Source organism: Citrobacter sp. RHBSTW-01044 (genome assembly GCF_013781945.1).
In the GTDB taxonomy this organism is placed as follows: Bacteria; Pseudomonadota; Gammaproteobacteria; order Enterobacterales; family Enterobacteriaceae; genus Citrobacter; species Citrobacter braakii.
The window spans coordinates 3038990-3096660 of record NZ_CP056180.1; the positions used below are offsets into that span (position 1 = coordinate 3038990).

Below are 57671 nucleotides of genomic sequence, written 5' to 3' on the forward strand. Positions count from 1 at the left end.
CCAAGCGCCAAAGCCAATGTCGAAAACGTAAAAGAGATCCCGAGCGCCTGAACCAGTTCATCCTTCTCAAAACCCAATGACTGGATCCAGGGCACGGCGGGCATCACAAACACACCGGTTCCACCAGTCAATAAGCCAGTAACAAATCCTATGACGAGGGAGTACGGTTTTTCATGCTGCGGAGCCACTGCGATTTTCTTTCCGGCCAGCGTCCAGATAGCGTAAGCCACCAGCGCCACGCCAAGCGCAAACTGGGTACGGGTGGTATCGCCGCCGGTAATCCAGGCGCTGGCAAGCAGTGTCGCCACCACCACCGTCAATAACATTGGCCACAGTCGTTTGACTAATTGACGCGTATTTCCGCCACCGCCAAACTGAAACAGATTGCTAATCAGCGAAGGCAACAGCAGCATGGCCGCCGCCGCAACCGGCGAAATAAGCGATCCGAGGATCCCCATAGCCACGGTGGGCAATCCCATACCAGTGACGCCTTTTACCATCCCGGCGAGGACAAACGTGGCGGCAATCATCATCACCAGAGCGGGCCCAAACGCTAACGAACTCGTCATGTTGCACTTTCCTGAAAAAGAGAAGATGACCCATTCTGGACGTTAATCGCGGCACTCGCTTCGCCAGGCAACGAAATATGTCTTCCCGCTTACGGGTAATAATATAAAAATGCCGGGTTTCCCCGGCACATTATCAGAACGTTTTGGCCCACCACAGCCGAAGCTTCATGCCCCAGTAGCTGGTCCAGCCGCTGGTTGTTGACACCACCCGACCTTGTGACACTACCACCAGCGTGGGCGTGACGCTAATCGCCCAACTGCGGGAAATTGCCCCGTTCGCATCATTGATGACCGGAAAGTCCACGCCTTTACGCGACAGCCAACGAGACACCTCAGCTTCACTGCCGGAGCGTAACGCAATGGTCATCACGTTTGCCCCTTCCGAACGCAGCCTGGCGACTTCCGGCGTCGTGAAGCGGCAAACGCCGCACCAGCTCGCCCAGAAATAAAGCAGCACCGGCTCGTCTTTGCTGAGCGCCGCCAGCGTGACGGTTTCACCATCCAGCGTTTGCAAAGGCGTGCTGTCAAAAGAGCCAGGGAGCTGCGGCGCGCGCCAGACATCCATCAGCAGCATCGCCCCTGCCAACAGCGCCAGTAAGATCAGCCCTTCGCGCAGCCAGCGGCGCAGTTTACTGAGCATTGGCCGCCGCCAGCTTTTCTTTGACCACTTCCTCAAGGGTTTCCCACGGCACCGCACCGGGAATAAGCTCATCACCAATAATCGTTGCGGGGGTGCCCTGCACGCCCACCAGTCGCGCCAGTTGCAGGTTAGTGCTTAGCGTTTCAGCGCTTTGGGCACCCAGCGTCACCGGACTGGCTCCCGATTTTTCCTGCGCCTGTTTGATACTGACATCGGTATGGTAACCCTTTTTCTGCATCAGTTTTTCATGTAGCGCCAGAAACTGCTGCGGATGCTCAAGCCAGGTGGTCAGCACGGTCCGCGCCGCCAGTTCCGAACTTTCCCCTTTAAACGGCAGCGGTTTAATCACGACCGCCACGTCAGGATATTTCTGCACAATTTTTTCCAGCATGGGATCCAGTTGCTTGCAGTACGGGCAGTTGTAATCGGTGAAGTTTATCAGGGTCAGTTTCGCCTGCTTAGCGCCAATCCGCGGGCTGTTGGGATCGTTAAACAGAGCCTCCTGGATTAATGCTTCAATTTGCTTTTCCTGTTCCGGGGTAAACGGTGCAGGCTCTTTCGCTACGCTGACGGCAGAAAACAGGGTTAACAGCAGAACAATCATTATTTTCATGGGGTTACTCCTTTGGCATCGGTCAACGTTTGCAATACCGCATCGCGGGTCAACAACGTTGGTAACGCCTGGCCTTCCGGCAGACCGGGGCCATAAATTTGGTTATACGGCACAGCAACCTGGCCGCGTTTTTTCAGAAATTCGGTGATGGCTTCAGAAGGGAGCGTCCAGTCGCCGCGCAGCGCCACTACATCCGGCTGTTGCAAAGCGGCCTGTACGTCATCTTTATGCAACACGTTGTATTTGTTTACCTTACAAGTGATGCACCAGTCGGCAGTGACGTCAATGAACACACGCTTATGTTGCGCCAGCGCATCCTCAATCGCCTGCTCGCTAAGCGGTTGCCAGTTCACGCTTTCTTTAGCGCTAGCGTGTCCGGCCAGCCCTAAATGCGGGAGCAGCAACGTCGCAAGCCAGATAGCCGAACCCAGCATCATGACACCGAGAAGACGCCGCAAAATATTCATCCAGCGTCCCGGACGCGGCAAACGCAGCGCCAGACCGGGACGCAGAGCCACAAGCAGCCACGGCAAGCTCATCCCCAGGCCGAGTGCGATAAACAGTCCCCACAACGTTGGCAGCGAAGCGGTCAATGCCACCGCTACCGCCGTTCCGAGAAACGGGGCGCTGCACGGCGTGGCGAGCAGGGTCGCAAATGCGCCTTGCCAGAAATGTCCCGACAAGCCGTTGCCACCGTGAGTCGCCAGCGTGGTGGTCATCGCCGAAGGCAGGCGGAATTCAAACCACCCGAACAGGCTGGCGCTGAACGTCAGCATCACCACGACCATGACGCCAATGAACCACGGGTTCTGAAACTGGATCCCCCAGCCCAGCGCCTGATTGGTTAAACGTAGCACTGTCATCAATAGCGCCAGGGCCATAAAGGAGACCAGGATCCCGGCTACCGATGCGAGGAATTGACGGCGGATCTGGCGACGGCTTTTTTCCTCAACCAGCAAAATAGAGCCCAGTTTCATGCCGAGAACCGGTAACACACAGGGCATCAGGTTGAGGATCAAACCGCCCAGCAGCGCCATTAGCACCACCTGCCACAATGGGAGTGAGGCGTTCTCAATAACCGGGGCTTCGCCAATCGCAAGACGACTTTCCTGGGCAACACCGTTATCTGCCAGCACCAGCGTGACCGACTTACCGCGTAAATCCGGCGCGCCTTCCCCCCAACCGTCATGAACAGGTACCGTGGCGCGTAACGTCTCACCTGCGACGTGAATTTGCGGCATGCCAAAATCAGCATCATCAACGGCGTCCAGATACAGCCCAGGCGCAGTCCAGCCTCCCGCGCGGTGAGCCTCAACAACCAGCTCGCCGGCCCGTGCGCCAGCGCGCAAAGTATCGGTCAGGCCGCTGGCAAGCGGGATCTGCCCCATTGCCTGCGCATAGTCATGCGCAAAAGTCGGGTCCTGGGTCGTGGAGGTCACGGAAAAAGGAAAATCCGTCAACAAGCAAACGTTGCTACAGGTGGATAGCGTCAAAACACCGCTAAGCGTGGCGGGCGATCTGCCGCGCACAACCATCGGGAATGTCACATTATCGTGATAGCCCTGGGTCGTGATATTAGCGACCTCAAAGCGTGCAGGGGTTGGCCAGAACCAGTCGACCGCAGGCATTTCCCCTTGCCAGGCGATAGATGGCGCGACGCCTCCCTCGCCCGGCGAACGCCAGTAGGTTTTCCAGCCGTCCTCCAGTTTAACATCCAGCAACAGACGAGTTTCGCCGCCTGAGGACGTATCAGCGCGTAACCGTACGCTGGCGTGATCGTTATCGGGTGAACGCAGCCAGCCGGGTTCAGCCGCCCAGGATACGGGCAGCCATAGCAATAACAGACAGAGCAGCGCCTGCCTGAAAACAGTCATCATATATTTTCTCCGTGAATAATTATCTAACAGTCAGCAACGGCTGTTCTGTCATTCACGGAAGACGCAAAATCGCAGATGTACCCTTAGCGTGGGCGGCGAGATGGCTCGCGGTGGGAAAAAAGGCAGACGAAACGCCCGCACTGGCGCCAGCAGCGACAGTAGCAGACACAGCACCAGAATAGCGCCTTCGAACAGTACCGGGGGCGCCGCCAGTAATGACTTCGCACTCAGTTCACAAGGGGTAACGGACGAGGCCTCATCGGTCTGCGCTTGTCCGCTTACGACCACGCTTGTGGCAACGGTGTCCATCTGCAACGCGTGCAGGCCCGCCATGCGTTGTGCGGTACAAACCATCACCACAACACATGCCAGACAGAGGAACCACCATCCCATCCGTTGACGTTTCGCCATTATACCCTCACTGATTGATGCGAGTTATCTTAACCACTCACCAGGTTTTGGCAACCTTTGCGCTGTAAAGTTATGTCCTGTCATCAGCAGGATATACCGCGATTTCAATCAGATTGAGATCGGGATCTCTGACGTAAACCGAGCGAATCGGTCCCATCGCACCGGTTCGTGCAACCGGCCCCTCAACAATATCGACCCCGTGCGTTTGAAACGTGGCTATCACCTCTTCCAGCGCACGCGTGGTGATAAAACACAAATCCAGCGCCCCCGGCGTTGGCGCGTAAGCTTTGGGTTCAAACTCCTTTCCCCGAATGTGGAGGTTAATTTTCTGATTGCCAAAGACGAAGGCTTTCCGCCCTTGCGCGAAGGTTTCCAGCCTCATCCCTAAAAGTTCGACATAAAAACGAACGCATGCCTCTTCATTATTGGAGGTCAATACCAGATGATCCAGGTGGTCAATCATAGCGATATCCATTTTGGTTGCTCATCTCAGACACTTACCCTATTCATTCACACGCTACAAGAAAAAGAGAATCTTACGGCTGCGTTGACAGAACATAGCGCAAGGCGTTGCGGCTCACGTTTTATAAATTAAATGATAATTAATCATATTTTTGTTTTTATTTATTACAATATAACATTGCCAAAATAATTGCGGAAATATCACGGAAGTGATCATTCACTATTTACGAAGAGTACCAAAGGATATTCGCAGAACAGTACATAAATACTGTCCCGCTACGTATTGATGCGTAAATGAAAGTAAGGGTCAGCGCATTTTTAGGTGATTATCGTATTATAGCCCGACGCAATGAAGAGCGTATTCATTCGCAGAAAATTTGTTTATTGAATGTTATTTAGAGTATATGGAAATGAAAAAATATTTATTACCCCTGATTGGGTTACTTTTTACCGTTAGCGCTCAGGCAGCACCATTTACCGACGGCAAAGAGTTTATCTCACTGGAAAAACCCGTCGCTTCAGCCCCGGCAGCGCTGAAGTTTTTCTCATTCTATTGTCCTTCCTGCTATCAGTACGATGAAGTTTTTGAAATCACTGATAACGTGAAAAAAGTTTTGCCTGCTGACGTCAAACTCACCGAATACCACGTCGACTTTTTAGGCCCTCTGGGGCAAGACATGACGCACGCCTGGTCCGTCGCCATGCTGTTGAACGTGCAAGATAAAGTTAAACCGTTGCTTTTTGATGCCGTGCAGAAAAAACAAACCATTAAATCGGCGGACGATATACGTAACGTATTTATCAGCGCGGGCGTCAGTGCCAGTGATTATGATGCTGCATGGAATAGTTTTGCCGTGAAATCACTAACCGCCAAACAGCAAGAAATGGCTAAAGCCGTAGATTTAACCGGTGTGCCCGCCATTTTTATCAACGGTAAATATATGATCAATCCGAAAGGACTGAAATCTGATGACCTTAACGCGTTCGTACAAAACTATGCTGATACGGTCCGCTTCCTGAACACTAAATCCTGATGTTTAGCTAATCTCACTATTCGCACCACACAACAGACGTCATAACGTTAAAAAGCGCTGTTGGTGGTGCAACGCCCGCATCGTTTATAGCAATATCCTCCCTTCCCGGTTGGCATTCTCCGTTATCAGGATTACCCTAAACTTAGCGGTGATACCTGTTGTCAGGGTTCACCTTCTGCAAGTGTTGATTTACACGAGAGAACGCTATGGAATTAAAGGATTATTACGCCATTATGGGCGTGAAACCGACAGACGATCTCAAGACAATCAAGACCGCCTATCGTCGACTCGCCCGGAAATATCATCCTGATGTCAGCAAAGAGACTGACGCGGAGGCCCGGTTTAAAGAGGTTGCTGAAGCCTGGGAAGTCCTGAGTGATGAACAGCGACGCGCCGAGTACGACCAGTTGTGGCAGCACCGCAACGACCCACAGTTCAACCGTCAATTCCAACAAGGAGAGAATCAACGCTATAACGCCGAAGATTTCGACGATATCTTCTCCTCCATTTTTGGTCAGCATGCGCAACAGTCTCGCCAGCGTCATGCCAGCCGCGGGCACGATATTGAAATTGAAGTCGCCGTATTCCTCGAAGAAACGCTTACTGAGCATAGCCGCACGATCAGTTACACCCTGCCGGTTTACAATGCGTTCGGCATGGTCGAACGTGAAATTCCTAAAACGTTGAATGTGAAAATTCCGGCTGGCGTCGGTAACGGTCAGCGTATTCGTCTGAAAGGCCAGGGCACCCCCGGTGAAAACGGCGGACCAAACGGTGATTTGTGGCTGGTGATTCATATCGCGCCACATCCGCTGTTCGATATTGTTAACCAGGATCTGGAAGTGGTCGTTCCCCTGGCGCCGTGGGAAGCCGCGCTGGGCGCGAAAGTAACCGTTCCGACGTTAAAAGAGAGCATCCTGCTGACCATTCCTGCGGGCAGCCAGGCCGGGCAGCGGTTACGCATTAAGGGCAAAGGTCTGGTAAGTAAAAAACATACCGGCGATTTGTATGCGGTGATCAAAATCGTCATGCCGCCGAAACCTGACGACGCCAGCGCCGCCCTGTGGCAGCAGTTGGCGGATGCACAAAAGACCTTTGATCCGCGCAAAGAGTGGGGGAAAGCATAATGGCTAACGTCACCGTCACCTTTACCATTACCGAGTTTTGTCTGTACACCGGTGTGTCAGAAGAAGAGCTACATGAGATTGTCGGCTTAGGGGTGATAGAACCTCATGAAGACGAGACTTTTGACGATCATGCGCTGACCGTCATGCGTCGCGCGATACGCCTGCGTCAGGAGCTGGAACTTGACTGGCCGGGAATTGCCGTTGCGCTGACATTGCTGGAAGAGAACGCTCAACTGCGGCAGGAAAATCGCCTGCTGCGCCAGCGATTGTCTCGCTTTATCAGCCATCCTTAGTGTGTCAAGGCCAGCATGGTGCTGGCCCTTTTATTATCCGCAACCCGCTCTTAATGACATTGCGCAGCAGATGGCATACAGTCAGCGATAAGAATTATCTCAAACAATAAGACGTTGAACCATGCAGCTTAAGCCCCTCACAAAAGGTCGTTTTCACAATATCTGGCAGCAGGATGATGCCTTAATTGAGAAGATATTCCAGGAGTTGCTCTCTGAAACACAGATTATCCAGGAAGATGACTATCTTTACCGCCAGGGACAGGTAGTCGATCGACTAATCATGGTGCAGTCAGGGAGAATTTCTCTGCGTTATAGCGCGGAGAATGGTCGCCGTTTTCAACTGGGTGCAATGGAATGTGATGAGCAACTGTTTGGCGAAATGGAGTTTTTTACCGGGTATCGTTGCCAGCTTGATATCGTAGCCGAAGAACCGCTGACCGTGGCGGTATGCAACTGTGACCGTCTGGAGGAAGCGCTGAACCGGCATCCCAGACTGGCGATATTTTTCGCCAGCGCAATGGCCGTTGATTATCAGGATATGCTGGAAATCTTCCTGCACCGGATGCTCTACCCTATCGTACATAACGTGGCGTATGACCTGTATCGCCAGCATCAGGACAAGCAGCCAATGGATGGTTTTCATAAAAAATACCAGGAAGCTGAGCGATTCGGCACCACCGACCGGGTCTATCGGCGGGCGGTGAAAGCGCTGACGGATGCCGGACTGGTAACGCGCACGAAGCAAGGACTGGAGATTAAGGATCTGGATGGGCTGCGTAAATTTCTCGGCAATGACATCATTGACTGACACACCAACCCTGGCAAACGGAGCATTGGTGTGTCATTTCAGCGCAATCAGAACTTATAGGTGAGGTTGAAATAGTGACCCAGTCCGGTGGTACGCCCTGCTCCACCGTGGTTTTCCATCAATGCCATGTTGCGGAAATATTTTAAGCCATAACCTACTGCATAATGCTCTGAATGCCAGTAGATGCCGTTATACCATTCAATCGCGTTATTGCTATATAACGGCTGGTTAGCAATCTTGTTCGCGGCGAACTGGTAGTCAAAGTAACCCTGATAGTTCAAATAACTGCCGTTGGCGAATGTATAGAACGGCGTCGACCAGTTGGTCGAGAACATGTAACCATCCCACTTGCCTTCGTTATCCGCACCGTAATTTTCACGTACATAGTGCGCATAAATGTTCATTCCCACCAGACCAAACCACGGCACTTTAACATCCGTGCCAAGACCAACGTAATGCTCAAATAATTCCCGGTCACCAATGTTATTTACCGTTGCGATATAGAATTCGTTAAATGGCCCAACGGATAAATCTTTATTAAAAATGGCGTCGAGGGAAAAACGTGGAGATATCTTGGCAAAGAAGTTATCACCCCCGTGACGATCGTCCTGCTCGCGATCCAAAATATCAAAAAAATCCACATAACCATACAGATCGATAATCCCGGATCGTGCGCCAAACTCCAGCTCAAGATAGGTGTCATTACGAATACCATAAGGCACTTTCGCGTCCACACTTTGCATTAAGTTCATTTGCATCCAGTTAAAATCATTTTTGCGGATGTTGCCATCGGCATAATCAGCCGCAAGCGCTTGCGTACAGCACATCGCAATTACCGCACCCAGAACTGTTTTTTTCATCATTGATTTATTTTTCTTCAGCATTTTCAATTCCTTTGAGCAAGGTTGAGTGTCGCCCCACCAGATAAATGGCGTGACGGCGGGCTATCTAATTAAAGAGGTAAGCGTTATTACTGTGTTTAATTACGTTTGAGTTTTAATGTACCCATCAACATAATAAAGATAATTAAATACAACACCGGTATTGCGTACATGATTTTCTGCAACCCCATAGTTTTTTCCATTAGCGCACTGATCGCCGGACTAAACATGGCGCCAGCACTACCGCTAATTAAAATATAAGAAACGTTCTGGCTACTCGCGCGCTTCACGAAAGAAACCCCGTAGGCAATAAAGGAGTTATACAGCGCTGCGCAGACAAACCCGTAACTATAGGCCAGATAATCAAGCCCGGAGATATTTTCCTTCGTGACAATGATGGTGGTAATAACGCAAGCTAACAAAATAATGCTAAGCAAGAAATAATGTATCTTTACGCGGGAAACAATAACGGTTGAGACTAACGCGCCGACCAGCGCAGCACCCCAGTATTGCGTAATAATATTACCTGCTTCTTCGAAGGGAATACCAAATTTGTTCTTCACAAATAATGGTGCCCAGGTCAGGAAGGTATACAGCGCCAACATACCTAAGAACAGGCCAATGCCTCCGCTGATAATCCCTGGATTCCACTCGGATTTCACCGGGTCTGCGCTATCCGCTGCAGGAGCCGTTTCACAGGCGGTAAAGCGGGTGAGAGCCACAACGCCCAACGTGAGTAAGGCCACTATGCCTACGCTAAGATAGCTGTAACTCCACGACATATTGTGCGTCAGGGCGAAGGTGGTAATCAGCGGGAAAACTACGCCCGCGACGTTAAAGGTGGCGTCCTGCACCACCAGCATCGTACTTTGAATGCGATCCTGCCAAACCGACACCACGATCGTTCCCGCCACGCACAGACCAATCCCGCCGCAGAAACCCACCAGGGTCATGGCGACCATCACCGGCCATAAGCCAGGGCTTAAGTGCATTGCGAGAGCGCAGAGGAACACTATCGAATAGATAATGAGCGTCATACGCTTAACGCCGATTTTCTCAATCAGGAAAAAGGCGGCGATGGTCCCGGCTAAAGCCCCACCGTTAAGCAACGAAAATATCGAGGCGACGGTATTCACATCGGCACTGTAGCGTACTGCAATCGGTTCAATCAGCATGCCAAACTGACTGGCAAATCCTGCCATAATAAAATTTGCCAGAAAACTAATCAGCGTAAGTGCTATTTTATTCTTCATATAATGCCATCTCTGATTGGTTCATTTAAATGCTGATGCTAAGCCGTAACAGCTGTATTTAGCGCCAGCTCTATCATATTTTTAAAGGTTAACTGCCGTTCTTCCGCCGTTGTTTCTTCTCCTGTCAGGCAATGATCGGATACGGTTAATATAGCCAACGCTTCAATATTAAACTGATGCGCTAAAGCGTATAACCCTGCCACTTCCATATCCACACCCAGCACACCAAACTTTTCCAGTGCAGGTATTAAATTTTCGTCAGGATCGTAATAAAGATCGCCACTGAAGACATTGCCGACTTTAACGTCAATACCTGCCTTCTGCGCCAATGCCCACGCCTGCTGCAATAATGGGAAATGGGCAGATGTCGCCATCGTGTAGCCCGCGCTACGTTTTAAATTTGTGACGGAATCCGTTCCGGCGGCGACGGCAAGAATAATATCTCGCATTTTGACATGATGTTGTGTTGCCCCCAGGCTGCCGACACGAATAATTCGCTGTACACCGAAGTCATGTACCAGTTCATGAGCATAAAGCGTCATTGACGGAATACCCATGCCATGTCCCATCACCGAAACAGGTTGCCCAAAATAAAGACCGGTATAGCCCAGCATATTGCGTACATTGGTGACTTCGCGGTAATCCATTAGATAATTTTCAGCAATAAACTTAGCGCGAAGCGGATCGCCCGGCATAATAACGGTTGGCGCAAAATCACCCGCTTTGGCATTAATATGTGCAGTCATAACAATTCCTGAATTATGTGTATTGAAGATATGCAGGGATTGTAACCAGCGGTTTGCAGAGGATTGAGGACAAAAGTCCTGCTCAGAGGATCGGCCTCTCATTTCTGAGAGTTAGTGTTGCGGGCAGATGGAAAAGCAGAAAACAGCGTCCCCGCCGCGCAGGCAGGGAAAACGCGCAGGACTATCAGGATTTATCGTTCTGTCTGAACAATAGAGCGGTGTAACGAGTATTCACTTTCCCGCTACGCTTACCATCTGGCCCGAAATAGCGATCGTTTCTACACAGACGCTCGGTGCCAGTCTGGTTAGTCCGGTCGTTGCTGCGTATGCTGACAATGGCAAAACGCTCATCACTAGCAAGATGCTAACTTTTGTCATCGTGTTGTCCTTATCTCATTTTGCTTTCGCCGGATAACAGTCCCAACAATGACATATTAAACTAAAGAGTTGTAAATATTTCGGTAAGATTAAATTTTTTATATGCTTTTTCTTTTATAGTGCCATTCGATATCAACGTGCTCATTTCAGTGACAAAATTTATAATATCATCACACTTGCTGTTATCGGGTAAATCGGTGTAATTATAGTTCCACCATTTTATTTTTAACAACTGTTCAATAATATCTGACTCAAATCTGTATTTGATAATTTTCGCAGGAACCCCTGCGACAATAGCATATGGAGGCACATCTTTAGTAACAACGGAATTTGCTGCAACAACAGCACCATCACCAATTGAAATACCACCTTTTAAAACGACATCATTGCCAATCCAGACATCATTGCCAATCGTTGTATTTTTAGGCTTTGTAATAAATGGTTTCAATACCCAGTTTTGTCCGAACTCGTTGGCAGCGTATTTATCAAACTCGCCATTATAAGTAAGCATATGAGTTGTAAAACGATTCATAGGATGGTTTCCTCCCATGATTTTTACGTTTGATGCAATACTACAAAATCTTCCGATATTTACATTACCCGGAAAATAACAGGTTGGAAATGAAAACGCACCAACGCTAGAAAAACTTTTTACTGGCATTGTGGAATATTGTTCAGCAATAACATCAGCTTCAATTCTAATTTTGTCACCTTTCGCGAACAGTAACAAATTTCTTTCTTTATAAACTTTCTTACCTCTATGATTCAAAAAGATATCGTTATCCATGCAAAATTCATAGTGCTTCCGAGTCCATCTAAAAACAAAAATTTCATTTGTGTCTTCTGAAAAATTATAGAGTCTGGTTTTCATACTGTTATTGTCTGCTTTTATTTGAAAATCTACGATTAGATTAAAGATACTCTAAACCCTAACCTTAATCAACTATTACAGTATGAAATAATCCATATTGTAAATCACCTTGTTGTGACATTTACTCTTACCACTCATAATTTAGTTTCTATAATATTCTGCTTAGAGAATGAATACAGATATGTTTTGAGACGTCGTTTTCAAAAACAAAATGTCAGATGCTTTTCTATTAGGGCAATCCAGGTAATGAAGAAAAAAATGCAGCCTCAGTTGCAAATACCTGGCAGCCCAATAGGATGCAATTCTTTTTTCTGTCCCAAGAAGACGCTGAAAACCTTAGTTCTCGCGACAGCCTGACCTTCTGCGCGAAGAGTTTTGTTAAGTGTTTCTGCCTGATTGCACTCTGTGGTGGCCGCCCAAACACCCATTTATAACCCGTAATGAGAATAGCTCCGTATGCAATTGCGAGTCTGTCTCTTACTGCTCAATATTGTTTTTAATGTGGTCTTATTGTTATTATCATTTTCCGTTCTAAATTTGAGTTATGCTGCCATGATCCCATTTAGGTTTAGTGAGATGACTCCCGCCGATATTCCTGCTGTTCAGTCGTTTCTTGTTGAGCATCTTAATTTATACTTCAATGCCGGTAGAGCCATGCCTTCTGCCGAAGAAGATCTCTTTGATCTCGAACAACAGTATATCTTGCAGGAAAGGAATTCATTGCTTTGCGCGTGGAGTGAAAACCAGGAATTAATCGCCACACTGGCAGTATGTCAATATGATGATCGTATTACTGAACTACGTGGTCGCTATAACTTGTCTGAAACGGCGGAAATTTGTCGTTGTTACGTGGATGAGCGCTACCGCAGACAGGGGATCGGAAGTCAGTTGTTTGCTTTAGCTGAGGTATTCTGTCAGCAACATCAATATAAGACTTTGTATCTCCACACACATCATTTTTTACCCGGAGGGTATTATTTCTGGTTGCGTAACAATTTTAACGTGATTATGGATATGCAGGATGAATGGCAATTGGTACATATGGAGAGTACACAAAAAAAAGAGTCAAGCGCTGATATGCGGAACTTTTGATGGTGATCAATATGTTTCATACACAGAAGTTTCAGCATGCGTGTAATTTGATCAATATCAACCAATTCTCATTTAGCTTCCTGTTGCTATTTTCATTTACAACATCGCAGTAACCAACAAAATTATAACTCACTGTATTAAATGGGTATTTTTTTCTACACCACTACCTTTTATCTCTTACCCTCTATGGTTGACCTTGTTAACAATTGCCGCTAGAGTCGCTTTCGACAGCATTTCATTACATTTTTGTATATGAATAGGAATATGGTGAGAATTATTCAATTCAATTCCATAACTGCCCCCGCAACTGTAGGCGGATGCAGAATATCCCTGTGTGGCTCATAAACCACAGGTCACTGTAAAGTTCATCTTTATGGGAAGGCCGATATTCTGATTACCGTGAGTCAGGAGACCTGCTGTCAAAGGTATATGCCATTGAGTGGACGGGATGGTCCATGGGATGAATTATTTGACGCAAGCGGTAGTGTATTTATGAATAAGATTTTGGCTGAGTAAAGCTTATTTGCATTTTTTGCATATCTTCATTCTTAAATTTCACGATTCAATGTCATCTATCTTCATGTCTCCTCCCGATATATGGAATGAAATAAGCCATGACCAGACCTTTAGATTCTGGCATCAACGGGACGATGATAATGCACGCTAATTCTACCTTTTACTTCTCTAAAAAAACGCTTCTGGCTATTTTTGGCACGACTGCTCTCCTGCTTACTTCCGGTTTTTCCGAGGCAGCAAAAACCGAATATCCTCTGACGATTAAAAACTGTGGCCGCGATATTACCTTCAATCAGGCACCAACGCGCGTGGCGACGGTGGGTCAGAACAGTACCGAGATTCTCTATTCACTGGGGCTGGCCGATCGCGTCGTGGGTACTTCGCTGTGGTTTGGCCCGGTACTGGAGGCTTATAAAACAGCAAACGAAAAAGTCGCCGTTATCGCGCAAAATATTCCAAGTTTTGAAGGGATCGTGGCGAAAAAACCGGATCTGATCGCCAGTCAGTTTGAGTGGCAAATCGGCCCTGCTGGCACGGTTGCCTCTTACGAACAGTTTAGTGAACTCAAAATTCCCGTTTACACCGCGCCAGCTGACTGTGCGAAAGATAACGAAGATGGTGGTGATGGTGTCCGTAAGGGCATGTTTGATATTGCCATGGTGTATCAGGAAGTCGCCGATCTGGCGAAAATCTTCGATGTTCAGGATAAAGGCGAGGCGTTGATTGCCAGCCTTAAAGCACGTGAAGCCGCAGCGAAAAACAAAATTACCGGAATGAATGAGAATGTTTCCGCCGTGTTCTGGTTCTCAAGCGCCGACCTCCAGCTTGACCCTTACGTTGCCGGGAAGTTTGGTCCGGCGGCATGGATCGCCCAAACGCTGGGAGTGAAGAATGTGATTGACTCTGCTGAAGAGTGGCCAACGGTGGGTTGGGAAACCATCGCAAAAGCGAATCCTTCACTCATTGTGCTCGGTGAAATGAGCCGTCGCCGCTTCCCGGCGGATGACTGGAAGGTCAAGATGGAATACCTCAAGTCCGATCCTGTCGCCAAACTGGTTCCTGCCGTCAAGGAAAACCATCTACCGGTCATTGACGTACAGACCATGAATGCCGGGATCAGAACTATTGATGGTGTGGAAAAACTGGCTGATGCCCTTGTTGAATATGGCTTAGCACATCCGCAGGCTGCTCATTAATCTACGTTTTGCGCTATATCCTCACACGGTATAGCGCATCTCCGTTACTCAGGAACGCAGATAATCATGAGTGATTCACGCAGGATGCGTCGCGCTGTTGGTCAGCTTGCGGTGAGAGTCAGTGGGCATGCCGTTTGGGTCAGTGCGCTAATGTGTGGCGTGCTGCTGGCGGGGATTTCCATCGGCGAAACGCTTATCCCCTGGCAGCATGTTCTCAGCACGCTGGCAAATCATCTTTTTGATACACACTATCCTGTCGATGCGCTGGATGCAGGGATCGTCTGGAACTACCGCCTGACCCGAGCGCTGGTCTCGGCCAGTTGCGGCGCGTGCCTGGCTGTTTCCGGCGTAGTGTTACAGTCGCTGCTACGCAATGCGCTCGCCGAACCCTATCTACTGGGGATTTCTGCCGGAGCGTCCACCGGGGCGGTGCTGATTGCTCTCACTGGACTTGGGGCTGGCATCATCAGTATGTCATTGGGCGCTTTCATTGGTGCGCTGACGGCATTTCTGTTCGTTGCGCTATTGGCGATGGCCGCTGGCGGTAGACAAGGTGGGGGTGTAACAACCCAAATCATCCTTGCCGGGATCGCCAGCTCCCAGCTTTTCAATGCGATTACATCGCTTATCATCACCCGCTCAGCAAACGCCGAGCAAGCACGCGGTATTATGTTCTGGCTGTTGGGCAATTTGAGCGGTGTACGCTGGCCCGATGTAGTCTTAGCCATTCCTACCGCTCTGGTCGGTATCGCGCTGTGCTTCTGTTATGCCCGCCATCTTGATGCTTTCTCCTTTGGCGCGGAGTCTGCGGCATCGCTGGGCATCCCGGTAAAACGTACCCGTGCAGTACTGATTGCCGCCGTCACCGGCATGACGGCGATTATGGTCTCCATTGTGGGTGCGATCGGCTTTGTCGGTCTGGTGATCCCTCATGCTGCTCGTCTGCTGGTCGGCAACCAGCATCATCGACTGCTGCCGGTTAGTGCGCTTACCGGAGCTATTTTCCTCATTATCGCTGATGTTATTTCCCGCACGTTACTACCCGGTCAGGTACTCCCAATAGGCGTGATCACGGCTCTGGTTGGCGCTCCTGCGTTTTCAATCATTCTGATTAGAGGAAACCAGAACAAATGACGGTGAATCTCGTACAGCCACTCGTTACCTCTGCGCAAGTCGTTATTGAAGCCTGTAATTTGTACTGGAAGGTAAAAGGTAAGACGATTGTTGAAGATATTTCACTCAGCGTAACGCCCGGCGAGTTTGTCGGCATCATCGGTCCCAACGGCTCGGGCAAAACGTCACTGATTTCACTGCTGGCCGGTTTGCTGAAGCCAACTTCCGGGCGTATCACCCTGCAGCAAAAGGCGCTCCAGCATTATTCGCGGCGTCACCTTGCGCAGCGGGTGGCATTGGTCGAACAACAGGCAGAAACCAGCGAGCGTCTTACCGCTTTACAAGCCGTTTCTCTGGGGCGCACGCCCTGGCTTAGCCTGCTCTCGCCCTGGTCCGCCAAAGATGACGATATCGTGCAAACTATGCTGGAGAAGGTCGATCTCCGTGAATTACAGCACCGATCCTGGCATACCTTTTCCGGGGGAGAAAAACAGCGCCTGCATATCGCCCGGGCGCTGGCGCAGCAGCCGCAGTTGTTACTGATGGATGAACCCACTAACCATCTCGACATTCAACATCAGATTGGCCTGCTTAGTCTGGTTAAACGTGAAAAGCTCACGGTCATTGCCGCTCTGCACGACCTCAATCATGCCGCGATGTTCTGCGATCGCATCATCGTCATGACATCCGGGCATATGGCGATGCAGGGGACTCCTTGCGCCGTGTTTACCCGTGAAAACCTCCATGCCTGGTTTGGTATCGACGCCATTGTTGAACATGAAACAGGCGCTGAAAACTGTTTTATCCGTTATCAAAGACCTGATGAATTTTAAGGAAGAATCGATGAAATATCTCAAACAGAGTCTGAAAGTTTTATGTTTACTCGCCCTCGCCTCTTCAACCTTCGCACAAACTCACGACGTTTTGATGAAAAATCGTGGGTCTGCGGGACCAATGGTCTATGAGCCGGATTATCTGGAGATCCAGCCCGGGGATACGGTGAAGTTTATCCGTAAACATAAGAGCCACAACGCGGCTTCAATCGCTGAATTGTCTCCGGCTAACTATCCCGGTTTTATGGGAAAAATAGATGAAGAGATCGAAGTAACTTATGACAATGCCGGATTTTACGGCATCAAATGTACACCACATTACGCTCAGGGCATGGTGATGCTGATAAAGGTTGGAGATGCCAAGTTACCAGCAAGCTATCGGGCATTCAAAGCACCGGGTATTGCTGATAAGCGCTTTCAGGAAATTTACGCGCGTATCGACAAACGTTAATCCGCGATACTCAGGGAGAAATACGAGGTGACAGAGAACAAACTTGCAGATGGCGGAATCCAGGAACAGCGCCGGGAATGTCTGTGTAAACTGACAAAATTCGTCGGTGCGGCAGGCGTCGCTGCTGCCGTCTGGCCGTTGGTTTCGGCCCTGGGCCCGGATGAGAAGACTCTTGCGGAAAATGAACCGATTGATGTCTCTCTTGCGGGGGTTGCTGCTGGACAAACCGTCAGACGCGTATGGCAGGGAAAGCTGATTCTTATTCACCATCGCACCCAGGATGAGATTATTACTGCCAGAAGTGCCGACTGGCATACGCTTATCGACCCACAACCGGACAGCGAGAGGGTCTCTGCTACTCATCCTCAATGGCTGGTGGTTCAAGGGTATTGTCCACATGCCGGGTGCGTACCCAACGCCCGACCAGGAGGGGTGGGTTGGATCTGTCCGTGCCACGGCTCAGAGTTTGATACCTCCGGGCGCGTGACGCGCGGCCCCGCGACGACCAACCTGGCAATCCCGGACTACGTTATTCATTCGGATGGTCAGGCCGTGCGTATCGGCACGAAGGAAGCCTGAAATGAGGAGTGAGCGCGTCTATTCGCTTCGCTGGCGTATCCCGTTTCCTCGCTCGATTGCCGGACTCTGGGTATTCGCAATCGGCGCCATCCTGCTGGTTATACTCGGTGTGCAGATCCTTACGGGTATCGTGCTGGCGATGTTTTACGTGCCGACGGCCGAGCTGGCATTTGACTCCATTATTCATATTATGCGTGCGGTTCGCCATGGAGAACTGTTACGCAACATGCATGCTATTGGCGCGTCGCTCTTTTTCTTTGCCTGTTATCTGCATATTTTTCGTGGCATGTACTACAGCGTTTACCGCAAGCCCTGGACGACAATGTGGATGATTAGCGTTACGCTGTATATCCTGCTGATGATGACCGCATTTCTTGGTTATAGCCTTATCTGGGGGCAAAAAAGCTACTGGGCGGCCACGGTAATTACCCGCTTTGCCCAGGCCATTCCGCTGGTGGGTGATACCCTTTACGCATATTTAGTCGGCAGCCATACTCCGGGAACGCCGATGCTTGGCCGCTTTTTTGTTCTCCACTTTATTCTTCCCTTTGTGATTGTCGGAGCAACGGTTTTTCATATTCGCACCGTACAGTCGGCGTTTGCACAGGCGATGAAAAAAAGGTTTAGCGAGAAAGAGTCCAGGAGCCTGCTGTTCGATTACAAAATTACCGATCTTGATGCCATCAAAATCATCCTTTTTTTGATGATCTTCGCCTGGTTCTTATTCTTCGCGCCGCACTATCTGAGCAGCGCCGATAACTTTATTCCTGCAGATCCAACAGTTACACCCGCGATTGTTGCGCCGGAATGGTATTTTCTTCCCTTCTTCTCCATCTTGCGTTGCTTCCCAAATGAATTCGTTGGCTTAGCCGCAATGTGCAGCTCGGTACTGATTTTCTATTTCCTTCCCTGGCTTGATACTTCCCGGGCTCGTTTTCGCCATTACAGCAAACTGGTTAAATGCGGATTCTGGCTGTGGGTCATTAATGCCTGCTTTTTAGGCTGGTTAGGGTCGAAAGCGCTGGTTGGCCCCGATCTTATTGACGGTTTCCGTAACGAAGAGGGCTGGATCCGTGCCGCATCGCAGCTTTCGACTCTGATTTGGTTTGCCTGGTTTTTAATCGTATTACCTTGCCGTCGTTTTCTGGAAAAACAGGACTGATGATGAAACAACTATTGAAAATCAGCATTCTGTCCTTTTCTCTGTTGGGACTGGGTTCCTCCTATGCGCAGGAAGCCACGCCTGAACGGCAGGAATGGAGCTTCAGCGGTATCAATGGCCAGTATGATAAAGCGCAGCTTCGGCGTGGCCTGCAGGTTTATGAAGAGAAGTGTCGCGCCTGTCACGGCATAAAGCACCTTAGCTTTCGGTCGTTGACCAGGCCCGGCGGTCCGGAACTCACGGCTGAAGAAGCAAGAAGTATCGCCAGCGGCTATCAGTTTCCTGAGCTTCAGGATGACGGCCAGATTGGCGAGCGAGACGGGACGCTAAATGACAGCTTCATCTCGCCGTATCTAAACGAGCAGGAAGCACGATACCTTAACAATGGCGCTTCTCCCGTTGACCTGAGCTATATCGTGCGTGCCCGCTCATACGATCGCGGATTCCCGCAATTTCTGTTGGATGCTTTTCTGCCCTACACGGACCAGGGAGCAGATTACGTCTACGCACTGCTAACCGGTTATCAACCTGCCGATCCCGAACTGAAGGCTAATCGCTATTTTCCCGGTGGCGTGATTAACATGCCGAAACCGCTGACCAGCGGAGAGATTCAATGGCGCCCGGCGTCGCTACAAGCTGAAACGGAGGAGCAATATGCCAGGGATGTTACCGCCTTTCTGGCATGGGCGGCCGACCCAACGCTCGCAGAACGAAGACAGCAGGGATATTACGTTATGGGTTACCTGACCTTTATGCTGGGGCTGCTATGGATATTACGACGAATGAAAAGACGTTCGCTCATGTAGGCATTGCCAGATATGAAGATGATTCAGTTCGTCAGCTTTCCGCCGGGCAGCAGCGCTGAGTTGCCCTTGCGCGACTAAGGCTGGAGAAAGATGGCATGACATAAACTGCACAAAACGAAAAAACCCCGAGCTATTAAATAGCTCGGGGTTTATGTTTGGCGGAAGCGTAGAGATTCGAACTCTAGAACCCTTTCGGGTCGCCGGTTTTCAAGACCGGTGCCTTCAACCGCTCGGCCACGCTTCCAATGAGGCGCACTATAAACATCCCGAACGGACCTGTAAAGCACCAATGCGTTCGTTTGCCTGAAAAACAGCCAAAATATTGTTAATCGACTGAAATAACAACAGATTGACCGTTTATTCAGCACAAATACTGGCTACAGCGCTTAATGTTTTTTGATGAACATATCTTTGGTGTAGTAATTTCCCCGGTTATCTGGCGCAAATCCTCCCACCCACGGCTTCACAAGATGCGTGCGGACATAGTGGTAAACCGGAATCGCTGGCACATCCTCTTCTAAAAGGTCTTCAGCCTGCTGGTAGTATTTGCCTCGCTCCTCCAGCGAAGATGCTTTCGCCGCCTTGCGCATCGCGTCATCAAAAGCGGGATTGCTGTACCTGGTGGTATTCTCGCTATCGCCGGTACGGAAAATATTGAGGAAACTTGAGGCATCATCATAATCGGCGATCCATGCGTAACGCACGACGTCAAAATTACCGGTGTGCATGGTATCCAGCATGGTTTTCCATTCCTGATTTTGCAGCTTCGCCTCTACGCCGAGGTTTTTCTTCCACATTGACGATGCGGCAATGGCAATACGCTGGTGCGTTTCGAAAGTGTTATAGAGCAGATTTAGGCTAAGCGGATGCTCAGGGCCATAACCGGCTTCAGCCAGCAGTTTCTTAGCTTCGGCAATGCGTTTTTCGAGCGGCCACGCCGCATATTCCGGCGCATGCAATTGCACTCCCCCTATTTCCGGCTGGCTGATAACCCACGCCGCGCGTTGCCCCTGCCCCATCACCTTTTGTGCGATGATGTCTTTATCTAACGCCATATTCAGCGCCCGGCGCACGCGCGGGTCATTAAACGGTGCTCGAGTCGTATTGAACTGATAGTAATAGGTTGAAAGCTGAGGTGAGACATGGAGTTCATCGCCCATCGTCTTTTTCAACTGCGCGAACTGATTGACCGGGACGCTATACACAATGTCGATTTCGCCGGCCTTATAGCGGTTAACGTCTGCGGACTCTGAACTGATGGGCAAATAAGTGACCTTATCAATGACGGTGTGCCGATCGTCCCAATAATGCGGGTTACGCACGGCAACGATGCGCTCATTGACTACCCACTGCGATAACTTGTACGCCCCGCTGCAGACAAAATGTTCTGGCCGGGTCCACTTATCACCAAAGCGGCCGATCAGCACTTTATCCAGCGGAACCAGTGACGGGTGCGCTAGCATCGCCAGAAACGCCGCCGTTGGCTGCGTCAGGGTAATTTCCAGCGTGCTATCATCCAGGGCTTTGACCCCGATATCGGCAGGATCTTTTTTCCCTTGGGCAATATCGAGGGCGTTTGCTACGTGCATATTGCCCAGATACGAGGAATAAGGTGAAGCTGTTTGCGGTGAGACCAGACGCTGCCAGCTCCAGACGACATCCTGTGCGGTAATGGCAGACCCATCTGACCAGGTTATGCCCGGACGTAAATGAAAGGTCCAGACAGTGTTGTCTTTGTTCTCCCAGGACGCGGCAAGCCGGGGTTCGATAGACCCATCCGACTTAACCGCCACCAGTCCGTCGAACATATCGCTGATTAAATTAAACTCAACGTTGCTTTCGACTTTATGCGGATCCAGCGACGCTGGCTCACTGCCATTGTTTCTGACCAGTTCCTGTTTTTCTGCAAGAATTGTTCCTGCGGGAACATTTGCCGCCATCGCCGCGTTGTTGATAGACATCAAACAGACAGTCAACAGCGTAAACGTCAATATCTTCGATTTATGTTGAATCATTCCCTTTACCTTATTGCTCTGTTGTATGTAGACACCGCTGTCACTGTCAGAGAGAAACAGGAATAACGCAATATTTTTCAGTTACCTGGCAGATATCTAACAGGCATTTTTACACATATAGTGCTAACATCTGATTCGGGAGCTTTTGTTGAAATAATATGCTTAAGCCTGGCGGGTTAAAATGCGTAAAGATGGGTAAAACCGCTGTGTCATTCCCCTTGATTTCATTATCCTCCATCATTAATTACATCTGTCATAAGAGAGTGACTCATGGATCGTATTATTAGTTCTTCACGCGATCGTACATCGCTACTCAGCACGCATAAGGTGCTGCGCAATACCTATTTCCTGCTCAGCCTGACGCTGGCGTTTTCGGCGCTCACTGCGACTGCCAGTACCGTACTGATGTTGCCCTCTCCGGGGCTTATCCTGACGCTGGTGGGTATGTATGGTCTGATGTTCCTGACCTATAAAACGGCGGATAAACCGGTTGGTATTCTGTCAGCTTTCGCTTTCACCGGCTTCCTGGGCTACATTCTGGGACCGATCCTGAACACATACCTGTCTGCGGGCATGGGTGATGTTATCGCCATGGCTTTGGGCGGTACGGCGCTGGTCTTCTTCAGCTGCTCAGCCTACGTGCTGACCACGCGGAAAGACATGTCCTTCCTCGGCGGTATGCTGATGGCAGGGATCGTGGTGGTGCTGATTGGTATGGTTGCGAATATCTTCCTGCAGTTGCCGGCTTTACATCTGGCGATCAGCGCGGTGTTTATTCTGATTTCTTCAGGCGCAATCCTGTTTGAAACCAGTAATATCATCCGTGGCGGTGAAACCAACTATATCCGTGCCACCGTCAGCCTGTACGTTTCGCTGTACAACATCTTCGTCAGCCTGCTGAGCATTCTGGGCTTCGCCAGCCGCGATTAATCAGCATCACTGATACGAAAAAAGAGAATGCCATTGGCATTCTCTTTTTTTATACCTTATTGACCCCGGCAGATATAGGTAGGATAGCGCCGGTCCTGAATAAGCCACACAGCAGGTGAAAGTTCAGAGATCGTCAGGTAGTAGCGTGAGGTCGGATAGGCGAAACTCCCCCATTGGGCATTCGGCGTATTGTCATTGTGGCGAAGCCAGGTTTTGGTGTAGGTCAATACAATGACGTTGTCATCGTCCCGCTGCTCCCACGTAAAGTCTACATCCCTGTCAACGATAAAATTTTGCCCGCCAGCTCTTGCCGCACCTTTATAGGTGGTCAACCCTGTACCGTCCCGATGAAAATAGAACTGAGCAAGGGCATTTACCTTCACCTCACTTGCTTTCCCTTCATTGCGCGTAAAGTTAAATTCAGTGCTGCAGGCCAGCACATCGCTTTTTCCCGTCGCGCCGCAATAGTAAAACAGCGCCAGCGCGCCGCCGACCAGGGCTCCGCCCAGTCCAAAAAGAAGCCTTATTTTCATTTTCCAGCCCCGTTTTTATAGCGAATGGTCTTGCACAGACGGCTTTTATTGACCGGGCAGGCCCCGATAAACAGTTCATCAGCAGTTGCAAGCGAAAAACGGGCGCTGAAAAAATAAATAGCATACTCCTCGCGCTCGCAAGCCACGTCATTGGCCTCCAGTCGCTCAGCTAATTTTGATAGCACTAACGGCCGTCCATGATCTTCGATGACCCAGATACTACAACGCGCGATTTTTTCCTGGACCGGCTTTAATTTCGCCGGAACAGTTATCTCCTGCGGGCGGCTAACGTAAAAGATCGCTCCCAACGGCACGGCAATCAATGCCCCTATTCTGAACCACTTTTTCAGGGATACTCGCCGGGGCAGAACGTCTTGTTGCGCTGAGGGGGGGTGCGGATCAACGGCTTGAATTTTCTCTCCAGGCTGAAAAATCACATCAGCATCAAAACGGAAACCATAGCGCGGGACAGTGACGATCAATTCGTGCCCCTCTCCCAGAGACTGGAAGCTTTTACGCAGTTCGCTTACCGCTTTATTGAGATTATTTCCTGATGGCGTAAAGCCAAATTCTTCCCACACGCGAGCGATCAATTCCTCCCGGCTTAAGTCGCGTCCTCGGTGTTTAATGAATTCCTGTAAAAGACGAACGGCTGGCGCCGAAAGTGTTAATACAGACTCGGGTTGTCCAACAAGACTTATTGCATGTGCTTCAGGATCAAATAACAACGAATTATTGCATATAAAAAACATCTTTTATTCTCGGCTGTTACCGCATGCTTTTTATTCCCTGGTACGTCGATATGAAAACCGCCCCCTGATCTGCTTATTTTTTCATCAGAAGGAATTTTCCTCCCATCCTTGGCCGCGGTATTTTCGCTTAACTATACAACCTTAAAGCCAGAAAAGCAGGATAAAAAACTGTATATAACGAGTTAACTAATACAAATTTTCACAAATCGCTGTTCTGGTTAAAGTTTCCCTGCCCTGAAGCGATACGAAAGCAGACGGTGTCCTGGTGTTAACGCGCCGCCTTTAAACTCAGAGCAGGCAGACTGATTGTGAAACAGAAAAAAAGAGTGAGCATGACAACCGCCTTTTATGTCGCCGCGCTGTCATTGCCATTTTTCTCAGAAATGACAATGGCCAATATGAGCGTGTATCCCATGGAGCTGAATGTAGACAGATCCGGTGCGGCGCAAATTAAGGTGGCTTCAAAAACGGATGATATTCAGTTCATTCGGGTGAGGCAAAAGAAAATTCTTAATCCCGGAACAGCCCAGGAAAAAGAAATTGACGTCGCTTCGTGGAAAGAAGGTGGCGTGGTGGTTACGCCCGAGAAATTTGCTCTGGCTGCAGGCGCGATGCGCGTTGTTCGTCTGGTATCGCTTATACCGCCGAAAAAAGAGACCACCTGGCGTGTCTATTTTGAAGGGGTAAAACAACCTGACAGCATTATTCCAGGCAAGGCAGAAACCCCTGCAGCAATGGCGACATTAGGTGTCAATGTGATCTGGGGTGCACTGGTCCACATTGCTCCAGAAGAAAACGTAATTTCACTGTCGATTGACCCTCGCCGGGGAACGTTAAAAAACAACGGTACATTGCGTGTGCCGCTCAGAGAGATTGGTATTTGTGATGCTGTTTCATCGTGTAAATGGATAAAAGAAGACGCGACGATTTATCCGGACACTGTACGGAAATTAAAAACGCTCACTATGAAACAGGGTCAGAAATATAAGTTCCGCTACTTCAACTGGGTGAATAAAACCGCTGAAGAAGCTGATTTACCCGTCGTGCAATAACACGACGGCACAGTAAAAACCCACGTAGTTTGTTTAAAGAGCCAAGGTGCTCATTTGTAAATATGGAGATATCAATGCGTAACTATATTAAACCTCTGATGATTGTTGCCGCGATGGCCTCGTCCTTTAGCGCGCTGGCGATTCAAAAAGATATTACCGTCAACGCCAGCGTTGACTCACAGTTGGATATGACTCAAGCCGATAACACGCCACTGCCGGCCAGCATCGACATGCAGTACCTGCCAGGTCGTGGGCTGGAAAGCTACCGCCTGAACACCAAGGTGTGGTCTAACTCTGCCACCAGCAATGTCAAAGTGCGCCTCGTTAGCGCAGCTAAGCTCACCAATATGGATGGCGACGAAACTGTACCGATGACGGTGATTCTGGGTGATAAAACACTGTCTACCACCGATGCCGAATTTACCGGAACTGAACTGTTCCCAGGCAGCATTGAAAACGGTTCAGCGGTACTGCCACTGACCATTTCTCAGACCACCAAAGGCATTCTGAAAACCGGTCAGTACAGCGGCGTTGTCAGCCTGATGCTGACGCAGGCGACGACCACGGAAGGCGGTGCGTAACACCACAGTACATAAGGGATAACGTCAGAGGGTGCCCACCCTCTGACGTCAGGATGATGTCGAGGCTTGGTCATGGCGTTTCACAGAAATACTCTCCTCTTAGTTGCTTTATTACCCGCATCCATCCAACTCGCCTGCGCCGAGATGGCCGTCCCGGCAGGTTTCGAAGATCTGGCGAAAACGCAGCGTCTGTGGATAGAGGTTAACCTCTATGGCGAATCGCTTGGCCTTTTTGAAACGGATATCACACTTGAATCGGTCAGTTTTGTCGCACCCGAAACCGTGGTCGCGGCTATCAAACGTCAGTTTAATGACGCTCCTGCCCTCGTCGCCACCGTGTCCGCAGCTCTCGCCGTTCCACTTGCCCGTAACGGCAACCTGGCGTGCAGCAGCAATGGCTCCGCAACGGGATGTGATTACATTGATACCCATCGTGCGGCCATTATCTATGATGAGAATAACGCGCGCATTAGCCTGTTTTTGGACAAGAAATTTCTGCCTAAACAGACCACAGAAAACCAGTGGTATCAGCCTACGCAGGGCACTGAGAATGCGTTGATCCATCAACAAAATATCAATTTTGTTGCCGACAGGGATTACCAGTCAGCCACCGTTCAGGGCAATGGCGCGTTGGCCATGACGCAGGACGGCTACTTTAATCTCGACTGGACCTGGCTGGGGCAGCGTTCAAGGCACCAGCAGCAACAAGAAATAACCGTCAACAATGCCTGGTTTCGCCAGGATATCTGGCGTCAGTACTATATTCAGTTAGGCGAGATGGATACCCGCGATCTGTTCAGTAATGCTGGTGGGAATATCAACCTCAGCCAACTGCCGCTGGGCAAAATTCGCGGCCTGCGCACAGGCTCGACAAGGGCATGGATCAATCCGGTTCAGCAGTCAAAGGGTACCCCTATCACCGTGCTGCTTTCCCATGATGCGCGTATTGACGCCCGCCGGGGCAATCAGCTGCTGGCCAGTTTTTATCTCAATGCCGGAGCTCAAACCCTGGACACGCGATCGTTCCCAGACGGGAGCTATACCGTGACGCTGTCCGTCTATGAAAATAACCGGCTGACACGTACCGAGCAGATACCGTTTACCCGCACCGGTATTACGCCGTTTGACCGCGTCGAGTGGTTCCTGCAGGCGGGCGAAACCGACAATAACAATCAAAACGATGAACGTAGCGCGGTCGCGCAAGCGGGTGTCCGCCTGCCTGTCACTCCAACGCTGGCACTCACCAGTGGCGCAGCGATAAAGAAAAACCAACGTTTTCTGGAAAATGCACTCGACTGGAGTCGTGGTTTCAATGCGGGTCCGATCGATGGCGTACTCTCGACCCGGTTTAGCTACCTTTACGGCAGCGAAGGACAACGCGGCAATATTCAGCAAATCAGCTATAACGACGGCTTTTCACTGAGCTTCTATCGCAACGCGTTATCAGCGGAAAACTGCAATACCCGAAGCGCGGGATATGACGCCGTAAATGGCTGTTATCGAAGCCTGTCGGTGATGTTCTCCGTCCCTGTCGGCACCTGGTACGCCAGCCTGGGATATTCGGATAACCGCAACGAAGGACGGTACGTTTCTCGTCGGGAACTCCCGGACAGTGACGATCGCCACGATGCAGGCTTGCCCTGGGAGTCGGTTTATATGACCCGCTCACGCACGCGGGCCTGGCAGGGTGGCTTGAGTACGGCTTTCAGCACGCGCGGTCTGAACATCAACAGCAGTATTAACCTTTTCATGCGTAACGATGACTCGCGCGAAGGCAGGGATAAAGGCGGCTACCTGAGCGTGAGTCTGTCAATGGCGCATAACCGTCAGGGCAATGCGACAAGCTATACCTCTCTGGGAGCGACATGGCAGCACCAGCAGCATGATAAAAACCAGCTGAGCTATAACGTGGCGCACAACTGGTATGCCGACGCACGTGGTGAAAATGAGTATGGACTGAGCGCATCAGGTATTAACAGCGATTCACTCAATACCTCTGCCTACACGCGCCAGGGCGGACGATATGGCAACGGGAGCCTGACAGTCAGCGATGCCTGGGATCGTCAGGATCGGCGCCATACCCTGAGCAGCAGCGGCAATTACAACTCCACGCTTGCGCTGTCGCGCTCTGGTCTGTGGCTGGGCCGCTGGAGCGACGGACGTCCTGCTTCAGCCATCGCGGTTAACGTTGCCACACCGGAAGATTCCCAGGATCCGAGCATTGCCGTGTCGCTGGATAACGGCGGCAGTGCAGACATTCCAGGCAATAGCCGCGCCCTCTTCGCCGTGCCGGGCTATCAGCAGACTACGTTGACGATTAACGAATCGCTGGATGTCTCGCGGGGTGCCAGCAGTGAAATCACACAAGGTTCAGGCAGCAGAACGTTGTTTATGGTGCCTGGCAAACTGCTCCGCCGGGACGTGCAAACCACGGCAAGCTACACCTGGCTCGGCCAGTTAACTGACGAGCAACATTCGCCGTTTATCGGCGGCGTGCCACTGAACGTTAACGGCTGGAGCGACCTTGGCAACGGCGGGTTTAGCGCTCAAAGCGACGCTCTGCTGCATAACCTCTACCTGGTGCGTCAGCAGCAGTTTTATCAGTGCGAGCTGAACGTAAAGAGTATGCGCGACGTCGTGCGTTACGTCGGGTCGATCCCTTGCCGGGAATTAACCTTCTCTGCCCTGCCGGATACTGTCCAGCAACAGGCTCAGCTGATGCTCGCCGGACGATCGGTACCAACGGGTCCAACTGCCATGAATGCAAACAACGTCACAAAAGGGAAATGATGTGAACAAGCACTTAATTATTTTACTTTTTTTAAGTCTGTGGGCGGGCCAGACCCAGGCAGCGGCCCCTGCCGGAAGAAACACCAGCGTCGATATCAGCTTCGATCGCATGGCCCCCCCCGCGCGCTTTGATATCTGGGTTCATGAACCGAGCGGCTATGATGTCGCCGATCCGCAAAAGTGGGGACGTAATACTCTGACGTGTCTGTCCCGTACCGACTCCACAGTTGGCGCCTGCATGACCGCCCCGGCCTGGTTCACGGCGAACCCGGGGACACCTTATGCCATCAATTTACGTTTTACGCATGCCCTTACCAGCAAAACGGTGGATCTTAAGGTCTATGGCGACCACTACATGTTTTTCAATAATAAAGTCTTTACCTATCCCAGTTTTATCACGGGAGGGACAGAGATTGTTGCAAACTGGACCAGAGAACCCTACTTCGATTTCTATATCGTGAAAAGCGAGCTGGAAAAGCTCGCTCTGCCGGGTATCTGGACCGCAACGCTGAAGCAGAACCTGCGTGAATGGGATACTGCCAACTGCGGCGGGAACTTCAACGACGTCAATACCGGATGTCCAGGCTATCGCGCCATTGCTAGCTGGCAGGCCACGATGCGCATTGAGGTTGTCGATCCGGGTAATCAGCAGATTTATCTGCCGGCATTTCCGCACTCAACGCCTGTCGTTAACCTCAACCTGACCAACTTCCCGGGGCGGCCGGGTGGCAGTGAAATCCAGGGTGAAAACACGCTGGATATGTGCCTGTACGACGGCAAAAACAGTACCAGCACCCGCACTTATCTTCGGTTTGAGGACGACGGACTCCCCTCAACGGACCGTGCTGAAGAGGCATTTTCAATCCGGCGACGCGGCGGAAGTCAGACCGATGCGCGGGATCGTCTCGACTATCAGGTTTTCGTCACTAATCCCGTCACGGGCGCAACCGAAACCGTCGCCAACGGTAAAACCCTGGTCTGGCAAGGCACCAACGATCCGCAGCATCTGCGTCAGGTCGTCCTGCCCGGCGGACGTGAGAGCGTACTGTGCGTACCAGCCCCTATTGTTTTGAAAACCCCTGCGTTTGCAGCCAGCAGTAAAAACGCCGGGGATTACACCGGCACGCTACGCATCATCTACACACCCAGTACGTTATAAAGAGGCCGCCGTGAATTACGTCATTCTTGATAATAATCGTTTTTATGCCGAAGGGTTGCGCTACGCCCTTCTGCGCCGTAACGCTCACACTCAAGTTGAGAGCGGCGCGTTACAGTGGCACCGTTCGCTGTTGGCCTGCGACACTCTCGTTGTGCGTTGCCGCTTTTCCGTCGCGAGGACGCATCTGGCGCTGGTCGACATTCTGCTTCAACTGGAGGCCAGGCGCTGGGCGGGAACGGTTTATCTGGTGTGCAATGAAAAAGGCTGGGCACTGGCCACGCATTTACGAAAGCGTTTTGCCACACTGACCTTACATATCATTGATGACAGAATTGCCGTCGTGGATGCGGCGTATCTGCTTGCTAAAGAGCCCCGTCGGGTACGCAGTCTGAATTGCTGCCTGACTGGCATGGAGTTCAATGTTCTCGACAGGCTGGTTAACGGTCAATCGGTAAAACATGTTGCGCAAATGACGCAGATTAGCGAAAAACAGGTTTCGACGTATAAATGCAACGCGCTGAAGAAGCTTAATGCCAACAATCTGCTACAGCTACTTCTGTAGGTCGAGGTTTCTCACGCCGCCCCTTATTTGCTAAACTAAGGGCGGTTTTTACTTTATCGACAGAGCACTATGTTCATTTTTGCAGGCCATGAAATTGAGACCGATAGCGAAGGCTATCTGAAAGACACCACGCAATGGAGCGAGCCGCTGGCGGAGAAAATCGCCGAAAACGAAGGTATCGTTCTCTCCCCCGAACACTGGGAAGTGGTGCGTTTCGTTCGCGAGTTTTATCTGGAGTTTAATACCTCCCCCGCTATCCGCATGCTGGTAAAAGCGATGGCCAACAAGTTTGGCGAAGAAAAAGGCAACAGCCGTTATCTCTATCGCCTGTTTCCGAAAGGCCCAGCTAAGCAGGCAACTAAAATTGCCGGCCTGCCGAAACCGGTGAAATGTATTTAATAGCGGATACTAAATCCCTTTAGCTCGTCGCCAGGGCGGTGCGGTTCGCTGAGAACCCGATCAACCCTGGCGCTGCGCGGTCCCCCGGCTTTCAACCACTTCATCAGTTGTTCCACCCGCTCGCTTTCACCACAGGCGACAACTTCTACGCTGCCGTCATCCATATTCTTCGCATAGCCGGTCAACCCCAGCCGTTGCGCTTCATGCTGGGTGGTGTAGCGAAATCCTACCCCCTGAACCCGGCCATAGACCCAGGCGATGATGCAGACTTTCGACATTGCGGTTCTCCTTATCAACATAAATGAAAGAACAGGTACCGATGGACAGATGACCGGCAATCTCCTGATCTGTCCATAGATTAGCAGGGGATAACAGAATAAGTTGTCGCACCTGTTCAGTGAGATTAAACCGTCGCTCGATAAGCAGAGGTCCCGCCATACCATCATGCAGTAGCGCCAGACGCTGATGATTGACCTCACCATCTGTGCTACTCTACGCGCCATTTTATTTTAATGGTTTCAGGTTGGTACTTTCATCCAATCCGCGTCACTGTTTGTGAGAGGTTGCTCCGCATGACTGAATCTACAATTCCACATTATCCTCGTTTAGTGTTAGCCAAGGGGCGCGAAAAATCATTACTTCGCCGCCATCCATGGGTATTTTCCGGTGCTGTCGCACGTATGGAAGGTAAAGCCAACCTCGGTGAAACCGTTGATATTGTTGACCACCAGGGGAAATGGTTAGCGCGCGGTGCGTTCTCTCCGGCGTCGCAGATCCGTGCGCGCGTCTGGAGCTTCGATAAGTCTGAATCCATCGACATTGATTTCTTTACCCGTCGTCTGCAGAAGGCGCTGACATGGCGTGACTGGCTGGCGAAAAAGGACGGTCTGGACAGCTACCGTCTGATCGCCGGAGAATCCGACGGCCTGCCGGGTGTCACTATTGACCGCTTCGGCAACTTCCTGGTATTGCAGTTGCTCAGCGCGGGGGCTGAATACCAACGCGCCGCGCTGATTAGTGCTCTGCAAATTGTTTTCCCGGACTGCGCTATTTATGACCGTAGCGATGTGGCCGTGCGTAAAAAAGAAGGTATGGCGCTGACCCAAGGGCCCGTCACGGGCGAACTGCCGCCTGCTCTGCTGCCTATCGAAGAACACGGGATGAAGCTGCTGGTTGATATTCAGCACGGTCACAAAACCGGCTATTACCTCGATCAACGCGATAGCCGCCTGGCGACGCGTCGTTATGTGGAAAACCAGCGTGTCCTGAACTGTTTCTCCTATACCGGCGGCTTTGCGGTCTCAGCATTAATGGGCGGATGCCGTCAGGTGGTCAGCGTCGACACCTCTCAGGAAGCACTCGATATTGCCCGCCAGAACGTGGAACTGAACAAGCTGGATCTGAGTAAAGCCGAGTTCGTGCGAGATGATGTGTTCAAACTGCTGCGCGCCTATCGCGATCGCGGTGAGAAATTTGATGTCATCGTGATGGATCCGCCGAAATTTGTCGAAAACAAAAGCCAGTTGATGGGTGCCTGCCGCGGTTATAAGGACATCAATATGCTGGCTATTCAGTTGCTGAACCCAGGCGGCGTACTGCTGACATTTTCCTGCTCCGGGCTGATGACGACCGATTTATTTCAGAAAATCATCGCTGATGCCGCAATAGATGCTGGTCGTGATGTACAATTTATAGAGCAGTTCCGTCAGGCCGCCGATCATCCGGTGATCGCTACCTACCCGGAAGGGCTGTATCTGAAAGGGTTTGCCTGTCGCATCATGTAACTTGAAAAGTGGAATATTACCCTTACATAGAGGGTATCTATTTCCCGGGAGGTGACTATGATTGCCAGCAAATTCGGTATCGGCCAGCAGGTCCGCCATTCCCTGTTAGGTTACCTCGGAGTGGTCGTGGATATCGACCCGGAATATTCGCTTGATGAGCCGTCAGCCGATGAGTTGGCGGTTAACAGCGAACTTCGCGCCGCTCCCTGGTATCACGTGGTGATGGAAGACGATAATGGTCTGCCAGTGCATACGTATCTGGCCGAAGCGCAACTGAGTAGCGAGCTACAGGAAGAACATCCGGAGCAACCGTCAATGGATGAACTGGCGCGCACAATCCGTAAACAGCTTCAGGCTCCACGCCTGCGTAATTGATACTAACACAGGCCCGATGGCGCTTCGCTTATCGGGCCTGTGCGTTTCATCCGGCGACAATCCAACTTTACTTCGCCAGTCCCAGTCGCGGGATCTCAATCGCCGGGCAACGATCCATCACCACCGTCAGCCCCGCATCACGCGCCAGCACGGCCGCCTGCTCGTTAATTACGCCAAGCTGCATCCATAGCGTCTTCGCGCCAATGGCGATAGCCTCCTGAGCGACGCCCCACGCCGCTTCAGAATTACGGAAGACATCGACCATATCCACTTTCTCTGGCACATCCGCCAGCGTTGCATAGCCCTGCTGCCCCAGCAGCATTTTCCCGGCAACCTTCGGTGAAACGGGAATAACGTGATAGCCCTGATCGAGTAAATACTTCATCACGCGATAGCTTGGGCGATCGGGTTTATCGCTCGCGCCAACCAGTGCAATCGTACGGGTAGATGTCAAAATGCCAGCAATATCGGTCTCTTTCATCGTTTTCCTCCAGGCTGTTTAACAAAGTGTACGACAAACCTGCCCCCGCAACCATTCATCCCATACTGGCGTATGAGAGCTAAACTCAAAAATATGTCTATATGTTAGTAAACGTGATTATCGAAAAATTTAGATACATGTTTGCAGCTATTTTCTGGACAGGAGAAACCTATGAAAGCCGGCATTGTGACAGCCTTAATTGCCCTGTGTTTGCCGGTTACCGTTTTTGCTACCTCATTACGCCTGTCTAATGATATTGACCTTTTGGTGCTGGACGGAAAAAAAGTCTCCAGCTCATTACTGCGTGGCGCCGACAGTATCGAGCTGGAAAATGGTCGCCACCAGCTCGTATTTCGCGTAGAAAAAACCATTCGCTTGTCCAGCCACGAAGAACGTCTGTATATTTCGGCTCCGCTGGTCATCAGCTTTGATACACAACTCGTCAGCCAGGTTAATTTTCACCTCCCGCGTCTGAACAATGAGCGGGATACAGCGCATTTTGATGACGCTCCACGCGTGGAATTGCTGGATGGGGACTCCATGCCTATCCCCGTCAAGCTGGATATTCTGTCAATCACATCCACAGCAAAAATCGTGAATTATGAAATGGAAACTGAACGCTATAACAAAGCGGCTAAACATGCGTCATTACCGCAGTTTGCTACGATGATGGCCGATGACAGCTCGCTGCTTTCCGGGGTATCTGAACTGGATCGCGTGCCGCCTCAGTCGCAAACGCTGACCGAACAGCGTTTAAAATATTGGTACCAGCAGGCCGACGCGCAAACGCGAAGTAACTTTTTGCAATGGGCTCAGAAACAGCCTCCTTCATGACATTTATGTTCGCATACGCATTTTTTTTGTCTTTCTCTTGCAGCATCAAGAGCTTCCAGTACTCTGTAACCAGGTTAACTTGGGAGCTGTACTATGGAATTAACAACTCGCACATTGCCAGCGCGTAAGCATATTGCGCTGGTTGCACACGATCACTGTAAAAAGATGTTGATGAGCTGGGTGGAACGCCACCAGCCGTTGCTGGAAAAGCACGTTCTGTACGCCACAGGAACGACGGGAAACTTAATCCAACGCGCAACGGGAATGGACGTCAACGCCATGCTGAGCGGTCCGATGGGGGGCGACCAGCAGGTGGGCGCGCTGATTTCAGAAGGGAAAATTGATGTGCTGATTTTCTTCTGGGACCCGCTGAACGCCGTACCTCACGATCCTGATGTCAAAGCGCTACTGCGTCTGGCGACGGTATGGAACATTCCGGTTGCCACCAACGTGTCGACCGCCGATTTTATTATCCAGTCGCCAAACTTCAACGATGCAACGGACATTTTGATCCCAGATTACGCCCGCTATCTGGCAGAGCGCCTCAAATAAACGCCGGGCAGGCGGCAATTGCCGCCTGCTATTCAGGGTTTTCTTGCTACCGGAACATCCAGTTGTTTAAGCTCATCAACAAAGCACGACGGTGTTTCTTTATTAAACAGCAGCCATACCCGATGCCGTGCCCGCGTTAGCGCCACATACAGCAAGCGTCTCTCTTCAGCATCCGGGAAATCCTCCACCGCCGGAAGCAACGCCTCTTCCATAATCGACTCGCGGGCCGGGGCGGGAAAACCGTCATTCCCATCATGAAGCCCCACAACAATAACGTAATCTGCCTGCTGTCCCTTACTGGCATGGATAGTCATGAAATCCAGCTGTAGCTTAGGCCAACGGGTGGCAGCTTTCTCCAGACTGGCAGGTTTCAGGTGATGGTATCGCGCCAGCACCAGAATTCTCTCTTCTGCCTTCACAAATCCCGACAGCTTATCCAGTAGCAGATCCAGCTGGCTTTCATCGAGCAACGTGACGGCTTTTTTATCGCCTGCCATCAAACTGTTGAGCGGTTTCGTAAGCTGATGAGGGTTTTGCTGGATAAACTGGTTTGCGACTTCACCAATGCGGCTATTAAAACGGTAAGTCGTATCCAGATTACAACGGTCGCCCTCGCCGAAGTTTTGCTGGAATGCGGTGGTCAACGAAAGCTGTGCTCCGCTGAACCGGTAAATTGCCTGCCAGTCATCCCCTACGGCGAACAGCGTAGTGTGTGAGTTTTGCTTGCGCAGTGCGGCTAACAGGGCGGCTCGCTGAGGAGAAATGTCCTGAAATTCGTCGACCAGAATGTGTTTCCACGGACTGATAAACCGCCCTTTTTCCAGAATGACAATGGCCTGATGAATCAACCCGGAAAAATCGACGGCATTCTCATCCTTCAGGGCGCCCTTCCAGGCTTTGAGCAGGGGAGACATCAGCTTAATGCGTTTACTGAAAAGATCGCGAATCTCCTCCGGAGCATTGGCGATCATCTCCGCCTGCGCTCCGCCATGCATACGCATCAGGCTAACCCAACGATCCAGCCGGGAAGCCAGCCGGCGCTGTAATTTTTCGTCATCCCAGAAGTTACCTTCGGGTACAGACCACTGCATCTCTTCTTCTAACCATTGCCGCCAGCCTTTGGCCTGTGCTTTTTTCTCACTGCACTGCTGACGCCAGGTCGTGATAAAAAGTTTGCTGCGCGCGGCAACATCATTTTCCAGCTTGCTAACCGTCGGGACTTTTTTGCTCCCCTGCGAAATAATGTGCAACGCCAGTGAATGAAACGTCCTCGCGGTGATCTCTTCCGTATGCAGACGTTCACGGATGCGATCGTCCATCTCCTGGGCCGCTTTGCGTCCAAACGCCAGCAGCAGGATTTGTTCGGCCGCCGCTTCCCCTCGCGCAAGTAGCCAGCCCGCACGGGCGACCAATACGGATGTTTTGCCGCTTCCGGCCCCCGCAAGAACCAGTAATGATTGTTCGCCGTTCACCACCGCCCGCGCCTGGGCCGGATTCAGCGGCGAGGACTCAATTTGCTGGAAAAAATCGGCATGTTCTTCCAGCATGGCATCGGTATACGCCTGGTTGTGCTGCAAGCGACAAGCTTCAATGTCCTTCAACCATGCCTGGCATTGACGTAACGCCTCACGGCAATTTTCAAATTCTTCCAGCCGGTTGATCGGGAGCGGCAATGCGGCAAAGGCGCGGCGGATCTGCTGCTGTAGCCCTGACGTCTGCTCGCGCGTCAGCCATTTATTCTCACTGGTGCGGGTGGCGATCGCCTCCAACTGCTGCTGTAAAACTCCCGCAGCGACGTCGCTCATTTCCTGACTCCACTGCTGCCAGAGCGAATTCAAATGGTGATGGAAGCGCTGGGTTTCTGCCCATTCAGTGCCGTGAAGACGAACCACCTTATCATCCGGGAGCACAAACTCCAGCTCTCCCCATACCAGGCCGCGTTTACAATGAATAGCCAGTAACTGATTGAAGGGAATAAGATACTCGTGACGATCGCCGGAAACCTTAATCCCGGCATTGAGAATAACGGCCCGATCGTAAGGGTGTTGTGCCAGACGTTTTCCAAGAGAAGTTGCTTTCAGTTCCATAAGACTCAAGCGGATCCACACGAAGAGGTTTGCTTATCAGTGTAACCGCCAGAGAAAACGTGCTCCAGCCCAAAAAAACGTTACAATTGCCGAACTCACAGAAAACCAGAGTTAACCGAGGGTTTATGCGTACTGTTCTGAATATTTTAAATTTTGTGCTCGGGGGATTCGCCACCACCTTAGCCTGGTTACTGGCTACGCTGGTCAGTATTGTGCTGATTTTTACTCTCCCCCTGACCCGCTCATGCTGGGAAATTACCCGACTCTCGCTGTTTCCCTACGGTAACGAAGCGATTCATGTCGATGAGCTTAATCCAGCGGGCAAAAACGTCCTGTTGAATACCGGAGGCACCGTGCTCAATATTTTCTGGCTGATTTTCTTCGGCTGGTGGTTGTGCCTGATGCACATTGTCTCCGGTATTGCCCAGTGCATTACGATTATTGGTATCCCGGTTGGCATTGCGAATTTCAAAATCGCGGCGATTGCACTGTGGCCGGTGGGTCGCCGGGTAGTGTCAGTTGAAGTTGCTCGCGCGGCGCGTGAAGCCAACGCGCGTCGTCGCTTCGAATAATCAGGACCGATGGCCTTTATGTTAAGTCCTCTGCTCAAACGCTATACCTGGAACAGCACCTGGCTGTACTACGTGCGGATTTTTATCGCGCTTTGCGGCACAACAGCGCTGCCCTGGTGGCTGGGTGACGTTAAGCTGACCATCCCGCTCACGCTGGGTATGGTCGCAGCCGCGCTTACTGACCTGGACGATCGTCTTGCAGGTCGCCTGCGCAATTTGATCATCACGCTGGTGTGCTTTTTCATTGCCTCGGCCTCGGTCGAACTGCTCTTCCCATGGCCATGGCTGTTTGCCCTTGGGTTAACGCTTTCCACCAGCGGCTTTATACTGCTGGGGGGATTAGGGCAGCGCTATGCAACCATCGCCTTTGGCGCGTTGCTGATCGCCATTTACACGATGCTCGGCACCTCGCTTTACGATCAGTGGTATCAGCAGCCAATCCTGCTGCTCGCGGGCGCCATTTGGTACAACCTGTTAACCCTGACCGGACATCTTCTGTTCCCTATTCGCCCGTTGCAGGACAATCTGGCGCGTAGCTATGAACAGTTAGCGCACTATCTGGAACTGAAATCGCGTCTTTTTGATCCCGACATAGAAGATGAAAGCCAGGCGCCGCTGTATGATTTGGCTCTTGCGAATGGGCAACTGATGGCGACCCTAAACCAGACAAAGGTGTCACTGCTGACCCGCCTGCGCGGCGACCGCGGACAGCGAGGAACACGTCGCACGCTACATTACTATTTTGTGGCGCAGGATATTCACGAACGCGCAAGCTCCTCGCATATTCAGTACCAAACGCTTCGCGACCATTTCCGCCACAGCGACGTGATGTTCCGCTTCCAGCGCCTGATGTCGATGCAGGGGCAAGCGTGTTCGCAACTGTCTCGCTGTATTTTATTACGCACGCCTTATCAGCACGATCCGCACTTTGAGCGCGTCTTCACTCATATTGATGCTGCACTTGAGCGCATGCGCGCGAGTGGTGAGCCTGCCGACCTGCTCAACACGTTGGGATTTTTGCTGTCAAACCTGCGGGCCATTGATGCCCAGTTGGCGACCATTGAGTCCGAACAGGCTCAGGTACTTTCGCGCAATGAGTCTGAAAATCAGCTTGCCGATGACAGCCCGCATGGGTTCAGTGATATCTGGTTGCGTCTGAGCCGTAATTTCACGCCTGAGTCCGCCCTGTTTCGTCATGCTGTTCGCATGTCGCTGGTGCTCTGCGTCGGCTATGCCATTATCCAGATAACCGGAATGAACCACGGGTACTGGATCCTGTTGACCAGTCTGTTTGTCTGCCAGCCAAACTACAACGCCACCCGACATCGTCTGGCACTAAGGATAATCGGCACATTAGTCGGGATCGCCATTGGGTTACCGATCCTGTGGTTTGTACCTTCTCTCGAAGGGCAATTGATCCTTCTGGTGATCACCGGCGTGTTATTTTTTGCCTTTCGTAACGTCCAGTACGCGCATGCCACCATGTTTATCACGCTGCTGGTGCTGCTATGCTTTAACCTGCTCGGTGAAGGTTTTGAAGTTGCACTTCCGCGCGTCATCGATACGTTGATCGGCTGTGCCATCGCCTGGGCTGCTGTCAGCTTTATCTGGCCAGACTGGCGTTTTCGGAATCTGCCGCGAGTGATTGAACGGGCCACTGACGCTAACTGTCGTTATCTTGATGCTATTCTCGAACAATATCATCAGGGGCGTGATAATCGTCTGGCATACCGTATCGCCCGCCGTGACGCGCACAATCGTGATGCGGAACTTGCTTCGGTGGTGTCGAACATGTCGAGTGAACCGGATGTCACGGCCCAAACACGCGAAACGGCGTTCCGCTTGCTGTGTCTTAACCATACGTTTACCAGCTATATTTCCGCCCTCGGCGCACATCGCGAGCAGTTAACCAATCCTGACGTCCTGGCATTGCTGGATGATGCCGTCTGCTATGTAGATGATGCGCTTCACCATCAACCTGCTGATGAGCAGCGCGTATACCAGGCACTGGAAGATCTGAAGCAGCGAATTCAGCATCTCGAGCCACGTCCGGACAGTAAAGAGCCGCTGGTCGTACAGCAAGTTGGGTTACTGATTGCCCTGCTCCCGGAGATTCGGCGATTACAGCAACAAATTGCTGTGCTGCCATCTAATACCCCGGTTCCGGCGTAAGAGAACTCACCCACTCCACCAGCTCCTGGCGACGCGTCGCCGGGAGCGCGGCTTCATGCACCCCGTCAACCGCTCCTTCAAGGGCATAGAGTATTTTTACCGTTAAGGCAGGGTTATTTTGCCGAAGTTTCAACCAGCACATCTGAGCTCCCAACGATCGCAATGTCCCCTCATCCTTAATTCCTGCTTCATTTAGCAAGGTCTCCAGATGAAACGTCATATTCGGTAATTCCCGCAGGCGATGTTGTGCAAAGCGACTCTGTTTTTCCTTAACGGCTGCATCGAGTGAAAATTGTGATAGCGATACTAACTGCTGCTGGTTCTGCCACAGGGTATCGTTCACCTGGTAATAATTGAGTACAACCGGACGTCCGCGCTTGATAAATGTTAGCCAGACAGGAGAATTTTTTACACAGTACTGGGCGCTCTGCTCACAGGCGCGAAGATATAACTCACCGCTGGCAACCATGGCAAAGACCGTATCACCAACCGTCAGACTATAGCCGCCAAACAGTGAGCGGTAGTGAATTGTTCCCAGAGAAGCCAGATATTCTTGTGATTTATAGATTCTTGCATAAGACTTTTCTTTCATAAAAATCCTTTTAAATCATAACGTAAGCAAATAATTTGCAGTAGCAGATCCGTTAATGACGAAAATAGGCAACTTATGCGTATGGGGCAAGATGAATTTTATTTTTCCCGTGATGATGACTAAAAATTGCGAACCTGTTTCCGAAAATTAGGTTGATCTTTATTAAGGTCGGGGTTACTGTATATCCATACAGTAACTCACAGGGCTGGATTGATTATGTACACTTCAGGTTATGCAAATCGTTCTTCGTCGTTCTCTTCCGCATCGAGCAGCATTGCGCGCGTTTCAGCAGAGAACGCTACCGCTGGGCTTATCAGTGAAGTGGTCTATCGCGAGGACCAGCCCATGATGACGCAGCTCCTGCTGCTTCCCCTGCTGCAACAGTTAGGGCAACAATCACGCTGGCAGTTGTGGCTGACGCCTCAGCAAAAATTAAGCCGTGAGTGGGTGCAGTCGGCCGGGCTTCCATTGACCAAAGTCATGCAAATCAGCCAGCTCTCCCCCTGCAATACGCTGGAATCGATGGTTCGTGCGCTGCGCACAGGTAATTACAGCGTCGTCATCGGCTGGTTGACGGAAGAATTAACCGAAGATGAACATGCCGAACTGGTAAAAGCGGCAGATGAAGGTAATGCGATGGGGTTTATCATGCGTCCTGTTCGCGCTCAGTCACTTGCGGGGAGACAGCATTCCGGGCTAAAAATTCACTCGAATTTGTATCATTGAGTAAAATTAGGATTTATCCTGGAATTTTTTTTCATGTTTTAATTTGCCATTGAGCTGTAACGCGTTTTCCGGCTGAAGGCCTGTCTGAAGCGGTTTTCAGGAAATCTTCAGTACATTTATTCATCTATAAATGTTAAATATTGTGTACACAAGCCTTTTTTTTTCATATGCCTGACGGACTTCACACTTGTAAGTTTTCAACTACGTTGTAGACTTTACATCGCCAGGGGTGCTCGGCATAAGCCGCAGATATCGGTAGAGTAACTATTGAACTGGTCCCCGGGTGAAGGATTTAACCGTGTTATCTCTCTTCGGAGATATTCATGGCGAATTTTGGATGATAACGAGGCGCAAAAAATGAAAAAGACAGCTATCGCAATTGCAGTGGCACTGGCTGGTTTCGCTACCGTGGCGCAGGCCGCTCCGAAAGATAACACCTGGTACACTGGTGCTAAACTGGGCTGGTCTCAGTACCATGATATTGGCAACAACCAGATCAACAACTCCGGTCCTACCCACGAAAGCCAACTGGGTGCTGGTGCATTCGGTGGTTACCAGGTTAACCCGTACGTTGGTTTCGAAATGGGTTACGACTGGTTAGGTCGTATGCCGTACAAAGGCGCCACCGATGCTACCCACAATAATGGCGCTTTCAAAGCTCAGGGCGTTCAGCTGACCGCTAAACTGGGTTACCCAATCACTGACGATCTGGACGTTTATACCCGTCTGGGTGGTATGGTTTGGCGTGCAGACGCTAAAAACAACGAAGGCTTCAAAGACCACGACACTGGTGTTTCCCCAGTATTCGCAGGTGGCGTAGAGTATGCAATTACTCCTGAAATCGCTACCCGTCTGGAATACCAGTGGACCAACAACATCGGTGACGCGAACACCGTTGGCGGTCGTCCGGATAACGGTCTGTTGAGCGTTGGTGTTTCCTACCGTTTCGGTCAGCAGGAAGAAGCAGCTCCAGTAGTTGTTGCACCGGCTCCGGCTCCGGAAGTACAGACCAAACACTTCACTCTGAAGTCTGACGTTCTGTTCAACTTCAACAAAGCAACTCTGAAACCAGAAGGCCAGCAGGCTCTGGATCAGATGTACAGCCAGCTGAGCAACCTGGATCCGAAAGACGGTTCCGTAGTGGTTCTGGGCTTCACTGACCGCATCGGTTCTGACGCTTACAACCAGGGTCTGTCCGAGAAACGTGCTCAGTCCGTTGTTGATTACCTGATCTCTAAAGGTATTCCTTCTGACAAAATCTCTGCACGTGGCATGGGCGAATCCAACCCAGTTACTGGCAACACTTGTGACAACGTGAAAGCTCGCGCTGCACTGATCGACTGCCTGGCTCCGGATCGTCGTGTTGAGATCGAAGTTAAAGGTATCAAAGACGTTGTAACTCAGCCTCAGGCTTAAGTTATCGTCTTATGAAAAAACCCCGCTTTGCGGGGTTTTTTTTTCACTTTTTATCAATCAAAGCACGCCTGTACACAACACATTTAGCCATTCTGTGGTTATTCTTTTCCCAGCAGCGCCTGTAAATCCTGCTTCAATGTCGACATTTTATTCGCGTACTTCTCTTTATGCTCTGCGTCTTCAATCAGTTGCACAATAGTTTCAGAAAGCGTTTTGCCGCGCCGCTGCGCAAGCCCCGCTAAGCGCTGCCAGACCATAAATTCCAGATCGATAGATTTCTTTCGCGTATGCTGATGCTCCGCGTTAAAGTGCCGCTTACGCCTCGCCCGTATGGTTTGTTTCATACGATTTAGCAGCGCAGAGTTCATGTGTTCTTCAATCCAGGTATTGACCCGAACCGGTTCATTTTCGAGGGTTAGCAACAAATCAACGGCTTCTTCGGCAGCGCTGGCCTCTACGTAACGGGTGATTAATTCCCCCTCACGATGCTTCTTCACCAGATACTTCCATTTCCAGCCGCTTTCAAGGTTTTCAAGTTGTTGATATTTCATTGCGATCTCAATGTTACCGTGTAACTCTTATCAGAATATCAGCTTTTTCGGCATCTGAAGAAAAGAATATCCAGCCTGTGAACTGTCGCGCGTCATCGCATTCGTTTCACAGCGCTTTCCACGTGTGCAGTGATGATGGTTACGGTATAATCTCGTTTTTTACAACAGACTAAAAAACATCAACTTTGACCATTACGAAACTTGCATGGCGTGATCTGGTTCCTGACACCGATAGTTATCAGGAAGTATTTGCACAGCCGCACGTCACTGACGACACCGATACCTTACTTAGTGATACTCAGCCACGTTTACAATTTGCGCTGGAGCAGCTTCTTCAGCACTGGACGACGTCTTCGTTCATGCTGGTAAAAGCGCCGGAAGAGCTTGAGTACATCAACCTTATTGCACAGGCCGCGCGGCCTCTGCACTCGGATGCCGGAAGTCTCACCGGAGGTCATTATGATATCTCCGGTCACACTATCCGCTATCGTACAGCTGAGACAGCAGAAGACAATTTTGCGACATTAACCCAGGTAGTCTGCGCTGACTGGGTTGAAGCCGAACAACTGTTTGGCTGTCTGCGTCAGTTCAACGGCGAAATTACCCTACAGCCAGGCCTTGTGCATCAGGCCAACGGTGGTGTGCTGGTTATTTCGTTGCGCACGCTACTGGCCCAACCGCTGCTGTGGATGCGCCTGAAAGCCATTGTCAGCCACGAGCGTTTTGACTGGGTAGCTTTTGATGAGTCTCGCCCGCTGCCCGTCTCCGTTCCACCTATGCCGCTTAAACTCAAAGTGGTATTAGTCGGTGAACGTGAATCACTGGCAGACTTCCAGGACATGGAGCCGGAGCTGGCTGAGCAGGCTATTTATAGCGAGTTTGAAGATAATCTGCAGATAGTGGATGCCGAAACCATGACGCAGTGGTGTCAGTGGGTAACACATACCGCTACGCGCAACAATTTGCCCTACCCGGCCCCTGATGCCTGGCAAGTGCTGATCCGTGAAGCCGTTCGTTATACCGGCGAACAGGATACATTGCCGCTTAACCCGCTGTGGATCACCCGACAGTTCAAAGAAGTGGCCCCGTTATGCGAGGGCGAAACCTGCAACGCTGAGCAGTTCAGCCTGATGCTGACCCAGCGTGAATGGCGGGAAGGTTTCCTCGCCGAACGAATGCAGGATGAGATCCTGCAGGAACAGATCCTGATCGAGACGGAAGGCGAGCGTATTGGCCAAATCAACGCCCTGTCGGTGATTGAATTTCCTGGTCACCCCCGCGCGTTTGGTGAGCCTTCTCGTATCAGCTGTGTGGTTCATATTGGCGACGGCGAATTTACGGATATTGAGCGCAAAGCCGAGCTTGGCGGAAATATTCATGCGAAGGGTATGATGATTATGCAGGCGTTCCTGATGTCGGAACTCCAGCTTGAACAGCAAATCCCCTTCTCTGCCTCGCTGACCTTTGAGCAATCCTACAGCGAAGTGGACGGCGACAGCGCGTCCATGGCAGAACTTTGCGCATTGATTAGCGCCCTCGCCGACGTTCCTGTTAATCAAAGCATCGCCATTACCGGTTCTGTCGATCAGTTTGGTCGGGCACAACCTGTTGGTGGTCTGAACGAGAAAATTGAAGGCTTCTTCGCCATCTGTCAGCAGCGTGAGCTGACAGGCACACAGGGCGTTATCATTCCTTCAGCGAATGTCAGACACCTGAGCCTGCAGCCCGCTCTGCTTCAGGCCGTAGAAGAAGAAAAATTCACTATCTGGGCGGTGGACGACGTGACCGATGCGCTGCCACTGTTATTAAATCTGGTGTGGGATGGTGAAGGCCAGACAACGCTGATGCAAACTATCCAGGAGCGTATTGCTACGGCAACGCAGCAGGAAGGTCGTCACCGTTTTCCCTGGCCGCTACGTTGGCTGAACTGGATTATTCCGAACTGATCGGACTTGTTCAGCGTACACGTGTTAGCTATCCTGCGTGCTTCAATAAAATAAGGCTTACAGAGAACATGGTAGATAAACGCGAATCCTATACAAAAGAAGACCTTCTTGCCTCTGGTCGCGGTGAGCTGTTTGGCGCAAAAGGGCCACAACTGCCTGCACCAAGCATGCTGATGATGGACCGTGTCATCAAGATGACCGAAACCGGCGGCAACTTTGACAAAGGTTATGTTGAAGCTGAACTGGATATCAACCCGGACCTGTGGTTCTTCGGATGCCACTTTATCGGCGATCCGGTGATGCCGGGCTGCCTGGGTCTGGATGCCATGTGGCAGCTGGTTGGATTCTATCTCGGCTGGCTGGGCGGCGAAGGTAAAGGCCGCGCGCTGGGCGTAGGCGAAGTTAAATTCACCGGCCAGGTTCTGCCGACTGCGAAGAAAGTGACTTACCGCATTCACTTCAAACGCATCGTTAATCGTCGCCTGATCATGGGCCTGGCTGATGGTGAAGTGCTGGTTGATGGTCGTCTAATCTATACCGCAAACGATCTGAAAGTGGGTCTGTTCCAGGACACTTCCGCGTTCTAATCCAGGTCAGCGTAGCCGCCAGACATTAACGTTTATTCGTCTTGTCTGGTGGGCAAAAAGGCGAAACCTCCGCTCTGCGGAGGTTTCTTTTATCTAAAGAGACAGAATCAGGCCATTAAAACCCTATCCCCCATGGCTTCTCGCCAGCCTCCCAGCCAGTATGACCTCTGATTCAGCGTCTGATAGGGACACATTTCTTTTGAGCGTCCGGCAATGCCGGCCTGATATCCACGTTGATGTGCCCGTTCCAGGCGATCTCGTTTTTGTCTCTTCATGCCTCGTTTCCCTCATCTTTTGGGTCTGGTGGAAAAGAAAACAGTGATTACTAAGTGTGCAATCACACTAAAACGAATACCCCTAAACATCAGGCTCGTCAATGCGCAAAATTCACGCCAGTGTCATATTTGTGAGCTACCCGCAAAATCATTTGTACAAAAATAGTCTGTCAGAACAGCTATCTCCACGGCTAAAAAAATAAAAAAAACCGCCCCGGGCAATGAACCAGGGGCGGCATAATTTACAATTATTTAAGCTTAAGGGATGCGTTTCAGCTCTTGAGCCATTGCCGTCGCTTCCTGGCTCCAGGCGTTGGCCAGAACCTTCACCATCTCATCGTAGCCGTCTTTAGTCTGTACAGCTTCAATGTGGAATGGACGCTTGATCAACTGCCCCTGGTGATTCAGCAGCCATTCACCGCTCACGATGACCTTACCATCGTACCGACCGTGGAAGCCGGTCACGGTAACGTTCAACGTGTCCTGAGTGCTTCCCAGCGGCTGCGAAGCAACAACCCAGCCAGGTAACTGCATACTGAGGTTCGTAACCAGGGTATTGCGCAATTGCTGATCTAAGGGGCTGGCCCAGAGATTATTATTCGCTATCACATATTGCACATCGCTGGTCTGGTAAACCACCCCATTACCCGCCAGATAGTCCGGGACCGCAATCTGTTCAACCCACAGCAGACGGTTACCCTGGTTAGCTGAGCTCTGTACGCCCCCTTGCGCGATAGGAAGCTGGTAATAGCTTTTATTTTCTCCGCTGGAGCTGCATGACGTCAGCCAGATCGCCATCATCGCCACTAGCCACTTTTTCATTGTTTCGCCCTCTTCGGCTCTGGATCTTTTTTGTCCTTCGCTTCAAATACCAGCGCATTGCTCTTATCGTTCAACGTTTTCAGTACCGGTTGCAGTTCTCGCAGCACCTGATCAAGACGCTGCATATCCGCCACCATCTTGTTGTAGGCGGCGGAACCCGGCTGGAAGCCCTGCATACTACGGTTCAGTTCGCGCAGCGTGTTCTGCATATCCGCCGGAAGATCCTGCATCGACTGACTGGACGTGATCTTATTCATGTTGTCCAGCGTGGTTTGCAGATGCTTCATCGTACGCTGGCTTTCCGACAACGTATTGGTCGCCTGCTCAATCATTGGGTTCAACGGCAGATTGTTAATCTTATCCAGCGCTTCCATCAGTCGCTGCTGGATCTGCGCCAGACCACCGCTCACGGTCGGAATAATTTGATAACCGTTAAATTCGCGCACACCGGTAATCGGCGGTTCTTTCGGGTAGAAGTCGAGATCGACATACAGAGCGCCAGTCACCAGGTTCCCGGTTTTCAGCGATGCCCGTAAGCCGCGTTTAAGCAATTCTGCCAGATGAGCGCCAACATCAGTATCTTCTCCCAGCTGTGCCTTCAGACGTTCTGGTTCGATACGTACCAGCACCGGAATACGGTAATCATTGTTGAAGACCTGACGCATATTCGGTGAGAAGAAAGGTACTTTGCTTACCGTACCCAAACGGATGCCACGGAATTCCAGTGGCGCGCCAGGCTGCAGGCCACGAATTGAATCTTTAAAGAACATCAGGTAATCAATATGATCGGTATACAGTGAATCCTGAATACTTTTTTGGTCGTCATAGAGATTAAACGCAGACTGTTGTGCGACCGGTTCGCCTTGTTCCAGCCCTTCTGGCACATCAAAACTTACGCCACCGCCAAACAGCGTGGAGAGAGATCCCATTTCCACGCGCATACCTGCCGAAGTAAGATCCACGGCGATCCCACTGTCCTTCCAGAAACGCACATTGCTGGTCACCAGACGATCGTTAGGCGCATTGATAAATAGCTGATAGCTAATCGTACGCTTTTGCGCATCAAATGTGCTGGTTTCAACCGAACCTACACGATAACCACGGAACAGAACCGGGTCGCCCGGGCTCAACTGACCGGCTTTTTTGCTGTCCAGAATCACACGGATCCCTTTCGCATCTGGCGGCGCCAGCGGCGGTGAATCCAGCAGTTGGTAATTTTCCAGCTTGCTGCCTTTATTGCCAGGCTGCAGTTCAATATAAGCCCCGGACAATAGCGTGCCGAGCCCACTGATACCTTCACGCCCAACCTGCGGCTTCACCACCCAAAAGACAGAATCTTTATGCAGCAGCTTTTCCATTCCGGAGTTAAGACGAGCTTTAATTTCCACATGGGTCAAATCATCAGTCAGGGTTGCGCTCTCGACGATGCCGACATCCACGCTGCGGCTCTTAATCGTCGTTTTGCCCCCTTCAATACCTTCGGCATTAGTGGTAATCAGCGTGACTTGTGGCCCCTGATGACTGTAGTGATAAAACAGGACCCACGCGCCAATGAGGGCAGTGACTATAGGGAATATCCACACGGGCGACCAGTTTTTTACCTTTTGCACTTTGGCTTCCCCACTTTTAGATTCCATGCTGTCAGGACTCCTCATGATCTGGTTCACGGTCCCACGACAGACGGGGATCAAATGTCATCGCAGAAAACATTGTCATAATGACGACTAAAGCAAACATCAAAGCACCCATTGCAGGATAAATGTTCATTAACCCTCCCATGCGCACCAGCGCAGAGAGTACGGCAATTACAAAAACGTCGATCATTGACCAGCGACCGACAAATTCTACAACCTCGTAAATTAAATGCATTCGTTCACTGTCGCGTTTGCCGTGCCCTTTGGCATCCCAACACAGCCAGGCAATGGCGATCATTTTCAACGTCGGCACCATAATACTGGCGATAAAGATAACCGCAGCCACCGGGTAAGAGCCTTCGCTCCAGATTAAAACCACGCCCTCGAGTATCGTTGAAGGCAGCTTTGACCCGAGCAGATCGGTGATCATGATCGGCAGAATATTGGCAGGAAGATAAAGCATGATCGACGTAAACAGTAATGCCAATGTCCATTGCAGACTGTTTTTACGCCGCACATAACCTTTCGTCTGACAGCGTGGGCATACCAGCTCGTCTGCAGGAAGAATAGCGGTGCAGCAGGAACAGGAACGCAACCCTTGTCGGATGCCGGGCACACCAGGCTTTAATTCCTGCTTAATGGCTGGCATAGGGGCAATATCATCCCACAGCCAACGGCGATCCACACACTGAAAAGCCCGCAACTGGAGCATACAAAACAAGCACCACGGGATGAAGCTGCTGCCCACGCCGATATCGCCGTAGGCCATCAGCTTAACAAAGCTCACCAACACGCCCGCGAGGAAAATTTCTGCCATTCCCCAGCTTTTTAACTGAAACAAAATACGCGCCAGCCATGTTTTAAGCCGCTCAGGCATATGAACCCGATTCACCAACAGCAAAATGGTCAACAAGCAAAAAGCGGGAACCAACTGAACGAATAAGATAAAGAAGGTACCGAGGCTGGCGTAATCTTCCGAAAAGAGAACGCTGGGGATTTGCAGCAGCGTCACTTCGCTGCTCACCCCCGCAACATTCATATTCACAAAGGGAAAGAGGTTTGACAAAAGCAGCATAAATAATGCTGCTAACACATAGGCGGTAGGACGCTGCCGTGGCGCGTCCCACTCAACCGTTAACGTAGTGCCACATCGTGGACATGCCGCTTTCTGACCATGCTCAAGGCGAGGTAACGCCACCAGCATGTCACACTGCGAGCACAGAATATGCTTCGCGGCATGGTGATGTTCGCACATATGTGCTCCTTTAAATTATGCGCCGTTCTTCAAAGACTCAAGATACTCCCAGCGCTCAAAGGCTTGCTCAAGTTCTTGTTCAGCTTCGTTCAGATTAGCTAATACCTGTTGCGTTTGCTCATGCGGCTGACTGAAAAAAGCGGCGTCAGCTACCTGAGCTTGTAATGCTTCCAGTTTAGCTTCCAGTTCTTCAAGCAGCGCGGGGAGCAGCTCCAGTTCGCGCTGCAGTTTATAGCTTAGTTTGCTCGTGCTGCGTTTGACAATTTCTGCTTTAGGAGCAACGGTTTCCTCTGTTTTTTTCGCAACTGGCTGTTTAAACGCCACATACTGCGATTGCTGGCTGCGGGCATCATGATAACCGCCGACATAACGACCAATTTTACCGCCGCCTTCGAAGATCCAGCATTCGGTTACGGTATTATCCACAAACTGACGGTCGTGGCTCACCAGCAGCACGGTGCCCTGGTAGCTATCAATCAGCTCTTCAAGCAGTTCCAGCGTTTCGACGTCCAGATCGTTCGTTGGTTCATCGAGAATCAAAAGATTACTGGGTTTGAGAAAAAGACGCGCCAGCAGTAGGCGATTGCGTTCCCCACCAGAGAGCGCACGTACTGGCGTCATCGCCCGTTTCGGATGGAACAGGAAATCCTGGAGGTAGCCCAGCACATGGCGAGGTTTACCGTTAACCAGCACCTCTTGCTTACCCTCAGCAAGGTTGTCCATCACGGTTTTATCCGGATCCAGTTCGGCGCGGTGCTGATCGAAATACGCCACTTCCAGCTTCGTGCCGACGTGAATGCGTCCGCTATCAGCCTGAAGCTGACCTAACATTAGCTTCAGCAGCGTTGTTTTACCGCAGCCGTTAGGTCCAATTAGCGCAATCTTGTCGCTACGTTGCACCTGCGCGGAGAAATCTTTTACCAGTTGCTTTCCATCAACCTGGTAATCAACATTCTCCATTTCGAAGACAATCTTGCCAGAACGGCTCGCCTCTTCGACCTGCATCTTCGCCGTGCCCATCACTTCGCGACGTTCGCCACGCTCGCGACGCATGGCTTTCAGCGCCCGCACGCGGCCTTCATTACGGGTACGACGCGCTTTGATGCCCTGACGGATCCACACTTCTTCCTGCGCCAGCTTGCGATCAAATTCCGCATTTTGGAGATCTTCCACCCGCAGCGCTTCTTCTTTATCCAGCAGATACTGATCGTAGTTCCCCGGATAGGTCACCAGCTTGCCGCGGTCGAGATCGACAATACGCGTCGCCATATTGCGAATAAATGAACGGTCGTGGGAAATGAAAATAATTGTCCCATTGAAGGATTTCAGGAACCCTTCCAGCCAGTCGATAGTTTCAATATCCAGGTGGTTAGTTGGTTCATCCAGCAGCAGTACGCGCGGGTTGCTCACTAACGCGCGGCCCAGCGCCGCCTTACGCAGCCAGCCGCCCGAAAGCGAAGAAAGCGCGGCGTTAGGATCCAGTCCCAGTTGCGCCAGCACTTCATTAATGCGGCTTTCGAGCTGCCACAGATTATGGTGATCGAGCATTTCCTGAACCCGCGCCATTTCATTCAGGTTTCTGTCGCTGGGATCGGTCATCACCAGGCGCGAAATATCGTGATAACGCTTCAGATATTCAGCCTGTTCCTCAATACCTTCGGCAACGAAGTCATAGACGCTGCCCACAACATTACGCGGCGGATCCTGCTGCAGACGCGCCACAACCAGGTCCTGCTCATAAATAATACGCCCGTCGTCAAGACCCTGTTCACGGTTGAGGATCTTCATCAGCGTCGACTTACCTGCGCCATTACGGCCAACCAGACAGACGCGTTCGTTATCTTCGATATGCAGTTCTGCATTATCAAGAAGCGGCGCATCGCTGAACGACAGCCATGCACCATGCATACTGATCAATGACATTTATTTATCCTTTCAGGCTGCGGTAATCAGCCAGCAATTGTGGATCTGACGGTTACGGGCAAAATCCTGGGAAAGCGTTTTTTGGGTGATTTCTTGTGCTTTTAATCCCAGTTCAGCCAGACCGTCGAGATCCATACGGAACCCACGCTTGTTGTTGGAGAACATGATCGTGCCGTCTTTACGCAGCAGACGTTTCAGATCTTTCATCAGCGCCAGATGATCGCGCTGTACATCAAACGAGTCTTCCATACGTTTTGAGTTAGAGAACGTCGGCGGATCGATGAAAATCAGATCAAACTGTTCATTGGCATCGCGCAGCCAGCCCAGGCAATCGGCTTGAATTAAACGGTGAGCGCGACCACTCAGGCCGTTCAGGCGCAGGTTACGCTCAGCCCACTCCAGGTAGGTACGCGACATATCAACCGTCGTGGTGCTACGCGCACCGCCCAGTCCGGCATGAACGCTGGCACTGCCGGTGTAGGAGAACAGGTTAAGGAAATCCTTACCTTTACTCATCTGGCCCAGCATGCGGCGCGCAATACGGTGATCGAGGAACAAACCGGTATCAAGATAGTCTGTCAGGTTGACCCACAGGCGCGCGTTGTACTCGCTTACCTCAATGAATTCACCCTTCTCATTCATCTTCTGATACTGGTTCTTCCCTTTCTGGCGCTCACGGGTTTTCAGCACCAGTTTATTTGGCGCGATTTCCAGGACCGACAGCGTTGCGGCAATGATATCGAACAGACGTTGACGTGCTTTTTGCGCATCGACCGTCTTCGGCGGAGCGTATTCCTGAACCACGACCCACTCACCGTAACGGTCCACTGCAACGTTGTATTCCGGCAGGTCAGCATCATACAGGCGATAGCATTCAATTCCTTCCTGACGCGCCCATTTTTCCAGCTTCTTGATATTCTTGCGCAGGCGGTTGGCATAATCTTCCGCGACCGTGGCTGGCTTGCTGTCCGCAGTGGTCTCTGCAACGTGATAGTTTTTCTGTACGCAATCCAGCGGACCGTTTTTAGCTTTGAACTGCTTGTCAGCACGCAATTGCAGGCTGCTGAGCAAATCCGGAGATGCGCTGAACAGCGACAAATTCCAGCCGCCAAACTGGTTTTTCATCGTACGGCCCAGCAAGCTATGCAGGGCAATCAGCGCCGGTTCGCTATCCAGACGTTCGCCGTAGGGCGGGTTACTGATCACCGTACCATACGGTCCCTTCGGCAGTGGATTACTCAGTTTGGCGACATCTTTAACGTCAAATGTCATCAGATCGGCAATACCTGCACGGCGGGCGTTACTACGCGCTTTTTCAATCACGCGCGCATCGCTGTCGGAGCCATAGAAGTGCGAAGTATAGTCAGCAAGCCCCTTACGCGCACGCACCTGAGCTTCGGCTTTAACCTCTTGCCAGACGGCTTCATCGTGCTGTGCCCAACCGCTAAAGCCCCAGTACCCGCGGTGCAGGCCCGGCGCGCGATCGGTTGCCCACATCGCCGCTTCAATCAGCAGCGTGCCGGAGCCGCACATCGGATCGAGTAACGGTGTGCCCGGCTGCCAGCCAGAACGCATAACAATAGCGGCGGCCAGCGTCTCTTTAATCGGCGCCTGGCCCGCACGATCGCGATAACCGCGCTGATGCAAACCGTCACCGCTCAGATCGAGCGCAATGCTGGCGGTATCTTTGTTCAACCAGACATTGATTCGCAGATCCGGAGATTCACGATCCACATTCGGACGCGGCAGATTTTTGCGGGTAAAGGCATCGACAATCGCATCCTTGACCTTCAGCGCGCCGTACTGGCTGTTACGAATGGTCTCGTTCAGGCCGCTAAAATGGACGGCAAACGTAGCACCAGGATTAAATATCTCTGTCCAGTCGATTGCCTGAACGCCGAGGTACAGATCAAGATCGCTGTAGACCTTGCACTCTCCCATCGGCAGGATAATGCGCGAGGCCAGGCGGCTCCACATCAGGCTCTGGTAAACAAGCCGCGTGTCGCCCTTAAAATGGACCCCACCCTGAACGACCTGACACTCCAGCGCGCCGAGGTTTTCCAGTTCAGTTTTTAACAGCTCTTCCAGCCCGCGGGCCGTACTGGCAAACAGAGAATTCATAATGTCACTTTTACTCCTAGAAAATTGCTGCGCATTATAGCTAATATGGGCTGTATGTCATAAAGTTGAAGGCTTATTTTCGTTCAAGGGGCTGTGCAGTGGTAACGTTGACCCGACTTTTTATTCATCCGGTTAAATCAATGCGTGGAATTGGACTCACGCACGCCCTGGCAGACGTGAGCGGTCTCGCCCTGGATCGTATATTTATGATTACCGAACCCGACGGGACGTTCATTACCGCCCGACAGTTCCCGCAAATGGTCCGCTTTACCCCTTCCCCTTTCCACGATGGACTTCATCTCACGGCTCCAGACGGCAGCAGCGCGCTCGTGCGATTCGCAGACTTCGCCACCCAGGATGCGCCGACAGAAGTGTGGGGAAACCATTTTACCGCGCGTATTGCGCCAGCGGCTATCAACCTGTGGCTGAGCGGCTTTTTCTCCCGTGACGTGCAGTTGCGCTGGGTGGGTCCGCAACTGACACGCCGGGTGAAGCGCCACGCTGATGTTCCTTTGTCCTTCGCCGATGGTTATCCCTACCTGCTGGCCAACGAAGCATCTCTGCGCGATGTGCAACAGCGCTGTCCGGCAAGCGTCAAAATGGAACAGTTTCGCCCCAATCTGGTAGTTTCGGGGGCTGACGCCTGGGCAGAAGACACCTGGAAAGTGATTCGCATTGGCGACGTCATTTTTGATGTGGCAAAACCCTGTAGCCGCTGCATTTTCACTACCGTTAGCCCAGAAAAAGGCCAGAAACATCCGTCTGGCGAGCCGCTCGCCACGCTGCAAACCTTCCGAACAGCGGTGGATAACGGCGACGTCGATTTCGGCCAGAATCTTATCGCACGCAACAGTGGCGTTATTCGCGTCGGCGATGAGGTAGAGATTTTGGCAACCGGTCCCGCCAGAGCTTACGGTGCGGCGGAGCCAGACGATACCGCACAGGAACAACAACCCGATGCCACGGTACTTATTGACTGGCAGGGCCAGACCTTTCGCGGAAATAATCAGCAGGTATTGCTTGAACAGCTGGAAAACCAGGGTATCAGGGTGCCCTATTCATGCCGGGCAGGAATTTGCGGATGCTGTCGAATTCGACTGTTGGAAGGCGAAGTTAGTCCGCTGAAAAAATCAGCGATTGGGGATGACGGGACGATTCTGTGCTGCAGTTGCGTTCCCAAAACGACAATCAGGCTGGAGAGTTAAACCGCCTGCTCAAGGCTGAAACTGTCGGCAATAACCTGCGGTTTCAGTCTGTCATTCATTATTTTAATCGCGTCGCCAAGCTGCATTGTGCGCCCGGCAATAACCACACCAGGTTGTGCAAGCAGACAAAGCGCGGCATTTTCACCCGGTTCAACCACTAACAGGTTTACCTGTTCATCCGTATCGCTTAAATCCACACAAGCAGCATCCCCCACAACTGGCGACCAGTTAATACCGTGTGCGACAAAGTGCCAGCTTTTTGGCATTTGCGGTTTAAGGTAACGAATCGCTACCAGCGCATTAAGCACCAGTTCCGCCTTTTGCTCTTTGGCTAAATCCAGGTAGCGACATTTTTCTTCAAAGGAAAAATAAAGCGCGGCGTCATCAACACAAAAACCCGACGGAGAAAATGCATCCGGAGTGAGCATTTTACGAGCAAAACGCGAACGGAATAACATGCCATTGGCTAAATCGAGCATCATACGATCGTGCTCTTCATCATAATACCAGCGCCAGTTATCGTCGGGTTTAATTCGCATCAGTTTCTCTCCTTTCCTTAATCATCACCATTACGACAGTATCCTTTTGCCGCTTCGTTTATTGCCTTAATAATAAAAGCTCAGAATGTTTAAATAAGCAACAGTAAAGGAATATAAAACAACCAGGGCCAGAAATAAAGCCCTGGATTGTGATTAAGGTAGCATTCAGATATTGGTGACGATTTCTTTAATCAACGGTGGGCCTTTAAAAATAAAGCCCGAATAAATCTGTACCAGAGAAGCACCGGCAGCTATTTTCTCACGCGCGGCGATTACTGAGTCGATACCACCAACCCCAATAATCGGCAGCTGACCTTTTAATTCCTGAGACAACTGGCGAATAATTTCTGTACTTTTTAATTGTAACGGTCGACCGCTGAGGCCGCCCATTTGATCGCAATTTTTCATTCCCTGAACGAGAGAACGATCGAGAGTGGTGTTAGTCGCAATTACGCCATCAATATTATGACGAACTAAACTGTCAGCAACCTGGACCAGTTCTTCCACAGAAAGATCCGGTGCGATCTTAACCGCCACTGGAACATATTTATGGTGGATCGCTTGCAGATCATTTTGCTTATTTTTAATTGCCGTCAGAAGATCATCCAGCGCCTCACCATATTGCAGCGTACGTAATCCCGGCGTATTCGGTGAAGAGATATTAATCGCGATATAACCAGCATAAGCATAGACTTTTTCCATACAAATCAGATAGTCATCTTTGCCGTTCTCTACCGGAGTATCTTTATTCTTACCAATATTAATCCCCAGAATACCGTCAAAATGCGATTTTTTGACGTTCTCAACCAGGTTATCAACCCCCAGGTTATTAAACCCCATGCGGTTGATCAAACCTTCTGCATCGACCAGACGAAACAGACGTGGTTTATCATTACCCGGCTGAGGACGCGGCGTCACGGTACCAATCTCAATGGAACCAAATCCCATCGCGCCGAGCGCATCAATGCACTCCCCGTCTTTATCCAGTCCGGCAGCAAGCCCGAGTGGATTTTTAAACGTCAGCCCCATACAGGTAACCGGTTTTGCGGGTACTTTCTGGCGGACAAGCGCTTCGAGCGGCGTGCCGGTAATGCGACGTAATTGCTGGAATGTCAATTCATGAGCGCGCTCTGGATCGAGCTGGAAAAGGGCTTTACGAACGAAGGGGTAGTACATGAACTCTCCTGGATTCCCGGTGTGCAAACCGGGGGCGTATTATGTGCGATCGCGAGCAAAAAGGGAATTGACCTGCGGCAATAAATAGCAATCGTTTTCCTGCTTCCTCCTTTTTATTCATTTTTCAACTTTTCTATCCCGTATAAATCATTTCGATAAACAAAGTCTCTCTGCCAGACTGCACAAATTGTTATCAATGTTAATCAAAAGCAAACAATTGGTTATAAGGGGAGAATAAAATTATGCGCGTCATCACTCTGGCGGGAAGCCCACGCTTTCCCTCTCGCTCCAGCGCGTTGCTGGAATATGCCCGAGAAAAATTGAACGGCCAGGATGTCGAAGTCTTTCACTGGAACCTGCACAACTTTGCCCCGGAAGACCTGATCTATGCCCGTTTTGACAGTCCGGCGCTGAAAACATTTATCGAACAACTGCAGGATGCTGACGGGCTGATTGTCGCAACGCCGGTCTACAAAGCCGCTTACTCTGGCGCACTGAAAACGCTGCTCGATCTGCTCCCCGAGCGGGCGCTGGAAGGAAAAGTGGTTTTGCCGCTGGCGACTGGCGGCAGTGTGGCGCATTTACTGGCCGTCGATTACGCGCTGAAACCGGTGCTGAGCGCGTTAAAGGCTCAGGAGATCCTGCACGGCGTGTTTGCCGATGATTCACAGGTCATCGATTATCAGCATAAACCGCAGTTTACGCCCAACCTGCAGCAGCGCCTGGACAGTGCGCTCGACACTTTCTGGCTGGCGTTGCATCGTCGCGATCTCCAACTCCCGCAACTGAACGCCCTGCGAGGTGCCGCCCATGCTTAATCTGCTCAAGCGTCACACCTCATGGCTGGCATTTACCGGGCTGCTGTCACTGTCATCCTTGGTGCATGCCGCAGAATCGGCTCCGGATGCTCTGCGCATTGGCTACCAGAAAGGAAGCGTCAGTATGGTGCTGGCAAAAAGTCATCAGCTACTGGAGAAACGCTACCCACAGACCAAAATCTCGTGGATTGAGTTCCCGGCTGGACCGCAAATGTTGGAAGCACTCAATATCGGCAGTATCGATCTCGGCAGTACCGGTGACATTCCGCCAATTTTCGCCCAGGCCGCCGGAGCCGATCTGGTTTATGTGGGCGTCGAACCACCCAAACCGAAAGCCGAAGTGATTCTGGTGCCGAAAAATAGCCCGATCCAGAGCGTTGCGCAGCTCAAAGGGCATAAAGTCGCCTTCCAGAAAGGTTCCAGCGCCCACAATTTACTGCTCCGGGCGCTGCAACAGGCAGGGTTGAAATTTACCGATATTCAACCGACTTATCTGACCCCCGCCGATGCGCGAGCGGCCTTCCAGCAAGGAAACGTCGATGCGTGGGCTATCTGGGATCCCTACTATTCGGCCGCATTACTGCAAGGTGATGTGCGCGTGCTGAAAGACGGCTCAGACCTCAAGCAGACCGGTTCGTTTTATCTCGCTGCACGTCCTTATGCCGAAAAAAATAGCGCTTTTGTTCTTGGCGTACTGGATACCTTTAGCCAGGCGGATGCGTTAACTCTCAGCCAACGCCAGCA

At 51.1% G+C, this 57671-nt stretch carries 58 protein-coding genes, 1 tRNA gene, 2 pseudogenes and 1 riboswitch (2 of these 62 running past the window's edge); of the genes and pseudogenes, 32 read left to right on the forward strand and 29 right to left on the reverse strand.

Annotated features, from left to right (window positions below):
* The 6 genes from HV352_RS14845 to HV352_RS14870 form a co-directional block, all read right to left on the reverse strand.
* Positions 1-569 carry the 5' portion of a sulfite exporter TauE/SafE family protein gene (locus HV352_RS14845; RefSeq protein ID WP_016156161.1) on the reverse strand. It extends 187 nt beyond the left edge of the window, so the window shows 569 of its 756 coding nt (coding positions 1-569); the start codon lies at positions 567-569; the stop codon falls past the left edge of the window.
* A gap of 133 nt (positions 570-702) precedes the next feature.
* Positions 703-1209 carry a protein disulfide oxidoreductase gene (locus HV352_RS14850; protein WP_080858581.1) on the reverse strand — a complete coding sequence of 169 codons (507 nt, stop codon included), beginning with the start codon at positions 1207-1209 and terminating at the stop codon, positions 703-705.
* Positions 1199-1822 (reverse strand): DsbA family protein, encoded by a 624-nt coding sequence (locus HV352_RS14855; RefSeq protein WP_016152576.1) that lies wholly within the window; start codon positions 1820-1822, stop codon positions 1199-1201. Before HV352_RS14855 ends, HV352_RS14850 begins: the two co-directional genes overlap by 11 nt.
* On the reverse strand, positions 1819-3699 hold the full coding sequence (locus HV352_RS14860; protein ID WP_019076434.1) for a protein-disulfide reductase DsbD domain-containing protein: 1881 nt from the start codon (positions 3697-3699) through the stop codon (positions 1819-1821). The genes HV352_RS14855 and HV352_RS14860 overlap by 4 nt, the downstream gene beginning before the upstream one ends.
* A 48-nt stretch (positions 3700-3747) precedes the next feature.
* Positions 3748-4110, reverse strand: coding sequence for a copper resistance protein (locus HV352_RS14865; RefSeq protein ID WP_103766121.1), 363 nt, complete (start codon positions 4108-4110; stop codon positions 3748-3750).
* 70 nt (positions 4111-4180) lie between these two features.
* On the reverse strand, positions 4181-4585 hold the full coding sequence (locus HV352_RS14870; RefSeq protein ID WP_016156158.1) for a VOC family protein: 405 nt from the start codon (positions 4583-4585) through the stop codon (positions 4181-4183).
* Between the two features lie 397 nt (positions 4586-4982).
* On the opposite strand from HV352_RS14870, the gene dsbA reads away from it, so the two are divergent.
* The 4 genes from dsbA (at position 4983) to HV352_RS14890 (ending at position 7834) form a co-directional block, all read left to right on the forward strand.
* Positions 4983-5606, forward strand: coding sequence for a thiol:disulfide interchange protein DsbA (dsbA, locus tag HV352_RS14875; RefSeq protein ID WP_181634836.1), 624 nt, complete (start codon positions 4983-4985; stop codon positions 5604-5606).
* Positions 5607-5812: 206 nt separating this feature from the next.
* Positions 5813-6733: a curved DNA-binding protein gene (gene cbpA, locus HV352_RS14880; RefSeq protein WP_016152571.1), complete on the forward strand. Its 921-nt coding sequence runs from the start codon at positions 5813-5815 to the stop codon at positions 6731-6733.
* The gene (gene cbpM, locus HV352_RS14885; protein WP_016152570.1) at positions 6733-7026 is read left to right on the forward strand and encodes a chaperone modulator CbpM; all 294 of its coding nucleotides are present in this window, start codon (positions 6733-6735) and stop codon (positions 7024-7026) included. Before cbpA ends, cbpM begins: the two co-directional genes overlap by 1 nt.
* 121 nt (positions 7027-7147) lie before the next feature.
* Positions 7148-7834, forward strand: coding sequence for a Crp/Fnr family transcriptional regulator (locus tag HV352_RS14890; RefSeq protein ID WP_131348276.1), 687 nt, complete (start codon positions 7148-7150; stop codon positions 7832-7834).
* Positions 7835-7881: 47 nt separating this feature from the next.
* On the opposite strand, the gene HV352_RS14895 is transcribed toward HV352_RS14890, so the two are convergent.
* The 5 genes and pseudogenes from HV352_RS14895 to HV352_RS14910 all read right to left on the reverse strand — a co-directional run bounded on the left by HV352_RS14895 (position 7882) and on the right by HV352_RS14910 (position 11963).
* On the reverse strand, positions 7882-8718 hold the full coding sequence (locus HV352_RS14895) for an outer membrane protein OmpK (RefSeq protein WP_016152568.1): 837 nt from the start codon (positions 8716-8718) through the stop codon (positions 7882-7884).
* Between the two features lie 95 nt (positions 8719-8813).
* Positions 8814-9968, reverse strand: coding sequence for an MFS transporter TsgA (gene tsgA, locus HV352_RS14900; protein ID WP_016156155.1), 1155 nt, complete (start codon positions 9966-9968; stop codon positions 8814-8816).
* 38 nt (positions 9969-10006) lie between these two features.
* A complete protein-coding gene (gene deoD, locus HV352_RS14905; RefSeq protein WP_016152566.1) occupies positions 10007-10714 on the reverse strand; it encodes a purine-nucleoside phosphorylase in 708 nt (235 codons plus the stop codon).
* Positions 10715-10898: 184 nt separating this feature from the next.
* Positions 10899-11006, reverse strand: a pseudogene (locus HV352_RS23725) (hypothetical protein); the annotation flags it as partial.
* 147 nt (positions 11007-11153) lie between these two features.
* Positions 11154-11963, reverse strand: coding sequence for a CatB-related O-acetyltransferase (locus tag HV352_RS14910; RefSeq protein WP_101699901.1), 810 nt, complete (start codon positions 11961-11963; stop codon positions 11154-11156).
* Between the two features lie 552 nt (positions 11964-12515).
* On the opposite strand from HV352_RS14910, the gene HV352_RS14915 reads away from it, so the two are divergent.
* From HV352_RS14915 to HV352_RS14950, 8 genes are all read left to right on the forward strand, one after another.
* Complete coding sequence (locus tag HV352_RS14915) at positions 12516-13055, forward strand: GNAT family N-acetyltransferase (protein WP_181635480.1); 540 nt, start codon at positions 12516-12518, stop codon at positions 13053-13055.
* Between the two features lie 211 nt (positions 13056-13266).
* Positions 13267-13491, forward strand: a riboswitch (cobalamin riboswitch).
* Positions 13492-13711: 220 nt separating this feature from the next.
* On the forward strand, positions 13712-14767 hold the full coding sequence (locus tag HV352_RS14920; protein ID WP_149381045.1) for an ABC transporter substrate-binding protein: 1056 nt from the start codon (positions 13712-13714) through the stop codon (positions 14765-14767).
* Positions 14768-14833: 66 nt separating this feature from the next.
* Positions 14834-15901, forward strand: a complete 1068-nt coding sequence (locus HV352_RS14925) for an iron ABC transporter permease (protein ID WP_016156150.1) — start codon at positions 14834-14836, stop codon at positions 15899-15901.
* Positions 15898-16713, forward strand: coding sequence for an ABC transporter ATP-binding protein (locus HV352_RS14930; protein ID WP_181634837.1), 816 nt, complete (start codon positions 15898-15900; stop codon positions 16711-16713). Before HV352_RS14925 ends, HV352_RS14930 begins: the two co-directional genes overlap by 4 nt.
* Positions 16714-16723: 10 nt before the next feature.
* Positions 16724-17164, forward strand: a complete 441-nt coding sequence (locus HV352_RS14935) for a pseudoazurin (protein ID WP_049271402.1) — start codon at positions 16724-16726, stop codon at positions 17162-17164.
* Between the two features lie 27 nt (positions 17165-17191).
* The gene (petA, locus tag HV352_RS14940; protein ID WP_159137050.1) at positions 17192-17743 is read left to right on the forward strand and encodes a ubiquinol-cytochrome c reductase iron-sulfur subunit; all 552 of its coding nucleotides are present in this window, start codon (positions 17192-17194) and stop codon (positions 17741-17743) included.
* A 1-nt stretch (position 17744) separates the two neighbouring features.
* Entirely contained in the window at positions 17745-18905 is a 1161-nt protein-coding gene (locus HV352_RS14945) for a cytochrome b N-terminal domain-containing protein (RefSeq protein ID WP_047501122.1), read from the forward strand.
* Between the two features lie 2 nt (positions 18906-18907).
* Positions 18908-19711, forward strand: a complete 804-nt coding sequence (locus tag HV352_RS14950; protein WP_049042405.1) for a cytochrome c1 — start codon at positions 18908-18910, stop codon at positions 19709-19711.
* A gap of 156 nt (positions 19712-19867) precedes the next feature.
* Here HV352_RS14950 and HV352_RS14955 read toward each other — a convergent pair.
* Together HV352_RS14955 and HV352_RS14960 are read right to left on the reverse strand one after the other, a co-directional pair.
* Positions 19868-19955, reverse strand: a tRNA-Ser gene (locus HV352_RS14955).
* 142 nt (positions 19956-20097) lie between these two features.
* Positions 20098-21726, reverse strand: a complete 1629-nt coding sequence (locus HV352_RS14960) for an ABC transporter substrate-binding protein (protein WP_181634838.1) — start codon at positions 21724-21726, stop codon at positions 20098-20100.
* Between the two features lie 270 nt (positions 21727-21996).
* Between HV352_RS14960 and yccA the strand changes: the two genes are divergently transcribed.
* On the forward strand, positions 21997-22656 hold the full coding sequence (yccA, locus tag HV352_RS14965; protein ID WP_016152501.1) for an FtsH protease modulator YccA: 660 nt from the start codon (positions 21997-21999) through the stop codon (positions 22654-22656).
* A 56-nt stretch (positions 22657-22712) separates the two neighbouring features.
* Here yccA and HV352_RS14970 read toward each other — a convergent pair whose 3' ends face one another.
* Positions 22713-23189 (reverse strand): hypothetical protein, encoded by a 477-nt coding sequence (locus HV352_RS14970; RefSeq protein WP_019076424.1) that lies wholly within the window; start codon positions 23187-23189, stop codon positions 22713-22715.
* On the reverse strand, positions 23186-23941 hold the full coding sequence (locus tag HV352_RS14975) for a winged helix-turn-helix domain-containing protein (protein WP_103929080.1): 756 nt from the start codon (positions 23939-23941) through the stop codon (positions 23186-23188). Before HV352_RS14975 ends, HV352_RS14970 begins: the two co-directional genes overlap by 4 nt.
* A 308-nt stretch (positions 23942-24249) precedes the next feature.
* On the opposite strand from HV352_RS14975, the gene HV352_RS14980 reads away from it, so the two are divergent.
* From HV352_RS14980 to tusE, 6 genes are all read left to right on the forward strand, one after another.
* Positions 24250-24993 carry a fimbrial protein gene (locus HV352_RS14980; protein ID WP_181634839.1) on the forward strand — a complete coding sequence of 248 codons (744 nt, stop codon included), beginning with the start codon at positions 24250-24252 and terminating at the stop codon, positions 24991-24993.
* Positions 24994-25067: 74 nt separating this feature from the next.
* Complete coding sequence (locus HV352_RS14985; RefSeq protein WP_016152497.1) at positions 25068-25574, forward strand: CS1 type fimbrial major subunit; 507 nt, start codon at positions 25068-25070, stop codon at positions 25572-25574.
* A 72-nt stretch (positions 25575-25646) separates the two neighbouring features.
* On the forward strand, positions 25647-28364 hold the full coding sequence (locus tag HV352_RS14990; RefSeq protein ID WP_109018057.1) for a TcfC E-set like domain-containing protein: 2718 nt from the start codon (positions 25647-25649) through the stop codon (positions 28362-28364).
* A 1-nt stretch (position 28365) separates the two neighbouring features.
* Entirely contained in the window at positions 28366-29523 is a 1158-nt protein-coding gene (locus HV352_RS14995; RefSeq protein ID WP_181634840.1) for a CfaE/CblD family pilus tip adhesin, read from the forward strand.
* Between the two features lie 10 nt (positions 29524-29533).
* Positions 29534-30085 carry a LuxR C-terminal-related transcriptional regulator gene (locus tag HV352_RS15000; protein ID WP_104651587.1) on the forward strand — a complete coding sequence of 184 codons (552 nt, stop codon included), beginning with the start codon at positions 29534-29536 and terminating at the stop codon, positions 30083-30085.
* A gap of 69 nt (positions 30086-30154) precedes the next feature.
* Positions 30155-30484 carry a sulfurtransferase TusE gene (gene tusE / locus HV352_RS15005; RefSeq protein ID WP_016152493.1) on the forward strand — a complete coding sequence of 110 codons (330 nt, stop codon included), beginning with the start codon at positions 30155-30157 and terminating at the stop codon, positions 30482-30484.
* Here tusE and yccX read toward each other — a convergent pair.
* On the reverse strand, positions 30481-30762 hold the full coding sequence (gene yccX / locus HV352_RS15010; RefSeq protein WP_016152492.1) for an acylphosphatase: 282 nt from the start codon (positions 30760-30762) through the stop codon (positions 30481-30483). The genes tusE and yccX overlap by 4 nt on opposite strands.
* A pseudogene (locus HV352_RS23730) lies at positions 30761-30943 on the reverse strand (hypothetical protein); the annotation flags it as partial. The gene yccX and the pseudogene HV352_RS23730, both read right to left, overlap by 2 nt.
* 113 nt (positions 30944-31056) lie before the next feature.
* Between HV352_RS23730 and rlmI the strand changes: the two are divergent.
* On the forward strand, positions 31057-32268 hold the full coding sequence (gene rlmI, locus HV352_RS15015) for a 23S rRNA (cytosine(1962)-C(5))-methyltransferase RlmI (RefSeq protein WP_047414158.1): 1212 nt from the start codon (positions 31057-31059) through the stop codon (positions 32266-32268).
* Between the two features lie 57 nt (positions 32269-32325).
* Positions 32326-32643 (forward strand): heat shock protein HspQ, encoded by a 318-nt coding sequence (gene hspQ, locus HV352_RS15020; RefSeq protein ID WP_016152490.1) that lies wholly within the window; start codon positions 32326-32328, stop codon positions 32641-32643.
* A gap of 67 nt (positions 32644-32710) precedes the next feature.
* On the opposite strand, the gene HV352_RS15025 is transcribed toward hspQ, so the two are convergent.
* The gene (locus tag HV352_RS15025) at positions 32711-33124 is read right to left on the reverse strand and encodes a CoA-binding protein (RefSeq protein ID WP_016152489.1); all 414 of its coding nucleotides are present in this window, start codon (positions 33122-33124) and stop codon (positions 32711-32713) included.
* Between the two features lie 171 nt (positions 33125-33295).
* Here HV352_RS15025 and HV352_RS15030 point away from each other — a divergent pair, with 171 nt between their 5' ends.
* Both HV352_RS15030 and mgsA read left to right on the forward strand, forming a co-directional pair.
* Positions 33296-33958 carry a DUF2057 family protein gene (locus HV352_RS15030; RefSeq protein ID WP_049042103.1) on the forward strand — a complete coding sequence of 221 codons (663 nt, stop codon included), beginning with the start codon at positions 33296-33298 and terminating at the stop codon, positions 33956-33958.
* A gap of 93 nt (positions 33959-34051) precedes the next feature.
* A complete protein-coding gene (gene mgsA, locus HV352_RS15035; protein WP_016152487.1) occupies positions 34052-34510 on the forward strand; it encodes a methylglyoxal synthase in 459 nt (152 codons plus the stop codon).
* A gap of 32 nt (positions 34511-34542) precedes the next feature.
* Here mgsA and helD read toward each other — a convergent pair whose 3' ends face one another.
* On the reverse strand, positions 34543-36597 hold the full coding sequence (gene helD / locus HV352_RS15040; RefSeq protein WP_019076416.1) for a DNA helicase IV: 2055 nt from the start codon (positions 36595-36597) through the stop codon (positions 34543-34545).
* A 125-nt stretch (positions 36598-36722) separates the two neighbouring features.
* Between helD and HV352_RS15045 the strand changes: the two genes are divergently transcribed.
* A complete protein-coding gene (locus HV352_RS15045) occupies positions 36723-37169 on the forward strand; it encodes a YccF domain-containing protein (RefSeq protein ID WP_016152485.1) in 447 nt (148 codons plus the stop codon).
* Positions 37170-37187: 18 nt separating this feature from the next.
* Positions 37188-39341: a YccS family putative transporter gene (yccS, locus tag HV352_RS15050; RefSeq protein WP_016152484.1), complete on the forward strand. Its 2154-nt coding sequence runs from the start codon at positions 37188-37190 to the stop codon at positions 39339-39341.
* On the opposite strand, the gene HV352_RS15055 is transcribed toward yccS, so the two are convergent.
* Positions 39319-39933 carry a TfoX/Sxy family DNA transformation protein gene (locus tag HV352_RS15055; RefSeq protein WP_016152483.1) on the reverse strand — a complete coding sequence of 205 codons (615 nt, stop codon included), beginning with the start codon at positions 39931-39933 and terminating at the stop codon, positions 39319-39321. The two genes, yccS and HV352_RS15055, sit on opposite strands and share 23 nt — an antisense overlap.
* A 216-nt stretch (positions 39934-40149) precedes the next feature.
* Between HV352_RS15055 and sulA the strand changes: the two genes are divergently transcribed.
* Together sulA and ompA are read left to right on the forward strand one after the other, a co-directional pair.
* Positions 40150-40659: an SOS-induced cell division inhibitor SulA gene (sulA, locus tag HV352_RS15060; RefSeq protein WP_019076414.1), complete on the forward strand. Its 510-nt coding sequence runs from the start codon at positions 40150-40152 to the stop codon at positions 40657-40659.
* 357 nt (positions 40660-41016) lie between these two features.
* The gene (gene ompA, locus HV352_RS15065) at positions 41017-42075 is read left to right on the forward strand and encodes a porin OmpA (protein ID WP_016156137.1); all 1059 of its coding nucleotides are present in this window, start codon (positions 41017-41019) and stop codon (positions 42073-42075) included.
* Positions 42076-42173: 98 nt separating this feature from the next.
* On the opposite strand, the gene matP is transcribed toward ompA, so the two are convergent.
* Entirely contained in the window at positions 42174-42626 is a 453-nt protein-coding gene (gene matP / locus HV352_RS15070; RefSeq protein ID WP_016152480.1) for a macrodomain Ter protein MatP, read from the reverse strand.
* A gap of 185 nt (positions 42627-42811) precedes the next feature.
* On the opposite strand from matP, the gene HV352_RS15075 reads away from it, so the two are divergent.
* Positions 42812-44572 carry a Lon protease family protein gene (locus HV352_RS15075; RefSeq protein ID WP_016156136.1) on the forward strand — a complete coding sequence of 587 codons (1761 nt, stop codon included), beginning with the start codon at positions 42812-42814 and terminating at the stop codon, positions 44570-44572.
* A gap of 68 nt (positions 44573-44640) precedes the next feature.
* On the forward strand, positions 44641-45159 hold the full coding sequence (fabA, locus tag HV352_RS15080; RefSeq protein ID WP_003035875.1) for a bifunctional 3-hydroxydecanoyl-ACP dehydratase/trans-2-decenoyl-ACP isomerase: 519 nt from the start codon (positions 44641-44643) through the stop codon (positions 45157-45159).
* 107 nt (positions 45160-45266) lie between these two features.
* On the opposite strand, the gene rmf is transcribed toward fabA, so the two are convergent.
* The 6 genes from rmf to rlmKL all read right to left on the reverse strand — a co-directional run bounded on the left by rmf (position 45267) and on the right by rlmKL (position 53189).
* Positions 45267-45434 carry a ribosome modulation factor gene (gene rmf, locus HV352_RS15085; protein ID WP_003035871.1) on the reverse strand — a complete coding sequence of 56 codons (168 nt, stop codon included), beginning with the start codon at positions 45432-45434 and terminating at the stop codon, positions 45267-45269.
* 258 nt (positions 45435-45692) lie between these two features.
* On the reverse strand, positions 45693-46256 hold the full coding sequence (pqiC, locus tag HV352_RS15090) for a membrane integrity-associated transporter subunit PqiC (RefSeq protein WP_181634841.1): 564 nt from the start codon (positions 46254-46256) through the stop codon (positions 45693-45695).
* Entirely contained in the window at positions 46253-47893 is a 1641-nt protein-coding gene (pqiB, locus tag HV352_RS15095) for an intermembrane transport protein PqiB (RefSeq protein ID WP_003836843.1), read from the reverse strand. Before pqiB ends, pqiC begins: the two co-directional genes overlap by 4 nt.
* A 4-nt stretch (positions 47894-47897) precedes the next feature.
* Positions 47898-49145 carry a membrane integrity-associated transporter subunit PqiA gene (gene pqiA, locus HV352_RS15100; protein WP_181634842.1) on the reverse strand — a complete coding sequence of 416 codons (1248 nt, stop codon included), beginning with the start codon at positions 49143-49145 and terminating at the stop codon, positions 47898-47900.
* A 15-nt stretch (positions 49146-49160) separates the two neighbouring features.
* The gene (locus tag HV352_RS15105) at positions 49161-51068 is read right to left on the reverse strand and encodes an ABC transporter ATP-binding protein (RefSeq protein ID WP_151222800.1); all 1908 of its coding nucleotides are present in this window, start codon (positions 51066-51068) and stop codon (positions 49161-49163) included.
* Positions 51069-51080: 12 nt separating this feature from the next.
* Positions 51081-53189, reverse strand: coding sequence for a bifunctional 23S rRNA (guanine(2069)-N(7))-methyltransferase RlmK/23S rRNA (guanine(2445)-N(2))-methyltransferase RlmL (rlmKL, locus tag HV352_RS15110; protein WP_016152475.1), 2109 nt, complete (start codon positions 53187-53189; stop codon positions 51081-51083).
* Positions 53190-53287: 98 nt separating this feature from the next.
* Between rlmKL and HV352_RS15115 the strand changes: the two genes are divergently transcribed.
* Entirely contained in the window at positions 53288-54394 is a 1107-nt protein-coding gene (locus tag HV352_RS15115) for a YcbX family protein (RefSeq protein WP_181634843.1), read from the forward strand.
* Here the strand turns inward: HV352_RS15115 and zapC are convergent.
* Positions 54391-54933: a cell division protein ZapC gene (zapC, locus tag HV352_RS15120; RefSeq protein WP_016152473.1), complete on the reverse strand. Its 543-nt coding sequence runs from the start codon at positions 54931-54933 to the stop codon at positions 54391-54393. The two genes, HV352_RS15115 and zapC, sit on opposite strands and share 4 nt — an antisense overlap.
* 165 nt (positions 54934-55098) lie before the next feature.
* The gene (pyrD, locus tag HV352_RS15125) at positions 55099-56109 is read right to left on the reverse strand and encodes a quinone-dependent dihydroorotate dehydrogenase (RefSeq protein ID WP_149381061.1); all 1011 of its coding nucleotides are present in this window, start codon (positions 56107-56109) and stop codon (positions 55099-55101) included.
* Positions 56110-56351: 242 nt separating this feature from the next.
* Between pyrD and ssuE the strand changes: the two genes are divergently transcribed.
* A complete protein-coding gene (gene ssuE / locus HV352_RS15130; RefSeq protein WP_016152471.1) occupies positions 56352-56927 on the forward strand; it encodes an NADPH-dependent FMN reductase in 576 nt (191 codons plus the stop codon).
* On the forward strand, positions 56920-57671 hold the 5' portion of the coding sequence (locus tag HV352_RS15135) for a sulfonate ABC transporter substrate-binding protein (protein ID WP_181634844.1). The gene runs 223 nt beyond the window's last position; the window shows 752 of its 975 coding nt (coding positions 1-752); its start codon is at positions 56920-56922; the stop codon falls past the right edge of the window. The genes ssuE and HV352_RS15135 overlap by 8 nt, the downstream gene beginning before the upstream one ends.

Coding starts and splice junctions, on each gene's coding strand:
- ssuE (WP_016152471.1), top strand. CDS start 56,352: ATGCGCGTCATCACTCTGGCGGGAAGCCCACGCTTTCCCTCTCGCTCC.
- HV352_RS14870 (WP_016156158.1), bottom strand. CDS start 4,585: ATGGATATCGCTATGATTGACCACCTGGATCATCTGGTATTGACCTCC.
- HV352_RS15105 (WP_151222800.1), bottom strand. CDS start 51,068: ATGTCATTGATCAGTATGCATGGTGCATGGCTGTCGTTCAGCGATGCG.
- yccS (WP_016152484.1), top strand. CDS start 37,188: ATGTTAAGTCCTCTGCTCAAACGCTATACCTGGAACAGCACCTGGCTG.
- dsbA (WP_181634836.1), top strand. CDS start 4,983: ATGAAAAAATATTTATTACCCCTGATTGGGTTACTTTTTACCGTTAGC.
- cbpA (WP_016152571.1), top strand. CDS start 5,813: ATGGAATTAAAGGATTATTACGCCATTATGGGCGTGAAACCGACAGAC.
- HV352_RS14855 (WP_016152576.1), bottom strand. CDS start 1,822: ATGAAAATAATGATTGTTCTGCTGTTAACCCTGTTTTCTGCCGTCAGC.
- HV352_RS14850 (WP_080858581.1), bottom strand. CDS start 1,209: ATGCTCAGTAAACTGCGCCGCTGGCTGCGCGAAGGGCTGATCTTACTG.
- HV352_RS14910 (WP_101699901.1), bottom strand. CDS start 11,963: ATGAAAACCAGACTCTATAATTTTTCAGAAGACACAAATGAAATTTTT.
- HV352_RS14935 (WP_049271402.1), top strand. CDS start 16,724: ATGAAATATCTCAAACAGAGTCTGAAAGTTTTATGTTTACTCGCCCTC.
- matP (WP_016152480.1), bottom strand. CDS start 42,626: ATGAAATATCAACAACTTGAAAACCTTGAAAGCGGCTGGAAATGGAAG.
- deoD (WP_016152566.1), bottom strand. CDS start 10,714: ATGACTGCACATATTAATGCCAAAGCGGGTGATTTTGCGCCAACCGTT.
- pqiC (WP_181634841.1), bottom strand. CDS start 46,256: ATGAAAAAGTGGCTAGTGGCGATGATGGCGATCTGGCTGACGTCATGC.
- cbpM (WP_016152570.1), top strand. CDS start 6,733: ATGGCTAACGTCACCGTCACCTTTACCATTACCGAGTTTTGTCTGTAC.
- HV352_RS14925 (WP_016156150.1), top strand. CDS start 14,834: ATGAGTGATTCACGCAGGATGCGTCGCGCTGTTGGTCAGCTTGCGGTG.
- HV352_RS14895 (WP_016152568.1), bottom strand. CDS start 8,718: ATGCTGAAGAAAAATAAATCAATGATGAAAAAAACAGTTCTGGGTGCG.
- HV352_RS14985 (WP_016152497.1), top strand. CDS start 25,068: ATGCGTAACTATATTAAACCTCTGATGATTGTTGCCGCGATGGCCTCG.
- HV352_RS15055 (WP_016152483.1), bottom strand. CDS start 39,933: ATGAAAGAAAAGTCTTATGCAAGAATCTATAAATCACAAGAATATCTG.
- HV352_RS14975 (WP_103929080.1), bottom strand. CDS start 23,941: ATGTTTTTTATATGCAATAATTCGTTGTTATTTGATCCTGAAGCACAT.
- pqiA (WP_181634842.1), bottom strand. CDS start 49,145: ATGTGCGAACATCACCATGCCGCGAAGCATATTCTGTGCTCGCAGTGT.
- pqiB (WP_003836843.1), bottom strand. CDS start 47,893: ATGGAATCTAAAAGTGGGGAAGCCAAAGTGCAAAAGGTAAAAAACTGG.
- tusE (WP_016152493.1), top strand. CDS start 30,155: ATGTTCATTTTTGCAGGCCATGAAATTGAGACCGATAGCGAAGGCTAT.
- mgsA (WP_016152487.1), top strand. CDS start 34,052: ATGGAATTAACAACTCGCACATTGCCAGCGCGTAAGCATATTGCGCTG.
- HV352_RS14945 (WP_047501122.1), top strand. CDS start 17,745: ATGAGGAGTGAGCGCGTCTATTCGCTTCGCTGGCGTATCCCGTTTCCT.
- rmf (WP_003035871.1), bottom strand. CDS start 45,434: ATGAAGAGACAAAAACGAGATCGCCTGGAACGGGCACATCAACGTGGA.
- HV352_RS15025 (WP_016152489.1), bottom strand. CDS start 33,124: ATGAAAGAGACCGATATTGCTGGCATTTTGACATCTACCCGTACGATT.
- zapC (WP_016152473.1), bottom strand. CDS start 54,933: ATGCGAATTAAACCCGACGATAACTGGCGCTGGTATTATGATGAAGAG.
- HV352_RS14950 (WP_049042405.1), top strand. CDS start 18,908: ATGAAACAACTATTGAAAATCAGCATTCTGTCCTTTTCTCTGTTGGGA.
- HV352_RS14890 (WP_131348276.1), top strand. CDS start 7,148: ATGCAGCTTAAGCCCCTCACAAAAGGTCGTTTTCACAATATCTGGCAG.
- HV352_RS14990 (WP_109018057.1), top strand. CDS start 25,647: ATGGCGTTTCACAGAAATACTCTCCTCTTAGTTGCTTTATTACCCGCA.
- tsgA (WP_016156155.1), bottom strand. CDS start 9,968: ATGAAGAATAAAATAGCACTTACGCTGATTAGTTTTCTGGCAAATTTT.
- HV352_RS14860 (WP_019076434.1), bottom strand. CDS start 3,699: ATGATGACTGTTTTCAGGCAGGCGCTGCTCTGTCTGTTATTGCTATGG.
- sulA (WP_019076414.1), top strand. CDS start 40,150: ATGTACACTTCAGGTTATGCAAATCGTTCTTCGTCGTTCTCTTCCGCA.
- hspQ (WP_016152490.1), top strand. CDS start 32,326: ATGATTGCCAGCAAATTCGGTATCGGCCAGCAGGTCCGCCATTCCCTG.
- yccX (WP_016152492.1), bottom strand. CDS start 30,762: ATGTCGAAAGTCTGCATCATCGCCTGGGTCTATGGCCGGGTTCAGGGG.
- HV352_RS15045 (WP_016152485.1), top strand. CDS start 36,723: ATGCGTACTGTTCTGAATATTTTAAATTTTGTGCTCGGGGGATTCGCC.
- HV352_RS15030 (WP_049042103.1), top strand. CDS start 33,296: ATGAAAGCCGGCATTGTGACAGCCTTAATTGCCCTGTGTTTGCCGGTT.
- HV352_RS14920 (WP_149381045.1), top strand. CDS start 13,712: ATGCACGCTAATTCTACCTTTTACTTCTCTAAAAAAACGCTTCTGGCT.
- rlmKL (WP_016152475.1), bottom strand. CDS start 53,189: ATGAATTCTCTGTTTGCCAGTACGGCCCGCGGGCTGGAAGAGCTGTTA.
- helD (WP_019076416.1), bottom strand. CDS start 36,597: ATGGAACTGAAAGCAACTTCTCTTGGAAAACGTCTGGCACAACACCCT.
- HV352_RS14915 (WP_181635480.1), top strand. CDS start 12,516: ATGATCCCATTTAGGTTTAGTGAGATGACTCCCGCCGATATTCCTGCT.
- HV352_RS14930 (WP_181634837.1), top strand. CDS start 15,898: ATGACGGTGAATCTCGTACAGCCACTCGTTACCTCTGCGCAAGTCGTT.
- fabA (WP_003035875.1), top strand. CDS start 44,641: ATGGTAGATAAACGCGAATCCTATACAAAAGAAGACCTTCTTGCCTCT.
- ompA (WP_016156137.1), top strand. CDS start 41,017: ATGAAAAAGACAGCTATCGCAATTGCAGTGGCACTGGCTGGTTTCGCT.
- yccA (WP_016152501.1), top strand. CDS start 21,997: ATGGATCGTATTATTAGTTCTTCACGCGATCGTACATCGCTACTCAGC.
- pyrD (WP_149381061.1), bottom strand. CDS start 56,109: ATGTACTACCCCTTCGTTCGTAAAGCCCTTTTCCAGCTCGATCCAGAG.
- HV352_RS14970 (WP_019076424.1), bottom strand. CDS start 23,189: ATGAAAATAAGGCTTCTTTTTGGACTGGGCGGAGCCCTGGTCGGCGGC.
- HV352_RS14960 (WP_181634838.1), bottom strand. CDS start 21,726: ATGATTCAACATAAATCGAAGATATTGACGTTTACGCTGTTGACTGTC.
- HV352_RS14865 (WP_103766121.1), bottom strand. CDS start 4,110: ATGGCGAAACGTCAACGGATGGGATGGTGGTTCCTCTGTCTGGCATGT.
- rlmI (WP_047414158.1), top strand. CDS start 31,057: ATGACTGAATCTACAATTCCACATTATCCTCGTTTAGTGTTAGCCAAG.